Consider the following 55,979-nt stretch of genomic DNA (forward strand, 5'->3'; position numbering starts at 1 on the left):
CCCGGAGTGAATCAGGCACCGCAAGATGTAGTGGTCCAGGTTCCTGAACCCGAGGGCGATGCCGCGCAGGTGCTCCAGCCGTCCGTTGATAGCCTCGACTGGCCCGTTGGATGCGCCGATATCGAAATAGGCGAGGATGTCCTCACGCCGGCGCCACAAGGTGCGCCCGAGTTGGGCGAGCTCCTCCAGCCCGGCGGGTAGTCCCTTACGAATGCTGTTGATCACCCTGCTCATCAGCTTCTTTCCCTCCGATTTCTTCGGATGCCCGTACGCCTGGATCATGTCCTGGTAGAACATCCAGGTGACCTCGAGTGCGACGTACTCATCGTCGGTGGCCCACAACAGGTCCAGTCGCCTGTTTCTGCCGCTGCGTGAGGCAGTTCGTGCGGGTCAACAAGGTCCGGCGGTGCTTGTACAGCGGATCGTCCTTGCGTCCACGACGCCCGGTGGTCTCCCGTTGCAGTCGCTGCCGGCACCCGCTGAGCTTCCCAGCTGCCAGATGGATTACGTGAAACGGATCCATCACCTTGGTTGCGTCCGGGAGGACCTGGTCCACGGCGCAGGCATAGCCGGCAAACCCGTCCATGGTCACCACCTGCACCTGCTGGCGGAACTTAGGGTCGCGTTCCTGCAGCCACGTGCGCAGCACTTCCGCGCTTCGTCCGGAGCGGATCTCCAGCAGTCGGGCAGGCCCACGCCCATCCACCAGCGGGGTGAGGTCGACGAGGATGGTCACCAGGTTCGACGGTTCCGTGGGGCGACGGGTGTGTTTCCAGACGTGCTCGTCGACGCCGAGGATGCGCACCCCGTCGAGGTGGTGCGGGTTGTCGTAGACGAGCTTACGGCAGGCATCGAGTGCCACCTGGTTGACCAGCTCCCACCCGATACCCAACGCTTTGGCGGTGGCGGACACGCTCATCCGATCAATCGCCAGTCGCTGGAGGATCCAGCGGGTGACCCGGTGGGTGAGCTTCGCACCGTCATCGGCACACGTCAGGGAGGCCTGGAAGATCTTCCTGCCGCAGGCTGGATAGCTGCAGGTGAACCTCGGGGGACGCGCACGTGCAGACGGGTGGGAAACCCGACGACGGGAAGGTCGACCAGGGGCCGGACGATGTGGTCCCGTAGCTTTTTCGGGGTTTCCGCACTCGGGGCAGAGTCCGTCCACGGTCACGGGTGCGGCATCGATGATGGTGATGTTCCCGGCGTCGGCGGCACCGGTGATCGTCAATCCGATTTCCGCGGTACGGCAGATGGTGTCGGCCACGAGGTTGGAACTCAGGCTGCACAGTAGGGTCCTGGTTCGGTCAGATGATGGTGTGGTAACTGGGCCCGACCCCCGGAAAGTAGACACAGGGGATGTGATCAGGAAGCAGATCTCAGCATAACAGGACACCGCTCCTCAAACACTGCTGGCGCGAGATATTTACACCAGGAATGTCGACGCGTGGTGTTGTAGCGGGTACACCAGCGGAAAACATCTCGCCGGCACTGCAACTGATTGGTAAACGTCTTCGCGTCCTGGAGGACCTCGCGCTTCAACGCGGCGTTAAATGACTCCGCCAAGGCATTGTCAGGACTGGCACCAATCGCGCCCATCGACTGCCGGATCCCTAACTCCCCGCACGTGTCCTGGAACGCATGCGAGGTATAGACACTTCCGTGATCCGAGTGAAAAACAGCATCCTTTAGACTTCCACGCTGTCCCTTCGCCATCACCAGCGCGTCCTGGACCAGGGAGGTGCGCATGTGATCGGCGATCGCGAAGCCGACCAGCCGACGGGAATAGCAGTCGATGACGGTGGCCAGGTACATATTCGACCCGTCCGCGATCGGCAGGTAGGTGATGTCGCCGACGTAGACCCGATTGGGATGCTCAGCGGTGAATTTCCTTCCCACGAGATCCGGAAAAACCGACTTCTTTCCCTCGGACACCGGGGTGGTGATCTTGCGTTTCTTCGAATACCCGAACAGCTTCAACGAGCGCATGATGCGGGCGACTTTCTTGTGGTTGACCGGGGTTGCGGTCGAATCGTCGTTGAGTTCCGCAGTGATGCGTTTCGCCCCGTAGCATCCGCGTTCCTTGGTGAACACGGCCTTGACCCTTGCGCCGAGGATCGCGTCGCTGAGCAGACGTTTCTTCCTGGTGGCGGAGGTGTTTTTCCATTTGTAGTACGAGGACCGATTGAGCTTGAGGACCTCGCATAACCGCTTAACCGAATGGTCGTTCCGGGCGTCGTCAACGAACTGGAAGCGGATCACCAGTTCGTCTCTTCCGCAAAATATTTCGCGGCCTTGCGCAGAATGTCGCGTTCCTCCCGGAGTCTGCGAACTTCTCGTTCCAGCTGGCGGATGCGTTCCGCTTCGGTCACCACGGTCGGTGTGTCAGAGCTGGAGGAAGAATCCGAGCTGCTGGTGCGGGCTCCGGTGCCGTATTTGCGGACCCAGATCTGGAGCGTGTTGCGGTTGACGCCGAGTTCTGTGGCGAGGGCGTTGATCGATACCCCGGGTGAGTTCTCGTAGAGGGCGACCGCGTCGCGGCGGAACTCCTCGGTGTAGGTCTTGATCGGCATGGTGGCAGGTTACCTTTCTTCCCCGGCAGAAAGCCGGGTTGTCGGGTGTCTACCAAACAGGGGTCAGGTCCGTTCAGACCCGCCCTCCGTACTATGAAACACAGACAGGAAGGTCTCCCCATGACACAGCCCACCCCAGAGCAGCGCATCCTCGACACCGTTCACGGAGAGCCACGCCCTGAGCAACATGGTCCTGCCGACGTTGACATCAACTTCGAGTGGCCCAGCGAGGCTGAGAGCGGGAAGTTCATGCGTGACCTGGCGTCGGGCGATTTCGAGGGCTTCTAGGGTGTATCTCCCAAAGTGCGGAGGCACACCGTGATTAACGGGTGGACTTATGCTTGCTCATCCAGTTCCACGCCCTCCAGCCCGTCACTGATGTGGTTCCGGGACGACCTCCGGATCAACGACAATGCGGCCCTCGCCGCGGCTGCAGAACACGGCCCGGTGATAGCGGTCTACGTCCTAGAAGATCCGGCACTCACCGGTGTGCGGGGCCTGGGCGGGGCGAGTAGGTGGTGGCTCCACCACAGCCTCGACCGGCTCATCGGCCGGCTTGCCGAGCAGGAGATCCCACTACTGATCATGCGCGGAGATCCACGCCGGATGATCCCCAGGCTGGCCACTAAGACAGGGGCCGCCTACGTCTCCTGGAGTCGCCGATACCAGCAGCCGCAGATAAGCCTTGACGCCGAGGTAAAGCAATCGCTGCGCTCCAGGGGCATTCCGGCCCACAGCTTCCCGGGCCACCTACTCGCCGAACCGTGGGAGGTCACCACGAGGCAGGGTGAGCCCTACCGTGTATTCACCCCCTTCTCTCGTACGCTCCTCACCACCCTCGCCGACACCTTCCCTGCTCCCGCTGCCAGCGCAATTCACGGGGTCGGGGCAGACCCGAAGCGGAGCAGAGCAGAACTAGCGGAACTGGCGCTACTTCCCACTTTCCCCGAGCCTGACTGGACTGACGGCTTGAGGGATTCATGGACCCCAGGCGAAGACGGGGCATGGGAGCGGTTGGATAACTTCCTGGATTCCACAGGATACGCCCGGGGGCGCGACTATCCAGGTGGCACGGCCTCCAGCCGACTGTCACCACATCTGCGCTTCGGGGAAATCAGCCCCCGGGCCGTGTGGGAGGCCGTCACCGCACGCCTTCCTGACGAGGAGGACGCGGGCATATTCCAGAAGGAACTTATGTGGCGAGACTTTGCCTGGCACCGGCTCCATCACCGTCCCGACCTCGCCATTACAAATGTCCGTCCCGAGTTCGATGCCTTTCCGTGGGCCTGGGATCCCACGGAACTGGCTAGGTCTACGGCAGGTGGGCGCGACGGTCGTCGCAGCCCCGAAACCACCGACGATGACTTCCGGGCCGAGCTCAGCGCCTGGAGGGAAGGCACTACCGGAATTCCTCTTGTCGATGCTGGCATGCGCGAGCTCTGGCACACCGGCCACATGCACAACCGGGTGCGGATGGTCGTGGCCTCATTCCTCACCAAGAATCTGGGCATCCACTGGCGGCACGGCGAGGAATGGTTCTGGGACACCCTCGTCGACGCGGACCCCGCCAGCAACGCCTTCAATTGGCAATGGGCTGCGGGCTGCGGAGACGACGCGGCACCGTACTTCCGAATCTTCAACCCGCAGACCCAGGCGGCCCGCTACGACCCCGAGGGTGTCTACCGCGCTAAGTGGCTCCCTCCCGCGGAGGAATATCCGGACCCCATCGTCGATCTCCACGACTCCCGACGAACGGCCCTGTCAGCCTACGAGGATATGAAGAACCACCAGGCTCGGGGATGAGCCGACCTGCGGTTTGAGGGTCCTCCCTTGTCCTCCTCGAGATTCTGCGCAAGATGAAGGCGTGAAAAGGGATGAGCGCCTTATCCGGCTCTTCACGATTTGGAATGCGTAGCTGACCACGGGGTGGGGTTCGGGGTGGCACAACATATAGGGGTCCTGACAGGTCACAAGATGAGAGTTACCACACCATCATCTGACCGAACCAGGACCCTACTGTGCAGCCTGAGTTCCAACCTCGTGGCCGACACCATCTGCCGTACCGCGGAAATCGGATTGACGATCACCGGTGCCGCCGACGCCGGGAACATCACCATCATCGATGCCGCACCCGTGACCGTGGACGGACTCTGCCCCGAGTGCGGAAACCCCGAAAAAGCTACGGGACCACATCGTCCGGCCCCTGGTCGACCTTCCCGTCGTCGGGTTTCCCACCCGTCTGCACGTGCGCGTCCCCCGAGGTTCACCTGCAGCTATCCAGCCTGCGGCAGGAAGATCTTCCAGGCCTCCCTGACGTGTGCCGATGACGGTGCGAAGCTCACCCACCGGGTCACCCGCTGGATCCTCCAGCGACTGGCGATTGATCGGATGAGCGTGTCCGCCACCGCCAAAGCGTTGGGTATCGGGTGGGAGCTGGTCAACCAGGTGGCACTCGATGCCTGCCGTAAGCTCGTCTACGACAACCCGCACCACCTCGACGGGGTGCGCATCCTCGGCGTCGACGAGCACGTCTGGAAACACACCCGTCGCCCCACGGAACCGTCGAACCTGGTGACCATCCTCGTCGACCTCACCCCGCTGGTGGATGGGCGTGGGCCTGCCCGACTGCTGGAGATCCGCTCCGGACGAAGCGCGGAAGTGCTGCGCACGTGGCTGCAGGAACGCGACCCTAAGTTCCGCCAGCAGGTGCAGGTGGTGACCATGGACGGGTTTGCCGGCTATGCCTGCGCCGTGGACCAGGTCCTCCCGGACGCAACCAAGGTGATGGATCCGTTTCACGTAATCCATCTGGCAGCTGGGAAGCTCAGCGGGTGCCGGCAGCGACTGCAACGGGAGACCACCGGGCGTCGTGGACGCAAGGACGATCCGCTGTACAAGCACCGCCGGACCTTGTTGACCCGCACGAACTGCCTCACGCAGCGGCAGAAACAGGCGACTGGACCTGTTGTGGGCCACCGACGATGAGTACGTCGCACTCGAGGTCACCTGGATGTTCTACCAGGACATGATCCAGGCGTACGGGCATCCGAAGAAATCGGAGGGAAAGAAGCTGATGAGCAGGGTGATCAACAGCATTCGTAAGGGACTACCCGCCGGGCTGGAGGAGCTCGCCCAACTCGGGCGCACCTTGTGGCGCCGGCGTGAGGACATCCTCGCCTATTTCGATATCGGCGCATCCAACGGGCCAGTCGAGGCTATCAACGGACGGCTGGAGCACCTGCGCGGCATCGCCCTCGGGTTCAGGAACCTGGACCACTACATATTGCGGTGCCTGATTCACTCCGGGCAGCTGCAGGGGAAGATCAACGCACTCTAAAAAGCGAAGAGCCAGTTTCTGTGGCCATCCCGGACCGGGGGAGAGTAACGACGAGGCTGTCGCCCGCCGCAGCATCGAAGAGCTCGGCTTCACACCCGGAGCGGTCGGAGAAATCGCCGTGGTCCTTCCGGAGTTCCGCTCCCGGGCCGTCGATTCCAGTGGCATCGTGGAGAACGAGATCTGTCCGGTCTTCATCGCTCATCTACCAGCTGGTGAAAGTCCGGCACCTCGTCCAGACGAGATCGACTCCCTGGCGTGGGTGGACCCAGTGGAGCTCATCAGGGCCGTTGACGCCACTCCTTTCGCCTTCAGCCCGTGGCTGGTGGAGGAGCTCGCTGATAATCGACTGCGTGAAGCGCTCACTCCGGGGAAGTAGCGGGGTTGTGGAACTGCTTCTGTGGCGGGCTTCCCACGCGCACCCGAGCAGACGATTCCTTAAAGCAGAGTAAGTCGACCCTCATGTAGTGTTGGAACCCCATCAACCGAAAGGTCTGCACATGCGTCGTACTCTCACCGCCCTGGCCACGATCGCCCTCGCCGGCGGCCTTCTCGCCCCGACTGCCGGTGCGCAGAACGTCCTGGACGGCGGTCGCCTGGGTGGAGCGTCTTCGCAGATCATCCCCGACGGTTCCTCCGTCCCCGGCGGTGAGCTCTCGGAGGTCGACCAGAAGGTCGACCTCGATCGCTACGCGGGCAAGTGGTACCAGGTTGCTGCCCTTCCGCAGCCCTACACCCTCCAGTGCGCTCACAACACCACCGCGGAGTACGGCGTCATCGACGACTCCACCATCTCCGTCCGCAACTCCTGCGGCACCCTCGTCGGTGGCCCGTCTGTCATCGACGGCACCGCGACCACCCGCTCGGATGCGTCCCTGCGGGTGAACTTCCCGGGCGTGCCCTTCCAGAACCCGGACGGCCCGACCAACTACCGGGTCACCTACCTTGAGGAGGACTACTCCCTCGCCATCGTTGGTGATCCCACCCGTTCCTCCGGCTTCGTGCTCTCGCGCACCCCGGATCTGAGCGCGGAGGAGTGGTCGAAGGTTCGCAGCATCGTGGAGAACCGCGGCTTCAACTCGTGCACCTTCCTCACCGTCCCCATGCAGGGCGGCCACGGCGACGTCCTGCCGCTGTGCGTGCTCTAACAGACTCCGCACTCCCGAGAGGCTGGAGGTGGGACAGTTACGACAAGCGCCCCACCTCCACCTCTCTCATCTTTCCGCTCCAGCGGCGTGCGCAGCCACGCCGCACAGATTCTCTCCCTAGACTGGTCCAATGGCACCCTCGTTGCGCCCCACACTCACCTACACGGCTCACCATCGCGACCGTCTTGTCCTTGTGACGGGAGCGACTGGCTATGTCGGAGGTCGACTGATCACCGAGCTCCTGGCGGCCGGCTTCACGGTCCGGGCTTCTTCCCGCCGCATTGACAGCATGCGCCGGTTCGACTGGAGCACGGACGTCGAGCTGGTCGAAGCTGACCTCTCCAACCCCGACGACGCCCGCGGAATCATGGAGGGGGTGGATGTAGCCATGTACCTCGTCCACTCCATGGGCGGCAAGGACGAGGACTTCGAGAAAGTAGAGGCCGATACGGCCACGGCTTTCAGTGATGCCGCAGCAACCGCAGGAGTCAGGCAGATCGTCTACCTGTCCGGGCTGCACCCCACGAGCAAGAAGCTGGACGAACTGTCCAAACATATGCGCTCCCGTGAACGTGTCGCCCGCATTTTCGTCGATGGGGCGACGCCGGCACTGGTCTTGCGCGCTGCAACGCTCATCGGCTCGGGCTCAGCCTCCTTCGAGATGATCCGACACCTCACCGAACGACTGCCCGTGATGGTGGCGCCGCGATGGATCAAGAACCGCATCGAACCACTAGCCATTCGGGATACGTTATATTACCTGGTCAAGGCGGCTGACCTCGACGAACCAGTTAACCGACAGTACGACGTGGGATGCGGAAAAGTGTATGAGTTCGCCGATCTCCTACGCCTCTACGGGCGACAGAAGGGGCTGCGCCGGCACATCTACGCTGTACCTCTGCCACTTCCCATGGACCGCCTATCCGGAGCATGGATCGGCCTGGTCACGCCGGTACCTGCCGGCCTGGCGGTACCTCTGGCCCAGTCCATGGCCGAAGATGCCGTCACGGAAGACCATGACATCGCCGAGATCATTCCCGACCCGCCCGATGGCCTGATCGACTATCCCACCGCAGTCGCCCTGGCCATCAAGGCCGAAACCGACCGCGGCGTCCCCACGTCCTGGGACCGCAGCTGGAGCACAACCGATGACGCTGCAGACAGCCTTCCCACAGACCCTGAGTGGTCAGGCACGTCCGTCTACGAGGACACCAGGCAGGGAGATTCGACTCTTCCGGCAGAAAAGATCTGGGAGGTAATCGAAGGAATCGGAGGGCCGAACGGCTGGTACTCCACCCCCGTACTGTGGCGGGTGCGGGGAATCATCGACCGCTTGGTCGGAGGCCCAGGGCTGGGGAGCCGTCGCGACCCGCGCCACCTCGTCCTCGGTGACCGCGTGGACTGGTGGCGAGTGGTCGCACTGGAACCACCTCATCGACTCGTCCTGGCTGCCGAGATGAAAGTCGATGGACGAGCGTGGCTCGTCCTCGAAGTCAACGACAACGGATCAGGCTCGACATATATTCAACGCGCCATTTATCAGCCGACGGGCCTGCCTGGACGACTCTACTGGTGGTCACTCATTCCCTTCCACGCGCTCATCTTCCCACTCATGCTGCGCAACATCCTCAAGAAGGCCAAGCAAACCGCTACCTCCTCCGACGATGACACTCATACCCAGAAGTGACCCAGAACCCCCGAGGCCACCGGCGGGAGCTACAACTACTATCGATGCGTGTGTGGATGGTCGCCCTGCAGGGAAGGCCATGCCCACTGCGGTCCAGCTCCCAGCCGGGTCACCTGTAACTGTGGCAGCATGTATTTACAATCCGTCACGTCCATTTACCCAGTTAGGAGTGAACATCTTGCCTAGTCGACCATCCTCTTCAGATCTTCCTGCGGGTGAACGCCCCCGACGGGCTCTCGATTCGCGCCTTCACCACGGCAGTAACACCACCACGCCGTCTATCAGCGTCATCATTCCCTGCTACAACGACGCATCACTCCTCCGGCGCTGCCTGGAATCGTTGGCACGGCAGACGGTGTCACCGCATGAAGTCATCGTCGTCGATAATGGTTCCACCGACGACACTGCGGAGGTCGCGGCCGCTGCAGGCGCGCGGGTGATCAGCGAGACACGTCAAGGCATCACCTGGGCCACTCGAGCAGGCTTAGATGCTGCTACCGGCGATATCCTCGCCCGTACCGACGCCGATGTGGTGGCCCCGACCGACTACATATCCCGACTGCACGCCACCTGGGTGGCCGCAGATCGCTCGCCCGGACGTCGCGTTGTCGGTGTCACCGGTGTGGCTCGTTTCGAGATCACTGGCCGTGTTGGAGACGTGGCGAGCGCGCTCTACCTCGGGGCTTACCGACGCAGTGTCGGATCCGCCCTGGGACATCACCCGATGTTCGGCACGAACTACTCCCTGCGCGCGACGTGGTGGAGGCAGGTCCGTGACCGGGTTGACTCCGCCGACACCGACTCACACGAGGACATGCAGATCTCCTTCGAGGTAGGGCCGGATGAGACAGTGTGGTTCCAGCCCGATCTCACCCTCGATATGGATGCCCGAGCCCTCCAGGGCGCTGGCCAGGGCCTCCGGAGATTCCGGCGAGGATTACACACCATCCTGCGCGCCTGGCGACGACATCCCCCGCACAGACGTCTGGCAGCCCGGGGCCTGCTCGGCCCCTCAATTCAGAAGGCACTTTCATGAGCGACCGCATCGCTACCAGGGTCGCGGCCAGCCTCGCGGTCCTCAACGACTACCTGACCTCCCTGCGCGGAGCCGCTCCCGCATCTTCTGACCTCCTGGAACACGCCTACCAGGGCCTTTCCACCTTCTCCCTGGGCGGCAAACACCTGCGCGCACGCCTCGTTCACATCAGCGCCGGCGACGTGCAGGGAGACCAGCTTCAGGCGGCCACTGTGTTCGGGGCCTGCGTCGACATGATGCACGGAGCTTTTCTCATCCACGACGACATCATCGACCGAGACGACACCCGCCGAGGCGCTCCCACCGTTCACGCTGCCGTCCGCGACGAGTTCGGCAATGAACACCTGGGGACATCCATCGCCATTACTACCGGTGACCTGGGACTCAACACCGCCATCGGCGTTCTCCTCGACTCCCCAGTCGATGACACCCTGGTGCGCCAGGCCATGAAGATCCTCAACGCCGCGGCAGGACAGACCATCATCGGAGAGATCCTCGACATCGCCCATTCTGTCGCCGATCAGCCGGATCCCGACCTTGTCCGCCTGAGCAATCACCTCAAGACCTCCGACTACAGCTTCAGCGCCCCACTCAAACTCGGAGCCTTGGCGGCCGGTCGTGACCCAGCCCCCATGGGTCCCATCGGCCGGGAGCTCGGCCGGGCGTATCAGGCCGCCGACGACATAGCCGGCACTGTCGGGCAGTCAGCCGACACCGGCAAGCTCGCTGGAGGAGACGTCCTCCACGGTCGGGCCACCCTGATGACCATGCGTATGGACAACGGGGCCGAGGAAGACCCCATGCGACTCGCTGAGATCACTGCCGACGTGGTGAACGAGGGGCAGGCTCACCTCGAGGTGGCGCGCGAGCTCATCGACAAAGCACTCCTGGAACCCGGCATCCGCGACGACCTGCTGACGGTCACCTCCACAATCGAGGGGATGCTGCGCACCTATGCCTGAGAGCCCCGATCCGAACGGATACCTCCGCCGCTTCGACGACATGTCAGTGACCGCCACCAACAAGGTCATCACCTCGTACTCCACCAGCTTCACACTGGCCACGAGGTTGCTCGCCTCGCGGGTGCGCACCGACATCCGCAATCTCTACGCCATGGTGCGCATCGCCGACGAGATCGTCGACGGCACCGCCGAGGCCGCCGGCCTGAGCCCGGACGAGTGCGGGGAGCTTCTCGACGCCTACGAGGCCGCCGTCCTCGCCGCCCCTGAGGTCCGCTTCCACGTCGATCCCGTCCTTCACGCCTACGCCACATCGGCCCGACGCTGCGGCTTCGACCCCGACCATGTCCGGGCATTTTTCACCTCCATGCGCCGCGATCTTGACCAGGCCACCCACGACCCAGGTTCCTTCAACACCTACGTCTACGGCTCGGCCGAGGTCATCGGCCTGATGTGCCTGTCGGCCTTCCTCGTCGACCACCCGGTCACCGAGACCGAACGAGCCCGGCTGGACGGCGGTGCCCGGTCACTGGGCGCGGCATTCCAGAAGATCAACTTCCTCCGTGACCTGGCCGAAGACGCCGATGTCCTTGGCCGCAGCTACTTCCCCGGCGTGTCACCGGCCGCCCTTTCGGAGGAGAAGAAGGCCCGCCTTATCGCCGACATTCGCGTCGACCTCGCCGACGCTGACTCTGTCATCGGCGCCCTGCCCCTGTCCGCCCGGGCCGGCGTCCTCGCCGCCTCCTACCTGTTCGCCGACCTCACCGATCGCCTGGAGGCCACGCCGGCCGCCGAGCTGAGTACCCGGCGGGTCAGTGTCCCACGGCGCACCAAGGCCGCCATCCTCGCCCGCGCCGTGGCCACCGCCCCGCGCAAGACCTCGCCCACGAAAGCTGGATCCGCATGAGCCGCACCTCCGACCCCCAGGACACTCCCCGGAAAGCCGTCGTCATCGGCGCCGGCGTCGCCGGCCTGGCCACCTCCGCGCTGCTGGCGAGGGAGGGGTACCGGGTGACGGTCGTCGAACGCATCGACACCGTCGGTGGCCGCGCCGGTGATCTCACCGTCGAGGATGCCCCCGGCTTCCGCTGGGACACCGGCCCCTCGTGGTACCTCATGCCCGAGGCCTTCGACCACTTCTTCCGCCTGCTGGGCACCTCCGCTGCGGAACAGCTCGACCTCGTCGACCTCACCCCGGCCTACCGGGTCTTCCCCGAACAGCATGAGCCCGTCGACGTCCCCAGCGGCAGGGTGGAGGCCGTCGCCTTCTTCGAGTCGATCGAACCGGGCGCCGGCCGGGCACTCGAGGACTACCTCGACAGCGCCGCCGACGCCTACGACATCGCCCTCGACCGCTTCCTCTACACCACCTTCTCGGATCTCAGGCCCCTGGTCCACCGCGACGTACGCACCCGCGCCCGCCGCCTGGCCGGCCTACTGACAGGGTCGCTGGAAGACTTCGTCAACAGCCGCTTCCGCGACACCCGCCTGCGCCAGATCCTCACCTACCCGGCCGTCTTCCTCTCCTCCCGCCCGGAATCCACCCCCGCGCTCTACCACCTCATGAGCCACACCGACCTGGTCCAGGGCGTGAAGTACCCGGTCGGCGGCTTCACCTCCGTCGTCCGGGCCTTCCACCGCCTGGCCCTCGAACAGGGGGTGGAGTTCCGACTGAACACCGAGGTCACCGCCATCACCACCGCCGGGGGCCGGGCCACCGGTGTCCGCGTGCGCACCCCGGACGGTCAGGTCGAAGACATCCCGGCCGACATCGTCGTCTCCGGCGCGGACCTCCACCACACCGAGAACCGCCTGCTGCCCGCCAGCATGCGGACCTACCCCGAGAAGTACTTCGCTGGCCGCGACCCCGGCATCGGCACCGTCCTGGTCATGCTCGGAGTCAGGGGAAGGCTCCCGCAGTTGGCCCACCACAACCTGCTGTTCAGCCAGGACTGGTCCACCGACTTCGCCGCCGTCTTCGACGGCCCGCACGAAGAGCGCCCGCTCGGCGCCTCCCGCTCCATCTACGTCTCCATGCCGTCGGCCACCGAGGACGGTGTCGCCCCGCCGGAGCACGAGAACCTCTTCGTCCTCGTTCCCGTCCCGGCGACCGAGTCTCTCGGCCACGGTTCCCTGTTCCGCGAGGAGGGTTCGGCCACCGTCGAGGCCATCGCCGACGCCGCCATCGACCAGATCACCGCCTGGGCCGACGTCCCGGACCTGCGCGAACGCATCGTCGCGCGCCACACCGTCGGCCCGGCCGACTTCGCCGAGCGCTACCACGCCTGGCGCGGCGGCTCCATTGGCCCCGCCCACACCCTCCGGCAGTCCGCCTTCCTCCGCGGGAAGAACGTTTCGGGGAAGGTGGACAACCTCTACTACGCAGGAGCCACCACCGTCCCCGGCGTCGGAGTGCCCATGTGCCTGATCTCCGCGGAGAACGTCATCAAACGCCTGCGCGGTGACACCTCCCCGGGCGCCCTGCCGGAGGTGGGCGCATGAGCTTCGCGTACCTGACCATCCTGCTGGTCACCATCGGCTGCATGGTGCTGTGCGACTGGCGCTGGCGGCTGACCTTCTTCCACGACGCCCGCCGCGCCGCCCTCATCAGCGTGTGCATGGTCGCCCTCTTCCTCGCCTGGGACGCCCTCGGCATCATCACCGGCTCCTTCTACCGCGGCGACACCGACTACATGGTCGGCGTCGAACTAGCCCCCGAGATGCCCCTGGAGGAGCCGATCTTCCTTTTCTTCCTCACCTACCTCACCCTCAACCTCACCTCGGCGGCGCGCATGATGCTTATCGACGCCCCCTCCTCCAGCACGGTGCGCCCATGACCTACGCCCTCATCAGCCTCCCGTTCCTGATCTTCGCCGCCGTCCTGGCGTTCCGGCACCGCCATGCGGTGCCGCGCCAGCTCGCCGTCACCGCGATCGTCGCGGTGATCCTGCTCGTGCTCACCGTCATCTTCGACAACGTCATGATCTGGGCCGGTCTCGTCGGCTACGGCGAGGACCAGCGCCTCGGGCTCGACCTCGGACTGGTCCCCGTCGAGGACCTCTTCTACCCGCTGGTCGCGGCCCTGATCATTCCCGCGGTGTGGCGCGGTCGAGGGGTGAGACGATGATTATGGTCCGCGGCATCCTCGCCGCCTCCCGGCCGATCAGCTGGGTCAACACCGCCTTCCCCTTCGGCCTGGCCTACCTGCTGGCCGGCGGGGGACTGGACTGGCTGTTCTGGGTCGGCGTGATCTTCTTCCTCATCCCGTACAACATCGCCATGTACGGCATCAACGACGTCTTCGACTACGAGTCGGACATCCGCAACCCCCGCAAGGGCGGTGTCGAGGGCGCGGTCCTGCCGAAGACCATGCACAAGCCCCTCCTGTGGGCCTCCGTGCTCACCACCGTGCCGTTCCTCGTGGCCATGTACGCCGTCGGCACCTGGCAGTCCGCGATCTGGCTGACCGTCGCGATGGTGGCGGTGGTCGCCTACTCCGCCCCGCCCATGCGCTTCAAGGAGCGCCCCGTCCTCGACTCCGTCACCTCCTCGGCGCACTTTGTCACCCCCGCAATCGTCGGCGCGACCATCCAGGCGGGGGAGACCCCGGGTTACTTCTGGCTCGCGGCCGGCGCCTTCTTCCTCTGGGGCATGGCCAGCCACGCCCTGGGCGCGGTCCAGGATGTCACCGCGGACCGCGAGGGTGGCCTGAGCTCGATCGCCACGGCACTGGGGGCCCGCACCGTCACCCGTCTCGCGGCCGGCGCCTATCTTGTCGCCGCGCTGCTCATGTTCGCCATGCCCTCCCCGGCGTGGATCGTGGGCGTCGTCGGCCTGGGATATGTGGCCAACACCCTGCGCTTCTGGAACATCACCGAGGCCACCTGCGAGGACGTCAACCGTGCTTGGCGGGTGTTCCTGTGGCTGAACTACCTGGTGGGGGCAGTCGTGACCATCAGCATCGCTTACGCCCATTTCTAGAGGTGGTGAGCCTGCCTGCAGTTCTGAACCTCTACAAGACTGGGTCCGCGGAGGCACCTGTCATAGTGCCGGCAACGCCCCGGGCATGGATGCCGACCACGTGTGCACCCGTGCTAAGGAACTGAGGGTTTCCGCGTCGTGGCCGCCACCGGCCGCGACCTCCACTGTGTCGTGCAGAACGTGCAGGGGGGATTCGCCGTGGCGAAGGCCCTGCACGGCGACGAGCCGAAGGCGACGATCGCCTTTGACGGTACCTTCACCGCGACCTATGACATCACCGTGATCAACTCCATCGGCAGGGCATCCGAACTGAAGTTCCCGGTCGTGGACACCGTCGTCTACCCGGAGGGATTCACCGTCGAGGAGGTGACCTTCATCCACCAGGGACAGCCCATCAGCGACGTGGAACGCGACGGGAACTTCTTCCGCATTCCCGCTGACGCCCTCAACCCCTTCAGCGCCGGCGAAGTGAAGACGATCACGGTGGAGGTCCAGGGCCGGGCCACCGCAGAGGCCCAGAAGAACGTCGTCGACGGCCTCCTCGAGCGCTGTGAGTCGGCGAACCCGGAGAACGCGCAGAACCCGCGCGGTCTGTTCAACGGGGTCTCCCTCGAAGGGGAGGACGACCCGGAAGGGGAGCGCAACAACTACGCCTGCATCGACCCTGAGCAGCCGGGCATTGAGGTGTCCAAGGACGTCGCCGAGGTCGACGTGCACCACGGTGAGGAGGCCACCCGCTCCGTCACCTACACCGTGACCGTGACCAACCCGGAGAAGGGCATCACACGCACCTACGAACTGGTCGACACCCCGGCGTTCTCGGACACCGTCACCATCGACCACGCCTACATCGCGAGCGGAGACACTTTGGCGAAGACCGGGCTCTTCCCGGGCGGTGGCCCCTATGATGTGACGAGCGTGCTCAACGGCGGGGAACCGGTGGAGATCGGCCCCGGCGAGACCCACACCTACACGGTGACGGTCCGTTTCACCGGCCCGCGTGCCTCGTCAGACCAGAACAGCTGGCAGTGCTCCGCGGACGGGGAGGGCCGGGGACTCTTCAACTCCGTGGAGCTGACCTCCGGGGCGGTGACGGCCACCGACGACGACTGCGCGCCGGTGCCGCCGCCCGGGAAGGTAATGCTGAGGCTGGAGAAGGTCGGCGCAGATGACCTGACCATCCCGTTGTCCGGCGCTGCCTTCGCGGTGCACGAGGTGGCCGAGGACGGCAGCCCGGGCCAGTTCGTGGCCGCACTCGAGACTGACGTCGCCGGCTACCACACCGGGGAACTGGAGGCCGGTGTGCCGTACTTCCTCATCGAGACGAAGTCCCCGCAGGACTACCAGCTGCTGCCCACTCCGGTGAAGGTCATGGTCCGGAGCACCGCGGAGGGGAACGTGCTGGAGATCCTCAACAGTGTCGACGTCATCGGGGCGTCGGTACGGGAATCCGACGACCCTGACGTGGTGGTGGTCCAGGTCGCTGACGTCCGGATCGGCACGCTGCCCAAGACCGGTGGCAGCGGAGTCGGTGAGCTCACCGTGCTCGGCGTTCTCATCCTCGTCGTGGGAGTCCTCACCGCCCGCAGGCGTAGCGCCTGACGCTACATCCGCTTCTTCGTCCGGGCTGTCGCCGGGGCGGTCCACGGGTCCTCGGGCCAGGGGTGCTTCGGGTAGCGGCCGCGCATCTCGGCGCGGACCTGCGCGTAGGGCCCGGACCAGAAGCTGGCCAGGTCGTCGGTGACGGCGAGCGGCCGCCCGGCGGGGGAGAGCAGGTGGAAGAGCACCGGCTTCCCCGCCAGTTCCGGGGAGGCGTCCAGGCCGAAGCACTCCTGCAGTTTGACGCTCACCACGGGGCGGCCCGTCGCGTAGTCCACGCGGTGCCGGCTTCCGCTGGGCACCAGGAGACGCTCCGGCGCCAGCTCCTCCAGGCGCGTGGCCTCCGGCCACGGCAGGAGGCGCTGCAGTGCGGGGTACATGTCCACCCTGCTTATCGACGCCCCCCGCGCCACCTCCGCCAGTTCCGGCCCGAGCCAGGTCTCCGGGTCGGCGGCATCGACGTCGGGCCACGGTTCCCCGAGCTGCTGGTGCAGGTAGGCGAGCCTGTCACGGAGTCCCTGGGCGGCGGCGGAGAAGTGGAACATGTCCGGTCCCTCCCGGGCCACGGTGGCGGCCAGCGCCGCGGCGGCCTCCTCCGGCGGCACCTGCACGGGGGTGGAGCTCAGCTCGATGGCGCCGAGGCTGCGCACCTGCCGGCCCCGTACGCGGCCGCCCTCGACGGTGGCCACCACCTGGGAGGTCACCCCGACGACCTCCCGTGCCTGCTCCTCCGTCAGGCGGGCGGCCGCGCGGATGGTCGCCCCGGCCCGGCCCTCGCGGGAGGTGCCGCCGCTGCGGGTTACCTCGGCGACGGCCAGCCACTCGGCGCCGGTGAGTCCCAGGTCGCCGGGCAGGACGGCCCGGGTGCCGCTGACCAGCAGGTACTCCTCGCCGACGCGCCGGGCCACGCGCCCCGGGAACGCCAGCGCCGTGATCACGCCCGGGTCGGACTCCCCGGTGCCGCCGCGCACCAGCCGCTCCAGGCGGCGCACCTCCCGCGCCGGGGCCGGTGCCCGGGCGACGTCACCGCGGGGTGAATCGGCCAGCACCGCCACGGTCCGGGCGGCGGCTGGTCCGCACTCCACCAGGGCGCGCCCCAGCCGCGGGTCCACCGGCAGAGCGGCCAGCTGCCGGCCCAGGTCCGTCGCCTCGCCCGTGGCCGTCACCGCCCCGATGCCGCGCAGCACCGTCTCGGCGGAGTCGAGGGCGGGGGAGGGTGGGGCGTCGGGAAGCGGGAGGCCGGTGCCGCGGGGCGTGCCCCACACCGCCATCGTCAGCGCCGCCTGCGTGAGGTCGCTGGTGGCGATCTCCGGGGTGATGTGCGGGCGAAACTGCTGGTAGTCGGCCTGCGAGTAGGCGCGCAGCACCCGTCCCGGGCCCTCACGCCCGGCGCGGCCGGCACGCTGGTCCACGGTGGACTGCGCCGCAGAGACGGTGATCAGGCCGGTCATGTCGCGGGTGGCGTCGCGGCGTGGCACGCGCGAGAGGCCGGAGTCCACCACGACGCGCACGCCGGGCACGGTGAGCGAGGACTCGGCGATCGACGTCGCGACGATCACCCGCGCCCCGCCACCGAGCGCCGCGTCCTGCTCACGGGCGTCCAGGGAGCCGTGCAGCGGGACGGCGCCGGGGATCCGCGAGCACACGTACTCGACCTCGCGCACGCCCGGGACGAAGACCAGCACGGCGTCGTCGTGACCCTGCGCCAGGTCGGCCAGGTGGTCGAGGAACTCGTGGGTGTTGCCCGCGCGCCCCGGATGCGGCGCGTACTCGACGGTCAGCGGGTGCGTGACGGCCGGGGTGTCCAGGACGGGGGCGTCCATGAGGGTGGCGAACCTGTCCACGTCCAGGGTCGCGGACATCGCCACCACGCTGAGGTCATCGCGCAGCTCGGTGAGCTCCAGCAGCATGCCCAGCACCAGGTCGGTGTCCAGCTGCCGCTCGTGCACCTCATCGACCGCCACCGCCGCCACCCCCGCGAGCTCCGGCTCGGACATGAGGCGACGCAGCAGCACGCCCGGCGTCATGAACTCCACGTGGCTGCCCGGGTGGTGCTCACCACGCACCGTGAACCCCACGCGCTCGCCGATACGGGAGCCGTCGAGGTGGGCCAGCCTGCGCGCGGCCGCCCGCACCGCCACCCTCCGCGGGGCCGTGACCAGCACCTTTCCGCCGGTGTGGTTGGCCAGCGCCGGGGGCACGAGGGTGGTCTTGCCCGTGCCGGGCGGCGCTTGCACCACCAGCGTCCGCTCCAGAAGCTCCGGCAGCCGCCCGATCGTGCCGGCGACGGGCAGGCCCTCCCCAATGCGTTCCAGGTCAAATAGCATGGTTCCCATTGTGCCCATGCTTTTCGACGCCCCCTTCCACCGGCCCGCCACCCGCCTCCGCGCCGGCGTGGCGCACGTGCCCGGCTTCCTCACCCTGCAGGAGCAGGCGGCCCTCGTCGCGCAGGCCCGGGACATCGCCCGCTCGGTGGCCGGCACGCCCGTGGCCATGGCCCGGCCGGTGGTCGGAGCAGGGCGGATGAGCGTGTACACGTTGTCCCTGGGGCGCTTCTGGGCGGCCAACCCGTACCGCTACGTCACCTCGGTCGGTGGCGTCGACGCCGCCCCGGTCCCTCCGGAGTGGACGGACCTGGCGCACCGTGCGCTGCAGGCCGCCGCGGAGGTGGCGGGGGAGCTCGCCCCCTGGGCCGACGGGGGTTTCCGCCCCGAGGCGGTCCTGGTCAACTACTACCGCCCCGACGCGACCATGGGCCTGCACGTCGACGCCAACGAGGTCTCCGGGGCGCCGGTCGTGTCGTTGTCGATCGGTGACGAGGCCCTGTTCCGCATCGGCCATACCGAGTCCCGCACCCGCCCCTGGAACGACGTCACCCTCATGTCCGGCGACCTCCTGGTCTTCGGCGGAGAGGCGCGCCGGGCGTACCACGGGGTGCCGGCGGTGCGTCCGGCGACGGCCCCGTCCGGGTGCGGACTGCGGGAGGGCAGGCTCAACATCACTCTCCGGCAGGTCGACGCCTGAGGCGCACACGCGTGTCGACGCCCCACCACCGCGCCCGCCCGGGCCTACACTGACCGTCATGACCGAGAAGAAGATTGCCGTTGTCACGGGCGGTTCCTCCGGAATCGGTGCCGCCGCCGCCGTCGCCCTCGCCGGGGAGGGCTACCACGTCGTCGTGGCCGCCCGCCGGGCGGAGCGGATCGCGGAGGTCGCCGAGCGGATCGGGGGCACCGCCATCCAGCTCGACGTCACCGACGAGGAGTCCGTCGCCGCCTTCGCCGCCCGGCTGCAGGAGTTCGGCCGCGTGGACGTCCTGGTAAACAACGCCGGCGGCGCGCACGGGCTCGACACCGTCCGCAACGCCAACTTCGAGGACTGGCAGACCATGTACGACGTCAACGTCCTCGGCGTCGTGCGGGTGACCAAGGCCCTGCTGCCGCTGGTGGACGCCGCGGAGGGGCTCATCATCAACATCGGTTCGATGGCCAGCTTCACCCCGTATCCCGGGGGCGCGGGCTACAACGCCGCGAAGTTCGGTCTGCGCGCCCTGACCAGGGCCTTCCGCATGGAGGAGGTGGACAACCCCATCCGCATCACCCAGATCGACCCGGGCCGGACGGAGACGGAGTTCTCGGTCGTGCGCTTCAAGGGCGACGAGGAGAAGGCCGGGGCCGTCTACGCCGACAAGCTCAACCTCTCCCCGGAGGACGTGGCCGAGGCGATCCGCTGGGTGGCGTCGCTGCCGAAGCACATCAACATCGACACCCTCAACATGATGACGAGGGATCACGTCTGAGTCCCCCGAGGGCACGGGGCTAATATTCAGGGGTGACTGTCTCCTCCTTCCTCTCCCTGCTGGTCGTCTGGCTCACGGCGAACGTGTCGCCGGGGCCGGACATCGCCCAGGTCATCCGCCTGGGCGTGCACTCGCGGAAGGCGGGCATCTTCGGCGGCCTGGGCATCAACACGGGCGCCGCGATCTGGATCACGGGCTCGCTGCTGGGTTTGTCGGCCCTGGTGAACACCCATCCGGGCGTGCTGACGTTCCTCCAGCTCATCGGTGGTTCCTACCTGATGTGGATGGGCTTCGGGGCGCTGCGCGCCGGGCTGTCCCCGCAGCGGGAGCAGGCGGCGGAGCAGGAGGAGCTCAGCGGGGAGATCTCCGCGCTGCGCGCCTGGCTGACGGGCACGGCCACGAACCTGTCCAACCCGAAGGCGCTGCTCTTCTTCGGCGCGGTGTTCGCGCAGTTCATCACGCCGGGGATGGGGTGGGAGTGGCACGCGATCATCCTGGTGGTGCTGCTGTCGACGGGCATCGCGTGGTTCACCGTCCTCGCCATCGCGGTGGACACCATCTCGGAGAAGCTGGTACGCAACGCCCGGATCATCGACGCCGTCACCGGTGTCGTCTTCATGGGGCTGGCGGCGTGGATGCTCATCGACGCCGCTTCCGCTCTACTATCGGGTGCATGATCGTCACCACGACCCCAGGCATCGACGGCTACCGCATCACCGACTACCTACGGGTGGTGGCGGGGGAGACCATCGTCGGCATCAACTTCGTCAAGGACTTCACGGCGGGGATCCGCAACATCGTCGGCGGCCGTTCCGGCTCCTACGAGCAGGAGGCCCACCAGGCCCGGGAGAGCGCCCTGGCCGAGATGGTCGAGCGCGCGCAGCAGCTCGGGGCGCACGCGGTGGTCGGGGTGGACATCGACTACGAGACGCTGGGCAGCGGCAACAACATGATGATGGTGTCCGCCAGCGGGACCGCCGTCCTCATCGCCCCGCTCGAGGGCTAGACTCAGGCACCATGCACGCCCATGATGTCGCGATCCGCGACGAGACGATCAAGCTCGGCCAGTTCATCAAGCTCGCCAGCCTGGTGGCCACCGGCGGTGAGGCCAAGGACGTCATCGCCAACGGCGAGGTCACGGTCAACGGCGAGGTGGACACCCGCCGCGGCAAGACCCTCCGCCACGGCGACGTCGTGTGCCTCGCCGGCACCTGCGCGCGCGTGACCGCGGCGGACCCGGACGAGGACGACTACTTCGACGAGGCCACCGCCAATGATGATTTCGACCCGGAGAAGTGGAGAAACCTCTAGATGCCTGCTTTCGAGGCCACCGGCGGTATGCCGTACTGGATTGACCTGACGACCTCGGACGTGCGGAAGTCCACGCACTTCTACGCGCAGCTGCTCGACTGGGAGATCGACAGCCGCGACGACTCCGACTACCGCATCGCCCGTGTGCAGGGCCTGCCGGTCGCCGGCTTCATCCCGCAGCCGGAGGAGGGGGGCGCTTTCCCGGACACCTGGATCACCTACTTCCTCGCCGACGACATCGACGCGCAGGTCAAGCAGATCGAGCGCCTCGGCGGACGGGTGCTCGCGGCCCCGACGGAGGTCGGCATCGGCCGTATGACCCTGCTCATCGACGCCGCCGGCGCCCTGTTCGGCCTCATCGAGCCCGCCGGCGAGGACTACTTCATCGCCGCCGGCGAGCCCGGCACCCCGGTGTGGCACGAGCTCACCGCCACCGCCGGCTTCGAGGACGCCGTGGACTTCTACCACGGCCTGCTCGACTGGGAGCTCGTGGCCCAGGCGACGGGCGAGGACTTCACCTACACCACCGCCGTGGCGGAGGGCGCGCCCTTCGCCGGCATCTGGAAGGCCGAGGGCCAGTTCCCGCCGCAGGTCCCCAGCTTCTGGCAGTCCTACCTGGGCATCGTCGACCTCGACGACGCCGTCACCCGCGTCCCCGAGCTCGGCGGCGAGATCATCCGCGAGCCCTGGGACTCCGAGTTCGGCCGCATGTGCATCATCGCGGACCCGACCGGCGCGACCGTCACCCTCGCCGAGGTGGAGGCGTACGTCGAGGAGGACATCCGCGAGTCGGATCCGCTGCAGGACGTTGAGTTCTAGCGGGCTCTCCGATCTGCAGGAGAGGGTGCTCGCGGCCGTCGACACGCTCGCTCCGGGGGAGGTGAGCACCTACGGGGAGATCGGCGCGCGCGTCGGCGCCGGCCCGCGGCAGGTGGGCCGGGTGCTCGCCGAGGTCGGGCACCTCACCGCCTGGTGGCGCGTCGTGCGTGCCGACGGCTCCTCGCACGACCCCGCCGCCTCCGTCCCGCACTGGGACGCCGAGGGCATCCCGCACAACGGGCGGGCCGTGCGCTGGTCCGACTACCCTCGGGAGTCATGAGGACTGTTCGTGCCTGGGGTGTCCCGGGGTTCGCTGAGCCGCTGGAGCCGGTGACCATCACGCGCCGCGACCTGCGGGAGGACGACGTGTCCATCCGCATCGAGTTCGTCGGCATCTGCCACTCGGACATCCACACCGCGCGCGGTGACTGGGGGGAGCGGGCCTACCCGCTGGTCCCCGGGCACGAGATCGTCGGGATCGTGGAGGATGTCGGCGCCGACGTCACCACCCACCGCCCGGGCGACCGCGTCGGCGTCGGCTGCTACGTCGACTCGTGCGGCAGCTGCCACCCCTGCTCGCTGGGCGAGATCTCCTACTGCGAGGAGGGGGCGACGCTGACGTACGGGGGCGTCGAGCGTCGTGACGCGAGCGTCACCCAGGGCGGGTACTCGCAGCTCATCGTCGTGCGGGAGGACTTCGTGGTCCGCATCCCGGAGGGGCTGGACCCGGCGGCGGCCGCCCCGCTGCTGTGCGCCGGCATCACCACCTACGCGCCGCTGCGGCACTGGGGCGCGGGCCCGGGCAGGCGCGTGGGCGTCATCGGCCTCGGCGGGCTCGGGCACGTCGGCGTGCGGATCGCCGCCGCGATGGGCGCCGAGGTCACCGTCCTCTCCCACTCGGACGCCAAACGGGAGGACGCCCTGCGATTCGGCGCCACCCGGCACGTCTCCACCGCCGACGGCCTGCCGGAGGACCTGCACAACCACTTCGACCTCCTCCTCAACACCGTCTCCGTCGACCTCCACACCGACGCCCTCCTCCAGCTGCTGCGTCTCGACGGCGCCCTCGTCCAGCTCGGCCTCCCGCCCGGCGCGCTGGAGGTCCCGGTGCGTTCGCTGACGCAGAGACGCCGCTCGGTGAGCGGTTCCCTGGTCGGCGGGATCCGGGAGACGCAGGAGATGCTCGACTTCTGCGCCGCCCACGGCGTCACCGCCGAGATCGAGCTCATCGACGCCGCCGCCCTCAACGAGGCCTACGACCGAACGATCAACTCCGACGTCCGCTACCGCTTCGTCATCGACGCCACCACCTTCTGACATGAGTACCGCCTCCGCACGTCGCCCACGCCTGAGCAGCCACGGCTGGCGCTACGTCACCGGCCGCGTCGCCCACGAGTTCTGGCTGGGCGGGGGCCCCGACCTGGCGGCCAAGCTCACCTTCTTCACCGTGATGTCCTTCGCCCCGACGATCCTGGCGATCTACTCGCTGGCCACGCTCGTGCTGGCCAACAACGCGGAGCTGGTGGAGTCGCTCATCGCGGACTTCATCGCCGGGTACGTGCCGGGGGAGTACCAGGAGTCGGTGCGTGGCGTGCTGGAGATGGTCATCGGCTCGCAGCGGGGCGGCGTCGTCGGCGTCATCGTCGGTGTGGCGGTCGCCCTGTGGTCGGCGTCGGCGTACGTGCGGGCGTTCTCCCGGACGGCGAACACCGTGTACGGGCAACCGGAGGGTCGTTCCATCCCGCGGTTGTGGGCGACCATGTTCCTGCTGACGTTCGCGCTGCTGGTCGGCATGGTGGGCATCCTCGTGTCGGTGATGCTCAACGAGACCGTCGTCAACGCCACCCTCGGCCTCATCGCAGAGCCGCTGGGCCTGGGCGGCACCCTGGACTTCCTGCTGGGGGCGTTCCTGCCGGTGTGGCGCTGGGTGAAGTGGCCGGTGATCCTCGCCCTGGCCACCGTGCTCATCGCGGTGCTGTACTACTTCACACCCAACGTCCGGCAGGCCCGCTTCCGGTGGCTCAGCGTCGGCGCGTTCGTGGCGCTGCTCGGCCTGGCCCTGGTCAGCGGGGGCTTCTGGTTGTACCTGTCCTACTTCTCCTCGCTGAGCTCCTACGGGGCGATCGGCACGATCCTGGCCTTCATGTTCGTCCTCTGGGGTTTCAACATGATGCTGGTGCTCGGCATGAAGGTCGACGTCGAAGTGGAACGCGCCCGCCAGCTCAAGGAGGGGCGGAAGGCGGAGCGGGAGATCCACCTCCCGCCGCGCTCCACCCGCCAGGTCGAACGCACCGAGGCGATGCAGGAACGCCTCGAGGAACGCGGCCGCGACCTGCGGAAACGCTACCTGGCGGACTGAGCGCGCAGGAACTCCGCCACGTCGGCGATCCTCTGACGCGCCACCTCCGGGGTGGACACCCGGTGCCGGGAGACGTACTCCCTCACCTCATGGTCCCCGGTCCCCGGACGCCCCGCGATCTCGTCCTGCAGGGCGATCTGCACCAGGCTCGGCGGCCAGGCGGCCGGCTCCGGCACGACCGCCGCACCGCGGATGTCCTCCGGCAGGCCGGCGACGGAGTCGAGGTCTGGGAAGGTGAGCACGAGGGCGTCGAAAAGCGAGGCGTTGAGCGCGGCCAACGCCGCACCCGAGGAGTAGCCCCAGCCCGTGATCGACGTGGCGTTGTGGTGCTTCGCGATGCCTACCGCCTTCCGCACCGTGTCATTCATGTCCGCGAGCGTGCTCTGCGGGGCGAGCGGGTAGTCCAGGTCGAGGATGACCGTGCCGGAGCGCTGCGCCGCGGCCGCGACCTCCGGGCGCCACGCGATCTCCAGGGCGTTGCCGGAGCCGCGCCACCAGCCGCCGGAGTGGAAGGAGATCGCCCACGCGCCCGTCGGCTCGGAGGGCGTGAAGAGGCGGCCGCCGACCTCCGGGACCTCGGACACCTCGATGCCCTCCGCCCAGACGACGCCCGGCATGGAGTGGTCGAGCCCGGAACCGAGCATGAGCATCGCCGCGTGCGTGATGCGGTCCGGCAGGCGGGCGATGTAGTTGTCCGCCGGATCAGGGTCACCGCTGCCGCCCCTCCACGGGGGCGTGAAGTCGGGGAGGTCGTAGTGGGCGTCGATGTAGGAGTACAGCTGCTCGAGCTGTTCCTCCGCGGGCATCTCCCGCTCGACGCCGCCGACCCGGAACTCGGCGCGGTGCTTCTCTTCCTGCAACTGCTCAGCTGTCTTCTCATCGCTCATGACGGACAGCCTAGTTGCGTCAGAGCCCATACGTGGGGGGTTATATCGGACTACGCTGGGGGCAAGAACCCGGAATCACCCTGACAAACGCATACGAATCCAAGGAGCACACAGATCATGAGCGGTGAAGTCCTCATCTACGATGCAGTTCTGGACCCCGACAAGGATGATCTCGCCGCCCGTTACGCCGGCATCGTCACCCTGCTGGGCAGCTACCGCCTGGTCGATCCGGAAGGGGAGGTCGGCATCGAGGTGCTCATCGGCTCCGATCTGGACGGCCGCGGAGTGCAGCTGCCCCTCACCTACCGTTCCGCCGAGCTGGACCCGGCGCACACCCTCACCGAGATGGACCACAGCGTGCTCGGTCGCCGCTGGGTGTCCAACGCCCTCGGTGACCCGGTGGCCGTCACCCAGCTGATCCGCACCATCCTCGAGGGCGACGACGGCGCCACCCGTTCCGACGGTGTGCCCGCCGCCCTGGACATCCGCGGCTCCGGCAAGCAGGAGAAGGTCGAGATCACCAACCTCAAGCTCACCGAGGTCACCCGCCAGCGTGCCGTCGGCCACGCGAAGTTCGACGGCCAGACCCGCAACTTCCAGCTGCTGATCCCGCATCTGCTGCGCCGCCTCAACCGCGCCGGCGTCGACGCGGACACCGCCCGCCTGCACCTGGTCGGGTGGCTGCCCTCCATGCCGGAGAAGCAGCGCGTGTGCGCGGAGCTGAGCATCCGCGATTAGTCCCCCCGACCTGACTGTGGCCCGTCCCTCCTCAGGGTGGCGGGCCACAGTTGCGTCTACCAGATGGTCACGCGCTCGTCAGGACGGATCCACATGCCGGATTCCTCGGTGACCTCGGGGAAGGCCTCGTAGAACTCCGCGATGTTCGCGGCGATGACGTTGCAGCGGAACTCGGCGGGGGAGTGGGGGTCGATGGCCAGGTACTGCTGCGCCATCTCCGGGCGGATGGCGGTGCGCCACACGCGGGCCCAGGACAGGAACAGCCGCTGCAGGCCGTTGAACTCACGTCCGGCCAGCTCCGGGGAGGCGTTCTCGACCTCGAAGGGCAGGACCGGGGAGGTCTCGAACGTCAGGTCCCGGTCCGCCAGGTAGCGGCGGTACGCGACGACCGCGATGCCCAGACCACCCAGGTCGCCGATGTTCTCGCCGAGGGTGAACTCGCCGTTGACGCCCTCGGACTCGATGCCCGCCTGCCGCAGCACCGACGGGATCAGGCCGGTGAACTGGCCGACCAGCTTGTCGGTGAGCTCGGTGAACGCCGCGCGGTCCTCGTCGGTCCACCAGGACTGCAGGTTGCCGTGGCCGTCGTACTGGGAACCCTGGTCGTCGAAGCCGTGGCCGATCTCGTGGCCGATGACGGCGCCGATCGCGCCGAAGTTCTCGGCGGCGTCCATGTCGGGGGAGTAGAACGGCGGGCGCAGGATGGCGGCGGGGAAGGTGATGTCGTTGACCACCGGGTTGTAGAACGCGTTGACGGTCTGCGGGGTGGAGAACCACTCGTCGCGGTCCGCCGGCTTACCGATCTTGTTGAGCTCGTAGTCCTGCAGGAACGCCGACGCCGCCCGCACGTTGTCGAGCAGGTCCGCGCCCTCCGCGGAGAAGTCCAGGCCCTCGTAGGAGCGCCACACGTCCGGGTAGCCGATCTTCGCCTTGAACTGGTCGAGCTTCTCCAGCGCCCGGCCCCGCGTCTCGGCGGTCATCCACGGCAGGTCCGTGATGCGCTCGCGGTACGCCTCCACGAGGTACCCGACGAGCTCGAGCATCTCGTCCTTGGAGGACGCGGGGAAGTGCTTCTCGACGAAGATCCGCCCCACCTCCTGCCCCACGAGGGACTCCACCAGGCTGACGCCCCGCTTCCAGCGGTCACGCTGCTGCGTCGCCCCGGAGAGCAGGGTGCCGTAGAACTCGAAGTTCTTCTCCCCGACCTCCTCCGGGAGAACACCCGCACGGGAACGCAGGATGTGCCACGTCGCCCACAGCTGCCAGTCGGCGAGACGGTCGTCGGTGAGCAGGGAGGCCAGGTGCTCGACGTAGGAGGGCATCATCGACACGAGACGCTGCTCCGGCAGGCCGGTGCCGACGAGCAGACCCCGGATGACACCCGGCAGGGAGTCGAAGGACACCGGGTTGTAGGTCTTCACCGCGTCCCGCGTGGACACGACGTCCCAGTGGCCGGCGGCGATCTCCGTCTCCAGCGCGACGATGCGCTCGGTGGCGACCTCCGGGGACAGGCCGAACAGACGGACCGGGTCGAGGAAGCCCAGCATGTCGACCACGTGGCGTCGATAAGCGGCGACGACGGTGGCGTGCTGCGGCTCGCGGTAGTACGCCTCGTCGGGCAGACCGAGACCGGACTGGATGAGGTAGGCGACGGCGTCCTCGGAGTCGGAGTCCTTCTCCACCCAGAAGGTGAGAGGCGCAGCGACACCGAGACGCTCCAGCTCACCCAGACGGACCGCGAAGGCGGCGGCGTCGGGGGCGCTGAGGAGGTCGAGGTCGGCGTCGAGGGGCGCCATGCCCGCGGCATTGACCCCCTCGACGTCCATGAAGGAACGGAACAGGGTGCCGGCGCGGCCGGTGTCGGTCTCGATGATGTCGCGGACGTCGGCTTCGGCGTCGTCGCGCAGCTTGTGGAAGGTGCCGTCGACTCCGCGGTCCTCCGGAATCACATGGGCGGCGAGCCAGGGGCCGTTGACGTAGGCGTAGAGGTCGTTCATGCCCACAACTCTAGGTGAGCGGCGGCGCATTAGTCTTGGGTCTCATGAGACAGTATCGCCTTCAGCCGACGACGGACCGGACGTGGTGGTCGACCATGTTCGGGGTGACCGCCGTCATCCTCCTCCTCCCGGCGGCGCTCCTGCTGGTGGTCCCCACCCGTGACGTGTCTGAGAGGGTGGAGCTCGGCCTGTCCCAGTACGACTGGACGATCCCCCTCGAGATGGAGTGCCGCCCCTCCACGGACGTCCTGGTCAAGGGCTGGACCTGCGGCCCGGTGCTCATGCAGACCCTCATCACCGAGGGCGGCACCGACCCGGACCGCACCCTCCGCCGCATGATGCGGGCGCTGGTCTTCGGCCCCGTCTCCGAGGACGCGGAGATGCTCCGCGAGGGCGACGCCCGTATCATCATCGACCAGACCAACCGCGCCGTCGGGATCTCCCTCGAGGGCACCGGCGAGAACAGGGGCCTGACGATGGTCGCGCTGCTCTCCGGACCCGGCGAGCACCTTGCGCCGCTGTCGGACACCATCTGGCGGGAGTTCACCGGCAACGCCCTGTCCGCGGGCGCGCAGGAGGCCATCGCGTCGACCTCCGGGGACCGCGACGGTGGTCTCCGCCTCCCCATCGAGCTGACCCAGGTGATGGCGGAATGAGCCGGCTGTTCCGCATCACCCTGATCCTGCTGACGGTCCTGGGGACGCCGGTGTTCCTCTACTTCTTCATCGGCATGAACCTCTTCTTCTCCCCGGTCGGTGCCGTGCTGGGCATCGTGTTCGGCGTGGTCTACGTCCTGCTCGTCGTGTGGCTGCTCAGCCGTTCCCCCATGTGGCCGGAGGCCTCCGGCGCCGGGCGGAAGTGGGTGCTCGCCTCCCTCCTGTGGGGAGGTGGCGTCAGCTTCACGCTGGTCATGCTCGGCGGCATGCCCATTCTCACGCTCATGGAGCGGCTCAGTCTGGTCATGGTCTCCGCGTCCTTCGGCGGCGCCTACCCTGAGGAGATCGCCAAGCTGCTCGGCGTGGGCGTCCTGCTGTTCACGTTCCGGGCGCTCAACCGGCCGTGGCACGGATTCGTCACCGGCGCGCTCATCGGCCTCGGCTTCGAGGTGACGGAGAACGACATGTACGGCGGCTTCGGCGCCATGCTCGACCCCAACAATGACCTGGACGGCACCCTCAGCATGTGGGGGCTGCGCGTCATCGCCGGCCCCGGCCTGCACATCATCTTCTCCGCCCTGGCGGGCTGGGGACTGGGCCTGGCGGTGTTCACCGCCGGGAAGTCGCGGGCCTGGCGCATCCGGCAGGCGGGCGGCTGGCTGTTCGTGGCCTTCGCCCTCCACTTCGCGTGGAACCTGCTGTGGCCCACCGAGCGGGCACAGATCATCAGCTACCTGGTGGTGGCGCTCGTGATGTACCCGCTGTTCATCTGGGTGTGGCTCCGGGCGCACCGGGCGGCCCGGGAGGACGTGTCCTACGCCTTCACCCCGGGACCGGTGACGTCGTTGGAGGGCCTGCGGGCCCTGGAGACCCTCCCTGCGGCCCGGTCGGCCCCGTCGACGACTCCGCCGGCACTGCCCGCCCCTGAGCAGCCCGCCCCTTCTGCCACGGCCACCGACCCGTGATCTCCAGCTCCAGGGAGAAGCTGAGGAAGGTCCGGATCACCACGATGAGGCCGAGCACACCCACCGAACGGAACGTCGGGGTGACCGCCACTGTGCGGATGATGTCGGCGGCGACGAGCAGTTCCAGCCCGAGGAGGATCGAGCGTCCCAGGCGCTGCCGGTACTGGTGGTAGACGTCCTCGCCGCCGCCGTGCCGCCGGTTGCGCAGCAGCGCCGCGCCGGCGAGGACGGTGGCCAGGGCGATGCCGGTGACGATCGCACCGACGCCGGCGACGTCGACGACCTTGCCGGTCACCTCCATCGCCTCCTGGAAGCTCCAACCCGGGCTCATGGCCCCAGGATAGTCCGGACCGGGGGAGCCCGGTCCGGACCCGGACCTGCCGGCGGCCGGTCCTAGCTGCCGGTCGTGATGTTCATCTCCGAGGGCTTCCACCAGCCGGAACGCTGGATGACCTCATGGTCGATCTCCGCCTCGACCGGGGCCTCGCCGACGGAGTTGGTGCGCAGACGGTAGATCTCGATGGAGCCCCAGTCGCGGTGCCAGTCGCGGGCGGTGTAGCTGGGCAGCTCGTAGGAGGAGTTGACCGCCTCGGCGGTGCCCATGACGCCGCCGCCGTCGTAGTCCTGGAACGGGGTGAGGGTCGTCTTGCCCGGGTGGTCCGGGGAGATGCGGTACTCGGGGATCTCGGCGACGCCCGCGTAGTGGTCGAAGGTGCGCTGGCAGGGGAACTGCAGGGCGACGGACCAGTCGAGCAGGCCGGGCTTCTCGGAGCCGATGACGTTGTTGAGCGAGTCGAGGGTGGGCACGCGCGGCGGGGTGAAGGCCAGCCACTGTTCCGGGTCGAGGCTCAGGTCGGTGGCGACGATGCGGATGACGTTCGCCTCCTCCGGCAGCGCGTTGATCGGCAGGCGCAGGTTGCGCCACGAGGGCTGCGGGCCGATGTCGAGGAGCTCGATCTCGTCGACGTCGGTGACGCGGCCGTCGGCGCCGCGGGTGCCGTACTCGAGGAGCAGTTCCTGGCCCTCGTGGAGCACGCCGTTGATGTCGTGGTGCTCGATGCGGCCGGCGGCGGAGACGACGATGAGCGGGGCCTCGTCGGTGTGCTCGGGCAGTTCGTACCAGGAGGTGGTGATGCTGGCGGGGAACTGCTGCCCGTCGGTCCAGGAACCGACGACGGGCACGCGGGTGTAGTCGAGGTCGAAGGGCAGGCGGGCGCGCGAGCCGTTGACGCCGACGTCGGCGCGGGTGCCGCCGGTGTTGCCGGTCTCCTGGCCCGTGGCCTCGTCGGAGCCGCCGGAGTTGTCGCTGTCGGCGATGGCGCCGACGGAGGAGGTGTCGACGGCGTCCTGGTTGATTGTCGGCGGGACGTTGTTGGCCTCGAAGCCGCGGTTGTCCTCGGACTCGAGGGACTCACCGAGTTCCACGCCGCCGACGGGGGTGAGGAAGGAGTCGTTGGAGTTCGTCTCCACGAGGGCGTCGTTGGCGAGGCTGCAGGTGTCGCCCGTCAGGGAGCGGAGGTTGCCCAGTCCGATGGAGTAGGCCGGGGTCTGGGAGACGAAGCCCTTGGCGAACGACGCCATGGAGAAGAGCGTGATGAGCGCGCAGGCCACGGCGATGGGGGCGGCCGCGACGCCCGCCCAGTGGCTGCGCTTGCGGGCCGCGGCGGCCTCGGTGGCGGCGAGTTCGTCGACGGTGCCGTGGGTCTCGGCCCGGGCGGTGCGGATGCTGCCGAGGAAGGACTGCAGCACGCCGACGACCAGGACTGCCAGGGCGATGAAGAGCATGATCGTGGAGGCCTCGACGGCCCGGTACTGGATCGTCTTGTCGAACCACGGGATGCCGAAGCTCGAGACGTACCACCAGCCGTTGATGCCGGCCAGGGAGATGGCGAGGATGAACAGCACCGCGCCGATCATGAGCGTCCGGGCGCGGGGCGACCGTACCGCCAGGGCACTGAGCGCCACCGCCGCCAGGGCCGCGAGGGCTCCGGCGATGCCGGCGTACACGCCGAAGTGGTGGGTCCACTTCGTCGGCGTGAACATCATGAAGAACATGGTGCCGAAGATGATGAGCACCAGACGCAGCGAGGGGTCCTTCGCGGCGCCCGGCACCCGGCCGTTGCGCAGGATCGCCGCGATGACGATCGCCAGCGCCAGGAACATCATCAGCACCGCGAAACGGCGGGTGAAGGAACCGTCGACGGTCTGCTCCATGAGCGTCTGGTAGCGCACCCACTCCTCGTACCAGTGGAGCGCGGGACCCTTCGCGGAGCGCACGCGGATCGACTCGAGCACGGACGCCAGCGTCTGGTCGCCGAACACGGCGAGGAGGATGGCGGTTCCGGAGGCCAGGAAGGGGGCGAGCATCGCGGCGAGTGCCGTCGCGATGCTGCTTCTCGACGCCCGTCCCGTCGCACCCCCCGCCCCCAGCAGGGGCAGGCGGCGGTAGATGATGCGGATGAAGCTGGACAGGGACGCCAGGAGAGCGGCCACGGCCATGAGGCCGGTCGGGCCGGCGCCGAGGGCGATGGTCGCGAGGATGACGCCGACCGCGGCGGGCAGCAGGCGGGAGGTGGCGATGGAGCGCTCGAAGGAGGCCCAGGTGAGCAGGGCGACCATCGCGATGATCGGCTCCGGGCGGGTGCCGTTGTTGTACGGCAGCCAGAAGGCCAGGAACATCATGGCGGCGGTCCAGTGGGCGACGCGGCGGCCGTCGATACGCGCGCCGAGACGCGGCAGGATCTCCCGCGAGAGGACGAACCAGATGATCAGGCCCGAGAGCAGCGCGGGGACGCGCATCCACACCGAGGCCGTGGAGACCTGGCTGAACAGGGCGAGCATGTCGTAGAACGGGGAGCCGAAGGGCGACTCCGGGACGCCGAACCAGCGGTAGTAGTTCGCCATGTACCCGGCGTTGCCGGACACCCGCGCCATCGTGAGGATGAAGCCGTCGTCCGAGGTGTTGGCGCCGAAGATGTGCCAGTACGTGAGGACCGCGCCGACGATGCCGTCGAGGGGGCGGGGACGCCACCAGCCGGCGGGGAGGAAGCGGCGGGCGGAACGGCCGTCGAGGCTGTCCATCCGGTGCAGCGCCCACAGGGAGACCAGCAGGGCGAGGAGCCCGCCGAACATGGACACGTACTTCAGCGCGGAGGGGGAGGAGGTGAAGCGGGAGTTGATCTCGACGTCGGCGGTGAGGCCGGCGTCGACAAGCGTGGCCGCGTCCCCGTCGATCTCCGTGTAGATGCCGGTGACCTGCGGGCGGACGTCCTCCTCCTCGATGATCCCGCGGTGTTTCGTGCCGGGGATGGTGACGCTCGTCTCCTCCTCGGTGGAGGAGATGGTGAGCACGGCGTCGTCGGGAAGCGCCGCGACCTCCTCGGAGGTCAGCTCGAAGGGCACCTGGTTGCGGACCACCACGTCGAGCCCGCCCTCCCATGAGCGGATGAACATGCCGCGGGAGGTGGCGTCGGTGGAGTCGGCGGGCAGTGTCGACAACAGCAGCGTCTGCCCGTCACGGAGGCCGCCGAGGGCCTCGTCGACGGGCAGACGGATGTCTATCTGCTCCGGTGCGAAGGACACCAGGGGGGCGTTGACCGAGGTCAGGCTGTCACCCTGGGGCCACGAGAGCGAGGACTGGGTCTGGTTGACCGGGAGGAATGGCGTCAGCAGGAACAGCACGAAGCCGAGCAGGCCCGAGATGATCGCGACGTTCTTCAGCCACCCCGGTGCCACTGGAGTGGCAGGAGGTGACCCTCGGTGAGACACGGCAGTAACAGACACAGATGTGGAGTCTACGTCAGGACGCGCCCTTCACCCGGGTTGCCACCACAAACGGGCCTATCTGGGTGGTCTCCCAGTCCTCCCCGGTGAACACGTCCGGGTCGAAGTAGATGCTGCGGTAACGCACGTTCGGGTTGTTCGGGTAGATGTCCTCGGCGATGTGGGACTTCCACCCGGCGTTGGGCGCGGCATCCTCGGAGACGTCCAGCGTGCCGCGCAGGAGGAACACGTCCGGGCTGCGCCACGGGGCGTCGTCGAGGGTGGCGGTGAACTCCTCCGCGGAGCTCGCCCACGAGCTCTCCGCCCAGCGCAGGATCGTGTCGTTGCGGGCCCGGAACTCGCCGAGCGGGTTCGCGTAGTGGCTGGTGAAGGCCTGGAACCCGAAGTAGGGGTTGTAGGCGAGGAAGTTGATCTCGTCGGTGAGCACGACGGTGTCCAGCGGTTCGTGTCCGTGGGAGCGGATCTCCTCGTCGATCTGCGCGTAGTAGCGGCCGGCGTCCGCGGCGTACCGGTCGGCACGTTCGCCGTAGCCGTCGGTGTCGGAGTGCGCGCGGTCGATGGCGCGCTGGTTCTGCACCGGGATCTGCTGCGCGTAGTGCAGTCCCGCGGCGGTGAGGATGAGGACCATGATGATGGTCACGTACCGACGCCCGCGTGCCCGCAACCGGTCCGGGTAGAGGACGTCGAGCCCGGAGAGGCGCAGTTCGGCCAGAGCGAGGACACCGGCGGTGGACAGCTGCAGCACGATGAGGGTGTCCACGCGGAAGCCGAGGAGGGTGGTGCCCGCCAGGGTGGCGATCATCGACGCCAGCGACCACAGGTAGAAACCGATGAGGCCGATGGTCATGCTGCGGGCGTCGTTCGTGGAGAAGCGGAGCACGAGCCAGACCAGGCCGATGAGGCAGAGGACACCCACCAGGGACAGGGAGAGGAACGGGGCGGGGATCTGGGCGCCCTCGACCGGCAGGTAGTGCGGGGCGGTGGAGCCGTCCGTCGGGTGCCCGGTGACGGTGAGCCACAGGTACGGCGTCCAGACGAGCGCCGCGATGCTCAGGGAGATCGACCCGAGCACGACGAGCCGGATGATCGGCGCCCAGGAACGCAGCACCAGGATCGCGAAGACGGTGCCCAGGGCGACCACGGAGAGGGCCACGACCGCGGTGTACAGCGTGTAGAACGACGCCGAGACACCGAGGAAGAGCGCGGTGCCCACGAGGGCGAACCAGGAACCCCGCAGCGCCCGGCCGGCGAGGACGGTGGCGGCGGGCACGCCCAGGGCGGCGACCGCCCCGTAGGGCTCCTCCGAGGCCATGACCAGCATGACCGCGGTGGACACCAGCGCGATGCCCACCGCGACAGGCAGGGAGCCGGTGATCCGCTGCCACACCGGCACCAGCAGGCAGGCGGCGACGCCGAGGGAGACCAGCGCCCACGGCTGGTAGACCTCCCAGCCCGGCATGCCGAGGAGGTTCGCCATCCGGCCGCCCAGCCAGAACCAGCCCAGCGGGTAGTAGGTGGGCAGGTCGATGTAGTTCATGTCCTGGTTGGCCAGCGTCGTGGCCATCCGGGTGAGGAACTGGGTGCGGAATCCCTGGTCGATGTGGATGCCGTCGAGGTAGAGACGTGTCGAGGACAGCGGGATCGCCGTCGTGGAGACGATCAGCGCCGCCGGCGACAGGTACGACACCAGGTAGGTCAGCCAGACCCGCCACCGCGGCCGGTGGAGCACCAGGTCCGGCACGGTCCGGCCGACGTTCCCGTCGGGGCCGGGTTCCGGTTCATGGGACTCCAGCTCCGCTTCCCGACGCCGCGCCGCCCGCTGCTCGTCCAGCGCCCACAGGACGACGAGCGTTCCGACGACCGCCAGCAGCAGGAGGGTCGCCGCCGTGGACAGCGCGTACGTCATGTTCGACGTGTTGAACGCCGGCCAGCTGGTCATCCGCAGGATGAACCAGGCGGCGAACGTGAACACGCCACCACCGACCCCGGCAGCCAGGAGGCCCGTCAGGACGCCCCGTCTGCTCAGTCGGTCGGTGGTGTACTCCTCGGTGGCAGTCGACATGCCTAGAAGGGTAGCCTGCGGAAAATCTGACGCGGGATCACGTTGAACACCGCGGAGACGGCCTCGAAGGCGGGGTGCACGAAGATGATGTCGCGGCCCTTGATGACGCCCTCGACCGTGGCCTTCGCCACCTCGTCGACGTCCACGGTGAGCGGGGCCTCCTTGACGCCGGCCGACATCTTCGTCCGGACCTGGCCCGGGCGGACGACGAGCACGTTCGCGCCGGAGCCGCGCAGAGCCTCACCCAGCTGGGTGTAGAAGCCGTCGAGGCCCGCCTTGGAGGCGCCGTAGACGAAGTTGGAGCGGCGCACGCGGACACCCGCGACCGAGGACAGGGCGACGATGGTGCCGTGGCCCTGCTCCCGGAAACGCTGGCCGAGCAGCACGCCCACCGACACGGGGCCGGTGTAGTTGATCTGGGCGGACTCGACGGCGGCGGCCTGGTCCTGCCACAGCGCCTCCTGGTCGCCCAGGGTGCCGAACGCCACGATGGCGACGTCGACGTCGCCGTTGGAGAACGCCAGGTCGACGACGTCGGGGTGCGACTCGAAGTCGGTGGCGTCGAAGTCGATGACCTCGACGTCGGTGGCGCCGGCGGCGCGGACCTGTTCCACGGCGGCGTCGATACGCGGGGAATCCTCACGGGCGGCGAGGATGACGCGGGCGGGACCGCGTCGGAGGAACTCGGAGACGATGCCGAGACCGATCTCGGACGTGCCGCCGAACAGCAGAATGTTCTGGGCCTGGCCCACTGCGTTGAGCATGGTGTGTGTGACTCCTGTGTTGATTCTCGTGGGCTAGTGCAGTTCGAGGCGACGGGACATGTCGGACGCGAAGACGCCGGTCGGGTCGATCTCGTTGCGGGTCTTCAGCCAGCCCTCCATACCCGGGTACATCTGGTGGAAGTTCTCCGCGGAGGTGCGGGACTCCTTGGCCAGGTAGAGGCGGCCGCCGAACTCCATGACGCGACGGTCCAGGTCGTCGAGGAACTCGTTGAGCCCCTTCTTGATCGGGAAGTCGACGCACACGTTCCAGCCCGGCATCGGGTAGGAGAGCGGCGCGCGGTTGCCCGGGCCGAAGAGCTTGAACACGTTGAGCGCGGAGTAGTGCCCGGAGCGCTGGATGTCGCGGATGATCTCCTTGAAGGGCTCGACGGCGTCGGTCGGCACGACGAACTGGTACTGCAGGAAACCGTTCTTGCCGTAGCCGCGGTTCCACTCACCGATGAGATCGAGCGGCTGGTAGAACTGCGTGAGGTTCTGCACCTGGTTCTGGTACGTGCCGGACTTCAGCCACCACAGCTCACCGATGGCGATCATCGACAGCTTGTTCATCGTCCACGAGGGGAAGATGTCCGGCACGGTGACCAGCTGCGGGGCGTTGAACTTCAGCGGGTCCTTCGCCAGCTTCGGAGCCAGCTCCTTGAGCTGGTCGAGCGTGGCCAGGGAGCCGCGGGAGATGGCGGCACGGCCCAGCTTCGGTTCCGGGGAGATCGCGTCGAACCAGGCGGAGGAGTAGGTGTAGTTGTGCTCGGAGCCGTCCGAGTGGAACTCCACCGTCTCGTCGAGGGTCTGGGTGAGGTCGCCGTCGGCGATGAAGTAGGCGGTCTCGGTCCGGGTCATGCGGATCTGCGCACGCAGGATGATGCCGGTCAGGCCCATGCCGCCGACCGTCGCCCAGAACAGGGTGCCGTCCGGGTCGTCCGGGGAGCCCTCCGGCTCGAGGTGCAGCACGCGGCCGTCCGCGACGAGCAGCTCCATCGAGGCGACGTGGTCGCCGAAGGAGCCGGCCGAGTGGTGGTTCTTGCCGTGGATGTCCGGGCCGATCGCACCACCGATGGTCACCTGGCGGGTACCCGGCAGGACCGGCACCCACAGGCCGTAGGGGAGCGCGGCCTTCATGAGCTGGTCGAGGGTGACGCCGCCGTCGACGTCCACGAGGGCCGTGTCCGGGTCGATGGAGTGGATCTTGTTGAGCGCCGGCATGTCGATGACGAGTCCGCCGCCGTTCTGCGCCGGGTCGCCGTAGGAGCGGCCCAGGCCGCGGGCGATGACGCCGCGACGCAGGTGGGCGGGCTTGTCGGCGTTCTCGTCGGCCACCTGGGCCACCGCCGCGATGATCTTCTCGACGTCCGGGGTCGACAGCACGTGGGCCGTCGAGGGGGCCGTGCGGCCCCAGCCGGTGAGGGACTTGGTCTGGAGTTCCATCTTCGCGAATTCTTCTTTCGACAGATCTGGGTATCGCGTTCCAGAGTAGCCCTGCACCCCTCCGCCAGCGGGGAGGCGGCGGTGTTAAAGAGGTCTCTGTCGCCGCGCGTCCAGTTCGGGGGCAGCTCCGTCGGACACTTGACAGGTGGGTGACAGCTTGGTGGGGGCCGCGTGGGAGGCGTTTCCCCCAGTCCAGGGGCGTTTCGGGGGTGAACGGGGGTAGGAAAACTATGTCAGTTTCGCCCACAATGAAACATCCGGTTGTGGACTGACGATAGGGGTGTTATTTTTGCGTTAACTCTCCTGGGAACGCGCACAGCGCCCTCGGAGCCCTCTGCCGGGTGTTTCCACCCCGGATGGGGGTAGGTGGACGCGGGTCCGAGAAGTTTTTTCGCCCGCGCGGTTGGTGTGATTTTAGCGCCGTGACCACTGCATTGTTGACTCAGGCCCTCAACAAGGGTCCACTTTGTGCTGCCTGAAAACACGTGCGCCTCTTGAAATGTATCGGGGCCCTGTGTGATTGTGGAGGCACAGGCACGGACCAACCGGAACGTGTGAATCAACAAGAAGCAAAGGAGACCATCATGGTCGAGAACATCTTCGAAATTTCTTCCGCAGCCCTCACCGGTGCAGGTGCCGTCCTCAACACCATCTTCGCTGGCGTTGTGGCTGTCTTCGACGCCATCGTGGACGTCTTCAAGTAAGACGCCCGGATACTTCCCCCTCGTAGTGGCCCTGTCCATGAGCGGGGCCCCGTAAGGGGTGAAAGCAGGAAACTCCCGTGTGGATCATCCACAGCGGGAGTTTCTGCGATTCCGGGGAGACTCAGAGGTCGAGGATCTCGCGGATCCCGGCCGGGAGCTCCTCCTGCGAGGTGATCTCCGGGCCCCCGGTGGCGGCGTACTCGCGCAGCAGGCGGTACACCTCCGTGCGGTCGTGGCTGTCGAGGATCGGCAGCTCCTGGGCGAGCATCCTGGTCATGAAGTCGTTGAGGGGGAGGTTGGTCTGCTCGGCGGCGACGAAGCGGCCTTCCCGCAGGTCGCGCTCCTCGTCGTACTCGTCCGCACCGGCACTGGTCTTCTTCTTTCCGAACAACATGCCACCAGCGTAGACACTAGGGTTTAGGGCATGACCGATTACTACAGCCTCGATGACACCCTGGCCGGCCGTGTCGCCCAGGCGGGCCTGGTGGGAACCGCCGTCGCACTGCCGGATTACGTCCGTTCCGGGCCGGCGCGTGCCCTCGCCACCGGAGCGGTCGTGGTGGGTGGTGCGGCCCTCGTGGCGGTGCTCAACTCCTTCGACGAGGACCCCGCGAATGACCCGGCCGTCATGGTTGACCAGCTGCGACGGTCGATCGGTGACATCGGGGCGGTGCCCGGCCCGGAGTCGGACACCCCGCCCGGGGACTTCTCCACGGCCTCCCCGGCCACCACGTGGACCGTCATCTTCGTCGCGCTGCTGGTGCTCCTCGTCCTGGCGCGTCTCGACGCCGCCGTCCAGCGCCGCGTCGTCGCCTGGCTCCACCGGCGGGGCGTCGCCCGCCCGAACACGTGGATCGGCGGGCTCGCCGCCACCGTCGTCTTCGCCGTCTCCGAGGTGGCGCACCGCAGGCGGGTGGCGCAGGCATGAGGCATCCGGTGATCGCGGTCGTCGACAGGCAGGACACGGTGACCGCCGTGTGGCACGTGCAGACCTCGTCGGACGCCCCCTCCGCGTCGGGCATCCTCTCCGGCGCGTGGCTGCTGGGTCCGGGGGACGTGGACCCGGCGCGCCTGGCGGACCTCACCGCCGACGCCCACGTCCTGGAGACCGGTGGGGAGGGGCTGGAGGCGATCCGGAGGGGCGTCGAGAAGCAGCTGGCGGGGTACCGCGCCGCGGCGAAGGCCGCGAAGGAGGCCAACCCCCAGCTGACGCTGCCGCGTTTCGAGGCACCCCCGACCCCGGACGTCGGGCAGCTGGCGGAGGCCTACCACGGCGCGCCGGAGGGGCGTGTGGCCTGGGCACATGCGATGGCCGCGGCCGAACTCGTCGAGTCATGGCACACCATCGAGTCGCAGCGTCGCTCGCGGAAGTACCTGCAGGAACAGTTCGGGGTGGAGACGCGGCCCCTGCCGCTGGAGACCTGAAAATCGCTACCCTGGTGGCATGTCCAACAACGGTGCACGCTCCGCGGGTCGGGTCGTCGACCTGGGTGCGGAGCGTGCCCGGCGGCAGCAGGGCGAGCGGCAGCCACGCACCGTCATCCTCCAGGCGTCCCACGTGCGTGCCGACGCCGAGGTGCACCGGCACATCGGCCTCAACGACGCCCTGCACCTCGCGGACCTGCACGACATCCTCGGCACCACCTTCGGTTTCTGTGAGGCCCCGGGCCCCACACCGTGGCACTTCTCGCGTGCCGACGACCGCGACGCCCGCCTCGACGCCGCCGACCCCATCCACCGGCACCTCGCCGTCGAGGGGGACCGCATCAGCTACCACTTCGGGCTGTGGGACGTCACCCTCAGCGCCGTCGAGTCCTACCCGCGTGACGACGGCACCCCCCGCGCCCTCTGCGTCGGCGGTTCCGGGGCCTTCGGCGGCCGCGAGTTCGACCTCGCCGGCATCAACGCCGCGCTGACCGGCACGACCACGATCCGCTCCGTCCTGGAGGTCACGGAACCGGCGGTACGCGACATCATCACCCGCTCCGGGATCTTCGACTTCGTGCCCCTCCTGCAGGCCCTCGACCTCCTGCGCGGGGGAGGGCTGCCACGCGGCACGGTGGAACTGCTGCGCCGCCTGCCCGTGGAGGAGGACCCGGCGGGGCGCGACGCCTTCTGGACGGTCGTCCTCGCGCTGGCCTGCATGGGGCACGAGGCCCTCGGCAACCAGATCCTCGAGACCACCATGTCCGCCCTGGGCTGGGAGGACGACGACGGCACCCCCCTGACCGGCGCTCGCGTCCGCGAGCTGTGCGTCGAGTCGCTCACCCTGCTCGCCGACGTCGGCGGCTACGGCTCCCACGCCCGCTCACCCGTCGACCGCCTGGAGATCTACCGGGAGCTGCTCCGCGACGCCCCACCACGGGAGCACGCCGCAGAGTAGGGTGTTAGCTCGTGTCCACTCTCTCCTCCGACCGCCCCGGGGACTCCGACGTGGAGGTCACCGGCATGAGCCTGCAGACCCAGGCCGGTCGCTTCATTATCTCCGGCGCCATCTCCGCCGTCGTCGACCTCGGCCTCACCTGGGCTCTGCAGGTCCTCCTCGGCGCCGGCCCCGTCCTGGCGCGTTCCGTCGGCTTCATCTTCGGCACCATCACCGCGTACCTGATCAACCGCCGCTGGACCTTCCAGGCGCAGCCGTCGATGCGCCGCTTCCTCATGGTCGCCGGCCTGTACACGCTGACGTACTTCGTCAACGTCGGCCTCCACGCCCTGCTCTACGGTCTGTTCACCGGCTGGGAGTGGAACAACTCGCTGGCGATCGTCGTCGCGTTCGTCATCGCCCAGGGCACCGCCACGGTGATCAACTTCATCGTGCAGCGCGCGTTCATCTTCCGGTAGCTACGCCGGGCGGGTGAAACGCTCGTTGCGCCCCTGGCGGTGCAGCCGCAGCCACTCGAGGAAGCCCCGCGGATCCCTCTCCTGCACCAGGAAGAACCAGCCGAAGCGCGCGTACTCCTGCGGCAGCAGCCTCCGCATGCCCGGCTGGCTCATGATGTAGCCGCGGTTGCGGTAGGTGAAGTAGCGCTTGGACTCGTTGTCCGGGTACTGCGTGTGCATCCGCCCGCCGAGGATCGGCTTGAACTCGTCGGACCCGTCCGGGTGCAGGTACGCCGTGGTCAGCGCGGTGCCGAAACGCAGCCCCGAACGCACCAGACGGCGGTGGTACTCGACCTCGTCACCACGGATGAACAGGCGGTAGTCGGGCACGCCGATGATCTCCATCGCCCGCGCCTTGATGAGCGCCCCGTTGAACAGGCTCGCGATCCCCTCCAGGAAATCACCCTCCAGCTCCTCCCGGCGCCGTCGCCACACGAGCCCCTGCCGCAGCGGGAACGCCAGCTTCGAGGGGTCGTCGATGTTGCACACGGTGGGGGAGACCTCGTGGAGCTGGTGCTGCTCGGCGACGTCGACAAGCGTGCGCAGCACCCCGGCGTCGGCGGGACGCCCGTCATCGTCGGCGCACCAGATGGCGTCCGCCCCCAACGCCAGCGCGGTGAGGAAACCGTACGCGAAACCACCCGCACCGCCCAGGTTGGTGCGGCTCGGCAGGTAGACGGCACGCTCGCCCGCGAGCTCCGTCACGAGCTTCTCGACGCTCGCCTCGCACCCGTTGTCCACCACGATCACCCAGCGCACCGGATGCGACTGACTGACCACCTGCTCCAACGAGGCACGCAGCAGCTCCACGCGCCGGTGGGTGACGATCACCGCCGCCACGGAATCGTCGCGGGTGAGGTGGGGGATCACGGGGTTGACCATGGTGGTCATTGTGCCATCTCAGCGTTCACCGGAGGCTGTCCGGTGAGGATGTCGTGCCACTCCCACACCGGTGTGCTCTCCGTGTCCAGCTCCTCCGCCAGCCCCTCGACGGCGGCGACCACCTGCGCGACGATCTCCTCCGGGTGGTGCCGCACGCAGCTTCCCGAGTAACGCAGGACGCGGTAGCCGTGACGGGTCGCGTAGTTGGCCTTCCACCGGTCCCGGACGAAGGTCTCCCGGCGTTCCGCGGAGTGGTACCGGAAGCCGTCGATCTCCACGATCACCCGCGCCGTCGGCAGGAGAATGTCGAAGTAGTAGCCGCCCAGCAGGACATTCTGCTCCACCCTGAGACCCCGGGCGCTGAGCGCCCGCGCCACCTGCCGCTCGGCCTCACTGTCGGCCCCGATGGACGCCCGCGAGACCAGCGCCCGGAACCTCCCCGGCACCCGGGGCATGCACGCGACCTCGGCCTCCAGCTGCCGTTTCCCCTGGTGTCCCGCGAACTCGGACTCGAGGTAGGCGATGAGCTCCCCGTCGGGCAGATCGTCCGCATCCGCCACGGACACCGCCGGGAGCGCGAGCCGGAGACCCCGGACCTGCCGGAAACGGGGCTCCTTGCGCCGCCGCAACTGCAGGAGCGGAGTGCTGTTGCTCGACCTGCCCCGCGGCACCAGCGCCTGCACCGGCAGGGTGAGCGGCTGGTCCCGCCGCAGCTCCAGGGCGGTGCGCCCCGTGAACACCAGGTTCGGCCGCCGGTGGCACAGGGCCTGCAGGAGCAGCAGACCCTCCGGCTTCCTGGTGGTGAACAGACCCTGCTCCACCCGGTGCAGGTGCCCGTTGGCCACGAGCCGTTCGATCTGTCTCTGTGTCAGTCCCCGTCCCCGCAGCAGCGCGGAATCGACGACGGTGTGGTCCCCGAAATCCATGTGTGATCCCCCCGGCGACACTCTAGGTGGCCGGGGCGGGGGCTGCAGGGTGGGGCGGGGTCGATCGGCGGTGAGCACCGCGCTTCCCCGGAGCCGGGACGGGGCATCCTCACCGCGGATCGACCGCGGGCTACTCGCCCTCGGCGTCGAAACGCCGTAGCAGTGAGCGGACGTAGTCCCCCGCGCCCTTGCCCTCGTAGGCCTCCACGACCTCGTCGACGAGCCCCACCTTGCGGATCTGCCCCTGGTCGATCCACAGCGCCGTGTTGCACAGCTGCGCGAGGAAGTCGTTGGAGTGGGACGCGAAGACGAGGATGCCGGAACGCTTGACCAGTTCCTGCAGACGGACCCGCGCCTTGGCCATGAAGGCGGCGTCGACGGCGCCGATGCCTTCGTCGAGAAGCAGGATCTCCGGCTCGATGGAGGTGACCACACCCAGGGCCAGGCGGACGCGCATGCCGGTGGAGTAGGTGCGCAGCGGCATGTTCAGGTACTCGCCGAGCTCGGAGAACTCGGCGATCTCGTCGATCTTGGCCTTCATCTGCTTACGGGTCTGCCCGAGGAAGAGCCCGCGGATGATGATGTTCTCGTAGCCGGAGATCTCCGGGTCCATGCCCACGCCGAGGTCGAAGACGGGGGCGACGCGACCCCGGATGTCGGCGGAGCCGCGGGTGGGCTCGTAGATGCCGGACAGCAGCCGCAGCAGGGTGGTCTTGCCGGCGCCGTTGTGTCCGACGAGGCCGACGCGGTCGCCCTCCTTGAGGTGGAGGTTGATGTCACGCAGCGCCTCGACGACGACGGTGTTGTCCGCGTTGCGGCCGATGGCGCCGCCGGCGGTGGACAGCAGGGCCTTCTTCATGGACCGCGACTTGGCGTCGAAGATGGGGAAGTCGACGCAGGCGTTGTAGGTGTCGATGGATACCAAGGGAGTCCTCCTAGACCCAGTAGCTCACGCGGAAACGCCACTGCTTCATGGCGAGCAGGGCCAGCAGCAGACCGACGACGGTGCAGCTCAGCACGATCCACCAGTGGTAGGCGGCGATGGGCTGGCCGATCAGGGGGGCGCGGATGATCTCCATGTAGTGGAACAGGGGGTTGATCTCGGCGAGGAGGGCGCGCTGGGCGATGTCGCCGCCCTGCTCCTTGAGGGTCTGCGTGGTCCAGACGATCGGGGTGACGTAGAACAGCAGCTGGACCATCGCCTCGAGCAGCGGGGCGACGTCCCGGTAGCGGGTGGCGATGATGCCGAAGAGCATGGTCACCCACACGCCGTTGACGATGAGCAGCGCCATCGCGGGGATCGCCAGGAACACCTCCCAGCCGAGGGCGCGGGGGAAGATCATCATGAGGATCACCCAGATGACCAGGTTGTGCGCGAGGAACAGGGCCTGGCGCCACACGAGGCGGTAGACGTGCACCGACAGGGCGGAGGGGAGCTGTTTGATCAGACCCTCGTTGTCGATGAAGATGTCCGCGCCGTCCTTGATGCAGCCGGAGATGAATCCCCACATGATGAGGCCGACGGTGACGTGGGGGAGGAACTCCGCCACGGGGATCTGGAAGAGCATGGAGTACAGCAGGCCGAGGGCGAGCGCCATGACGCCGGTGGCGATGGTGATCCACAGGGGGCCGAGCGTGGAGCGTCGGTAACGCTGTTTGATGTCCTGCCAGCCGAGCTGGAGCCACAGTTCGTGCTGCCGGAAGCCGCGGACGAGGTCGTGCCAGGCGGCACCGAAGGTCGTCGACTGGGAGGCCGGCGGGTCGGTGACGGCGCTGGTGGTCATGCGGGCGACGTCGGCACGCAACTGTTCTCGGGTCCGGGGTTGTTCCTGCACACAGACCACCCTATCGCTGTGGGGCGCGGAATCGGACACCCGCCTCCGGCTGGGGCGCGTTCTGTGAATTCTGTGTGAAAATGACGCGTGTAGAGTCGGGTTTAATGCCCGTTCACCAGCGGTTTCGGTGGCAATCTTCGGCTCCGGGGGCGATGGTGCATGGAGAGGGTGAAAGGGGCATACTGGACGGACGTGTCGGAAGGAGTTGCAGAAGATGGTCTTTGACGTCGCCAGGGTGCGGGGGCAGTATCTGTCCCTCGGCGATGGGTGGACCTACCTCAATGCGCACCAGTGTCCGCAGATCCCGGAGCGGGTCTCGGCGGCGGTGTCGCGTTCCTTCCGTCTGGCGTCCGCCCCCGCGGAGGTGGAGCAGTCCTCGGGTTCGCACTCCCGCGCGATGGAGCCGGGCAGGCTGCAGGGGGATGCGCTTCTCGACGACGCCCGCCTCGCCATCGCCGACCTCGTCTGCGCGACCCCCGAGCGGGTGCTCCTCGGCCCGAGCCTGGAGATGCTCTACCTGGTGCTGGCGCGTGCGATGCGCCCGCTGCTGCGCCGCGCGTCGGTGGTGCTCTCGGGCCCGGATTCCCCGGGCTTGCAGGACCCCTTCGCGGAGGTGGCGCCGACGGTCCGCTGGGCCCGCCCCGACCTGGGCACCGGCGCCCTGCCGGCCTCGCAGTACCGCGATCTGGTGGACGGTTCGACCCGCCTCGTCGCGGTGTCTGCGGCGCACGGTCACCTGGGCACGGTCGCCCCGGTAGCGGACATCGTCGAGTTCACCCGGGAGCGTTCCCGCGCCTGGGTGCTTGCCGACGCCACCGCGTACCTGCCCTACCGCCCCCTCGACGTCACCGAGTGGGACGCCGACATCGTCGCCGTCGACCTCGCCGCCCTGGGTGGGCCGCAGGTCGCGGCGCTGGTGTTCCGCGATCCGGCGATGTTCCGGCGTCTGGACCCGGTGTTCGACGTGCCGGTCGCGCCGGGCCTGGCCGGTGGCGTGTCGTCGCTCATCGACCATCTCGCGGAGCTCACCGACGCGGTGGGCACCCGCCGGACCCGCCTGCACGCCTCGAAGCGGGAGCTGGCGGGCTACCTCGCGGGGCTGACCCACGATCTCACCGGTCTGCTGGGGGCCCTGCCGACGGTCCACATCCTCGGGGTGTCCGGGGAGGCCGGGGACGGCGGCCGGGGTGACCGCGTGGGTCGGGTGTCCTTCGCGGTGCGGGGCGTCCCCGCGGAGACGGTCCACCAGCGTCTGCTGGACAACGGCCTGGTCACGACGATCCTGCCGCCCTGCCCCCTGACCGCCGACATGGGCGTCGACGAGGTCGGCGGCGCCGTGACCGTCTCCCTCAGCCCGTTCAGCACCCGCCACGACCTCGAGCACCTCACCCGGGTCGTGGCCTCCCTGGCGTAGGGTCCGGTCAGACCTCCAGGACGATCTTGCCGGTCACCGCGCCGGAGTCCAGCAGCTCATGGGCCGCCGCCGCCTCGGCGAGGGGGAAGGTGGCGTGGATGTGGTGGGAGATGCGGCCGTCGGCAAGCATGGGCCACACGTTCTCGACGGCCGAACGGACGATCTCCGCCTTGCCCTCCAGCGAGCGGGCGCGCAGCGTCGTGCCGCGGACCGTGAGGCGGCGCGGCAGCAGCGCCCCGAGGTTGATCTCCGCCTTCACGCCACCCTGCAGGCCGATGATGATGAGCTGGCCGTCCTCGTTGAGTGCACGCAGGTTCTGCTGCAGGTACTTCGCGCCCATGATGTCGAGGATCACGTCGCACTTCCCCTTGAGCTCCTCGGAGAAGTCCTGCTCGCGGTAGTTGATGAGGATGTCCGCGCCCAGCTCACGGCAGGTCTCCAGCTTCTCCGCGCTGCCGGCGGTGACCGCGACGGTCGCCCCGAGCTCCCTGCACAGCTGGATGGCGAAGGTGCCGATACCGCCCGCCCCTCCGTGGATGAGCACGGTCTGGCCGGGGCGGACGTCGGCAAGCATGCCCAGGTTCGACCACACGGTGCAGGCGACCTCGACGATCGCGGCCGTCTCGGTGGGGGAGTAGCCCTCCGGGATCGGCATGAGCTGCCCCTCCGGGACCGCCACGTACTCGGCGTAACCGCCGCCGGCCATGAGGCAGCCGACCGCCTCGCCCTTCCGGCGCCCGGTGGTGCCCGGGTCCTCGATGACGCCGGCACACTCCAGGCCGATGATCTCGGACTCGCCGGGCGGCGGCGGGTAGTAGCCGCGGGCCTGCAGGAGGTCACCGCGGTTCACGCCCGCGGCCTGCACCTTCACCAGCACCTCCCCGTCCCTGAGCTGGGGGAGCTCGGTCTCGACGAGCTCGAGCGAACGCGGATCATCCGGATTGGTCAACTGAATAGCCTTCATGCGTTACCAGGGTAGGGAAGTTCCGGGCACGGGGGTGGCTCGGGTAGAGTTCTCCGCTGAGGAGACGTGGCAGAGCGGCCGAATGCACTGGTCTTGAAAACCAGCGAGGGTCACACCTCCAGGGGTTCAAATCCCCTCGTCTCCGCAGTGTGATGTCGCGGGACATCGTTCCTTCAGGGTCGTCCACCGGTAGCGGTGGACGACCCTGAGGTTCTTTGTGGGTGTGACACGGAACAGCCTGGGGGCAGGCCCGGCTACCTCCGCGGCGTGACCGCCCCGGTGAGCAGGCCCAGCGCCCACGTGGCCACCCCCATGACCACCGCGCCCAGCAGCCCCGCCACGAACCCGTCCACCGACAGGCCGAGCCCCAGCACGCCGGAGAGCCAGCCGGTGAACATGAACAGCAGCGCGTTGATGACCAGCGAGAACAGCCCCAGCGTGAGGATCTTCAGCGGCGTGCCCAGCGCGTGGGCGAGCGGGCTGACCACGGCGTTGACCACCATGAACAGCAGGGCCACCCAGATGAACGCCCACGGGTCGTCGGGCGGGGTGACGTCCACGCCCGGCACGACGCGGGTGACCAGGAACAGTGCGATCGCCGTCGTGACGATGCTCAGCAGCAGCCGGATCATGGCCTACAGTCCCGCCTTCTCCCAGGCCGCCAGCAGCTGGTCGGCCTCCTCCTCAGTGGTCACGGTGATGCGCACGCCCTCCGGGAAGGCGCGCACGAGAACACCCTGCGCGGCGAGGCGGGCGGCGACGTCCTCGGAGTCGACGCCCGGCAGCCAGATGAAGTTCGCCTGGCTGCGGCGGGCGCCGAGGGCGTCGGCGACGCGGTCGCGCTGGACGACGGTCTCCTCGGTGCGCTCGAGCAGCTCATCGGCGCTGTCGAGGCTGGCCAGCGCACCGGCCTGCGCCACCGCACTGACGGCGAAGGGGACGGACACCTTGTTCAGGGCCGCGATGAGCTCCGCGGAGCCGAAGGCGTAGCCGACGCGCACACCCGCCAGGCCGTAGGCCTTGGAGAAGGTCCGCAGGCCCACGACGTTCGGGTACCGCGCGATCGCCTCGGTACCCACGACGGTGTCCCCGGCGCGGTTGTACTCGAAGTACGCCTCATCCAGCCCGACGACGACATTCGCCGGGACCCGCTCCATGAAGCCGTCGAACTCGTCCTGCGTGATCACCGCGCCGGAGGGGTTGTTGGGGTTGCACAGGAAGATGAGTTTCGTGCGGTCGGTGATGAGCTCGGCCATGCGGTCGAGGTCGTGGCGGCCGTCGTCGAGAAGCGGGACCGCCACCGGCGTCGCGCCGACGACCTGCGCGAAGATCGGGTACGCCTCGAAGCTGCGCCACGCGAAGAGGACCTCGTCGCCCGGGCCGGCGGTGATCTGCACCAGCTGCTGGCACAGCGCCGAGGAGCCGCAGCCGACGGTCACCTGCTCCGGGGTCAGGTCGAGGTGCGCGGCCAGTGCCTCCCGCAGGTCGGTGGAGAACATGTCCGGGTAGCGGTTCGCTCCTGCGGCGGCCTCCGCCATCGCCTCCGCGGCGCTGGTCAGCGGCAGCGTGGCGACCTCGTTCGAGGACAGCTTCAACGCGTCTGGCTGACGTTTTCCGGGGACATAGGCGGGCATGGCGGCAAGGTCAGGGCGGATCATGGGCCTGATTCTAGGCGGTTTGGTCTCCGGGCTTCCGGGCGGGTAGGATTCCTGCAGTTGCACCATTAACTGGTGGAGCTGGAGACGTGCCAGAGTGGCCGAATGGGGCTCCCTGCTAAGGAGTTGCCTGCTTTGCGGCGGGCCGGAGGTTCGAATCCTCTCGTCTCCGCGCGCCCGTAGCTCAACGGATAGAGCATCTGACTACGGATCAGAAGGTTGGGGGTTCGAATCCCTCCGGGCGCACGATGTGATGTCGTGGGACATACTTCCGGTATGTCCCGCGACATCGTTCCTCTCAGGGCCTTCCACCGTTGTCGGTGGGAGGCCCTGAAATTTTTTGCTGGTACCTCTTTGTCGGGTCGATGAGGAACTCCGCGAGGATGATGCTGGTGCTTGTGTCCACGGTGGTGACGTCCGGGCCGAGGAACACGGCCAGGACGGGATGGTCGTTGTAGCGGCTCCGACTTCATGGCTCGTCTACGTCAACTGGAAGCATGTGTGGCCACCTACCGGAACTACACCCTCGAGCAGAGAAATCCGGACTTACAGGGAAAACAGCCGACCACCCTCACGGGAGGTCGGCTGTTCGATTGTGGGGTCAAGCCCCGGCTTCCGTGTAGGTCAGGAGCTGAAGATCTCGGAAGAGGTCAATGCCGAGAGAAGACCACCTCCGACTGACATCTGAGCGAAGCTCTCAGAGAATCCGGGAAGGCTGGACAGAATCGCGGCACCCATGACGGCGAACCAGCTGTCGCCGGGGAGGCCAGTCATTGCGGCCCACTGCTCGGTAGCCTGAGCGAGAAATTCCATTTTAGTTCCTTTCGATGGTGACTATCGCGTATAGACGAGAGTCGCAGTGATGAGGTACTGGTTGAGCTGGACATAGGCTCCGTACTGCTTGCCGACGTTGGGCTCCGGAGAGACGTCGACGAGCTTTCGGTAGCGGGACTCGTATGAATTGGTGGGAAAAACCACCGTCTCGATTTCGATTCCGCGCGCAGCTGCATCCTTCTTGATCTGTTCGCGTACGACAGGTGTCGCCTCGGAGTAGAGCCGGGCGATATTGTCTGCACTTGCACTGTGGTTGTATCCCCGTGTGCGGAAGTGGCGGACGTATCCGTCGAGCACAGTGTCCAGAACCTTTTGTGCGTCACCGTAGTTGGTAACTGCGGGAGCGCTGCTGAGGCTGCTAGATGCCGCAGCGTGCGGGATCCCGGTAATTCCAGTCGTGGCGAGAGCCACGGCTAACGTCGCTGCAAAGAGCTTTCGCATCATGTATTCCTGTCTTCCAGTACTGGCTGTTAACCAGTGGAAATGGTGTTGACGACCGAAAGGCTATCGACGTCACGCGCTGATGCTACCGACCACTCAGCTGTATCAACGATAGGTGCTATCTGTTTACCCCCCGAAAGTATGCTGTGGATAATCTGCATGTTCGCTGATTGCGGTCCGGTCGCTGATCAAATCCCCGGCAGGGCTGCTCTGCCGCTGTGAGTGGCCGTCAACCAGTGAGTGTCGGTGTTGCTGACGCAGATTTGTACGAAGCTGAGGTCTCGGGGTGGCCGGCTGTAGTGAGTTCTGCTCGCGTGTGTAGGTGTACGTCTCCCCGGACTGCGGAGGCTGGCCACAGGTTGTCCCCGTGGAATTCCGCACATGGGCAAAAGAGAACCCGTCCCTTCTGGCGGCCCCTAGAGTCGTGATCGCGGGCTAACTGGCGCTGTGTCCCTCGTCGCTGGGAGTCCACCCGATGATCATGCGCAAGGGCGTCTGGTGGGCGGGAGGGCCGGGTGTGCCCATGGGTTCCGGTAGGTGACCAGTAATTGGACCTTGGGGCCGGACCAAATGTGAGGGTTTCGTTTGCGATATCGGGCTGACGTGGAGCATTCATCTCGGATTCACGCCGGCGGACAGTCTGTGCGTGTGGAGACGTGGTGTTGGGCGAGACTCGTGACATCCACTTTCGCACGGACTGTCATGACAACGGACTCGCCCTGCCCCGCCCCTCCCGCAGGGGCCGTTTCCGGTGGTCGATGGGGTAGCGTGGGCCTGCGGATGGGTCCGCGGGGAGCGGACCCCGAAATGCCGGGAGGTGTCATCATGACCGACGTCAACGTTCTCGAGCGCCTGGAGCGCATCATCCGTTCCGATGAGGGGGTTCCGCCGGAACGCGCGGCCGAACTGTCGGTGCTGCTGGATGAACCTCCGATCCAGGATGTCGTCGCCCTCGTGGAGCGTTCCTCCGCGACGCGGGCCGCGGTGGTCCTGCGGCTGCTGTCGCGGCGCCGCGCGATCGAGGTCTTCGACGCCCTCGACGCGGCCCATCAGGCCGATCTCATCGACGCGCTGGGCGACAACTCCGTCTACGAGTTCTTCGCGGAGCTGGACCCGGATGACCGTGTCTCGCTTCTCGACGAACTCCCGGCCGAGATCGCCGAACGCCTCATGCGCACCCTGGACGACACCGAACGTGACATCACGGGCGTGGTCCTGGGGTACCCGAAAGGGTCGGTCGGTCGTCGCATGTCACCGGAGGTGCCGCACATCTACGAGGACCTCACTGTCGACGAGGCGCTGGAGAAGCTGCGCCGGGTGGCCAATGAGGCGGAGACGATCTACACCCTGCCGATCATCTCGCGGGACCGGCTGCTCGTCGGCGTGGTCTCGCTGCGTGACCTGTTCACGGCGGAAGGGTCGACGGGGCTCGTCGAGCTGATGTCCAAGCCGGTGTTCGCCAACGCGCATGACGACGAGGAGGAGACGGCCCGTTGGTTCCTGCCGCTGGACATGCTGGCCATGCCGGTGGTGGACGACTCAGAGCGTCTCGTGGGCATGCTGACCTTCGACGACGCCGTCGACATCGTCGAGGAGGCGGACTCCGAGGATACGGCGCGTTCCGGTGCCCACGAGCCGCTGCAGCAGCCCTACCTGTCGACTCCGCTGGTGAAGATCGTGAAGTCGCGTATCGTCTGGCTGCTCGTGCTGGCGGTCTCGGCGCTGCTGACCGTCCAGGTCCTGGACACCTTCGAGGACACCCTGGCGGCGGCGGTGGTGCTCAGCCTGTTCATCCCGCTGCTGACCGGTACCGGCGGTAACACCGGCAACCAGGCGGCGACGACCGTCACCCGCGCCCTGGCGCTCGGTGACGTGCGACCGCGGGACGTCGTGTCCGTGGCGTGGCGTGAGATCCGCGTGGGCATGCTGCTCGGCGCGGTGCTCGGCAGCATCGGTTTCCTGCTGGCCACCGTGGTCTACGGCCTGAACATCGGCATCGTCATCGGTTCGACCCTGCTCATGGTGTGTACCTTCTCTGCGACGGTGGGTGGCGTCATGCCGATCATCGCGAAGAAGGTCGGTGCGGACCCGGCGGTGTTCTCCAACCCGTTCATCTCGACGCTCTCGGATGCGACGGGTCTGATCATCTACTTCCTCATCGCGAAGTCGGTCATGGGGCTGTAGATTCCCCACTCCCCCGAACTGGGGGTGCCTGGCCCCGGGGGTGAGGCTGTTCCCGCTGGTCACGCCGCGAATATAAAGTGGAGTGACCAGTGGTGCGCGATTGGCGAAAAGCGTCGTCCTGCACTTATGTATGGCTTAGGAAGTGCTGTCATTTCTGCACTGTCACTTCGTATCTACTGTCCATTGACCAAGAACACCGAACAGAAGGATCGTGCACCCACCATGAGCACTCCTCACTCCGACGTGGAGAACCGGGAGGCAGCGGTCGCGGTAGAACCCGCACCGGGCGACCTGTCTGACCCTCGTGATCCCCGCGAATGGCACCGCCAGGCCTTCGGACTCATCCTCGGCCTGGCCCTCGCGGCTCTCGTCTACTTCATCTTCCCGTCCGACGCCCCCGAGACGGTCCTGCAGTCCACCGGCGCCGACCCGGAGGTCGACTACTCCCACCAGGCGATGCGCATCGTGGCGGCCACCACCGTCCTCATGGGCGCCTGGTGGATGACCGAGGCCATCCCGCTGGCCGCCACCGCGCTGCTGCCGATCGCGATCTTCCCGCTCGCGGGTGTCGCCGGTTTCTCCGCCGTCGGCTCCCCGTACGCCAGTGCCACCATCTTCCTGTTCATGGGTGGCTTCCTGCTGGCCCTGGGCTTGCAGCGCTGGAACGTGCACCGCCGCATGGCGCTGGCCGTGGTCCTGGCTGTGGGCACCAGCCCGAAGCGCCTGATCCTGGGCTTCATGATCGCCACCGGCTTCCTCTCCATGTGGGTGTCGAACACCGCGACGGCCGTCGTCATGCTGCCGATCGGCCTGTCCGTGCTGTCACTGACCGCCGGCCTCGTCGGCGGCATGCGCAAGCAGAAGAAGTTCGCCACGGCCCTCATGCTGTCCATCGCGTACTCCGCGTCGATCGGCTCCCTGGGCACCCTCATCGGTACCCCGCCGAACGCCCTGCTGGCCGGCTACATGTCCGAGGCCCACGGCATCGTCATCGGCTTCGGCCAGTGGATGCTGGTCGGCGTGCCGCTGGCCGCCGTGTTCACCGTCATCGCGTGGCTCGTGCTCATCACCGTGTTCAAGCCGGAGATGGACGAGATCCCGGGTGGCCGTGAGCTCATCCGTGAGGAGATCCGCAAGATGGGCAAGTGGACCCAGCCGCAGATCTCGGTGGCCATCATCTTCGTCATCGCCGCCCTGTCCTGGGTCTTCGTCCCGCTCATCATGGACTGGACCGGCTCGGCCCTGGGCTACAACGACGCCATCGTCGGCATCATCGCCGGCCTGCTCATGTTCGCCATCCCGGCCGACGCCAAGTCCGGCGTCCGCCTCCTGGACTGGAAGACCGCCAACGAGCTGCCCTGGGACGTCCTGCTGCTCTTCGGTGGTGGCCTGTCCCTGTCGGGCATGTTCACCGCCACCGGCCTGTCCCTGTGGATCGGTGAGAAGGCCAAGGCGCTCGAGGTGCTGCCGGTCTTCCTGCTCATGGCCGCCGTCGCCCTGCTGGTCCTGGTGCTCACGGAGTTCACCTCGAACACCGCCACCGCCGCGACCTTCCTGCCGATCATGGGTGGTGTCGCCGTCGGTATCGGTCTGACCGCCGCCACCGAGATGAACATCCTCCTGCTGACCATCCCGGTCGCCCTGTCCGCCACCTGTGCCTTCATGCTGCCCGTCGCGACCCCGCCGAACGCCATCGCCTTCGGTTCCGGTTACGTCAAGATCGGCGACATGATCAAGGGCGGCGTCTGGCTCAACGCCATCGCTGTGGTGCTCATCGCCCTGGTGTCGTACTTCGTCGCCATCCCGGTGTTCGGCCTCATCGTCTGATAGGGGCTCTGACCAGGCGATTTGTTAGTTTCGACTACTGCCATGTAATGTTACTTCTCGTTGCAAGGCAGTAGCCGAAACAACAGGCGCCCGTAGCTCAACGGATAGAGCATCTGACTACGGATCAGAAGGTTGGGGGTTCGAATCCCTCCGGGCGCACAATTTCTTTCAGGGCCTCCCACCGGCAACGGTGGGAGGCCCTGACCGTTTGGTGTGACACCGGGGCCCGGACCGACGTGGTCCAGCCCCCGGTGTCACACGGAACGGTCAGGGACGCCAGAATCAGAAGATGTCGATGCGCCCGCCCAGGGACTCCGCCTGCACGAGCTGGTTCACCCAGCCGGGGGCGCCGGGGTTGAGGCGCAGCAGCGGGCGGGAGGAGATCTTCACGGGGGAGACGGACTCGCCGCGGGCGCCGTGGCGGGCCTCGAAGCGGATGCGGGCGGCGTAGCCGGCGTCGGCGAGCTGGGAGATGTCGGGGCGGGGCTTGGCCAGGGACGCGCGGGCGTCGTTGAGCAGGTCCAGCGCCTCGTCGAGGGCGACGACGACGGCGTCGGCGTTGGTCTCGCACATGGCGCGCACGAGGGATGGCTGGGTGCCGGCGACGCGGGTGGAGTCGCGGAAGCTGCCGGCCGCCAGGGACTGCGCGAGGGCGCCGCCGTTGTCGCCGACGATGGCCAGCACCTCGGCGAAGACGTGCACGACGTGGGAGATACGGGCGACGGCGGCGTCGTGGTGGTCGACGCGGGCGGGGATGGCGTCGGCGCCGACGGCGAGGATCATGCGGACCACGTCGGTCCACAGGGCGATCCACTCGTCGGAGGCCTCGGGGGCGTGGTCGTACGTGATCACCCAGGCGGCGCGGGTGAACAGGCCCTCCTGGGAGGCGCTCCAGCCGGAGTCCGCGGTGCCGGCCATGGGGTGCCCGCCGACGTAGCGGTCCTCGAGGCCACGTTCCTTGACGAGGGAGTACACCTCGGCCTTCACCGAGACGACGTCGGTGAAGCCGCAGCTGGGGGCGTGCTCCATGATGGCGTCGAGCATGCCGGGGATGGCGGGCATCGGTGCGGCCATGACGATGAGGGCCTTGTCCTCCTCGGCGCGGCGGAGGGTGGCGATGAAGTCGTCGGAGGCGTCGAAACCGGCCTCCGCGGCGGCGCGGGCCCCGGCCCCGGAGCGGTTGTAGCCGTAGACGTGGGCGCCCTGCGCGGCGAGGTCGCGCAGGAGGGAGCCTCCGATGAGGCCCAGGCCGAGAATGCAGATGGTGCGGGAAAGGTTCGTCGAGGTCACCTGACAAGTGTCGCACAACCGGACTAGTCTCACCGGTATGGAACACGAGGAGTATGGCCAGAGCTTCGCCGTCACGGTCACGCGCGTCGACGGGGAGTGGGTGGTGCGCGCCTTCGACGATGACTTCTCCTCGTTGCAGACGTCGGTCCGGGCGGTCCGGGCGCTGCGCAGCGAGGGTCCGGCCTTCGCGCTGCTGTGCGTCGACGACGACTACTTCGTCATCGTCCGTCCCACCCCGAACGG

General features: G+C 67.7%; 54 protein-coding genes, 4 tRNA genes and 2 pseudogenes (2 of these 60 only partly in view). 39 read left to right on the forward strand and 21 right to left on the reverse strand.

Annotated elements, in window-relative coordinates; all coding sequences use genetic code 11:
* From B842_RS13915 to B842_RS00540, 3 genes are all read right to left on the reverse strand, one after another.
* On the reverse strand, positions 1–342 hold the 5' portion of the coding sequence (locus B842_RS13915) for a transposase (RefSeq protein WP_248700183.1). It extends 30 nt beyond the left edge of the window; the window shows 342 of its 372 coding nt (coding positions 1–342); the start codon lies at positions 340–342; the stop codon falls past the left edge of the window.
* Positions 323–1,267, reverse strand: a complete 945-nt coding sequence (locus B842_RS00535) for an ISL3 family transposase (protein WP_248700184.1) — start codon at positions 1,265–1,267, stop codon at positions 323–325. The genes B842_RS13915 and B842_RS00535 overlap by 20 nt, the downstream gene beginning before the upstream one ends.
* Positions 1,268–1,365: 98 nt before the next feature.
* Positions 1,366–2,573, reverse strand: a protein-coding gene (locus tag B842_RS00540; protein ID WP_428839100.1) for an IS3 family transposase whose coding sequence is annotated in 2 segments (ribosomal slippage) — positions 1,366–2,273 and positions 2,273–2,573 — 1,209 coding nt in all. Because the reading frame shifts where the segments join, the coding sequence is not laid out codon by codon here.
* 120 nt (positions 2,574–2,693) lie between these two features.
* On the opposite strand from B842_RS00540, the gene B842_RS13545 reads away from it, so the two are divergent.
* The 15 genes and pseudogenes from B842_RS13545 (at position 2,694) to B842_RS00605 (ending at position 16,320) form a co-directional block, all read left to right on the forward strand.
* The gene (locus tag B842_RS13545) at positions 2,694–2,861 is read left to right on the forward strand and encodes a hypothetical protein (RefSeq protein WP_156119388.1); all 168 of its coding nucleotides are present in this window, start codon (positions 2,694–2,696) and stop codon (positions 2,859–2,861) included.
* Positions 2,862–2,951: 90 nt separating this feature from the next.
* Positions 2,952–4,376 carry a cryptochrome/photolyase family protein gene (locus tag B842_RS00550; protein WP_040084599.1) on the forward strand — a complete coding sequence of 475 codons (1,425 nt, stop codon included), beginning with the start codon at positions 2,952–2,954 and terminating at the stop codon, positions 4,374–4,376.
* Between the two features lie 237 nt (positions 4,377–4,613).
* Positions 4,614–5,558 (forward strand): ISL3 family transposase, encoded by a 945-nt coding sequence (locus tag B842_RS00555; protein WP_248700184.1) that lies wholly within the window; start codon positions 4,614–4,616, stop codon positions 5,556–5,558.
* Positions 5,539–5,910, forward strand: a complete 372-nt coding sequence (locus tag B842_RS14045) for a transposase (RefSeq protein ID WP_248700183.1) — start codon at positions 5,539–5,541, stop codon at positions 5,908–5,910. The genes B842_RS00555 and B842_RS14045 overlap by 20 nt, the downstream gene beginning before the upstream one ends.
* A 22-nt stretch (positions 5,911–5,932) precedes the next feature.
* Positions 5,933–6,286: pseudogene (locus B842_RS13325) on the forward strand (NUDIX domain-containing protein); the annotation flags it as partial.
* 121 nt (positions 6,287–6,407) lie between these two features.
* Entirely contained in the window at positions 6,408–7,055 is a 648-nt protein-coding gene (locus B842_RS00560) for a lipocalin family protein (protein ID WP_040084600.1), read from the forward strand.
* 130 nt (positions 7,056–7,185) lie between these two features.
* Positions 7,186–8,742, forward strand: coding sequence for an SDR family oxidoreductase (locus B842_RS00565; RefSeq protein WP_040084601.1), 1,557 nt, complete (start codon positions 7,186–7,188; stop codon positions 8,740–8,742).
* Positions 8,743–8,911: 169 nt separating this feature from the next.
* Positions 8,912–9,778 carry a glycosyltransferase family A protein gene (locus tag B842_RS00570; RefSeq protein ID WP_281178832.1) on the forward strand — a complete coding sequence of 289 codons (867 nt, stop codon included), beginning with the start codon at positions 8,912–8,914 and terminating at the stop codon, positions 9,776–9,778.
* Complete coding sequence (locus tag B842_RS00575; RefSeq protein WP_040084602.1) at positions 9,775–10,740, forward strand: polyprenyl synthetase family protein; 966 nt, start codon at positions 9,775–9,777, stop codon at positions 10,738–10,740. The genes B842_RS00570 and B842_RS00575 overlap by 4 nt, the downstream gene beginning before the upstream one ends.
* Positions 10,733–11,644 carry a phytoene/squalene synthase family protein gene (locus B842_RS00580; protein ID WP_040084603.1) on the forward strand — a complete coding sequence of 304 codons (912 nt, stop codon included), beginning with the start codon at positions 10,733–10,735 and terminating at the stop codon, positions 11,642–11,644. Before B842_RS00575 ends, B842_RS00580 begins: the two co-directional genes overlap by 8 nt.
* Positions 11,641–13,239 carry a phytoene desaturase gene (locus tag B842_RS00585; RefSeq protein ID WP_040084604.1) on the forward strand — a complete coding sequence of 533 codons (1,599 nt, stop codon included), beginning with the start codon at positions 11,641–11,643 and terminating at the stop codon, positions 13,237–13,239. The genes B842_RS00580 and B842_RS00585 overlap by 4 nt, the downstream gene beginning before the upstream one ends.
* The gene (locus tag B842_RS00590) at positions 13,236–13,574 is read left to right on the forward strand and encodes a lycopene cyclase domain-containing protein (RefSeq protein ID WP_040084605.1); all 339 of its coding nucleotides are present in this window, start codon (positions 13,236–13,238) and stop codon (positions 13,572–13,574) included. Before B842_RS00585 ends, B842_RS00590 begins: the two co-directional genes overlap by 4 nt.
* On the forward strand, positions 13,571–13,864 hold the full coding sequence (locus B842_RS00595; RefSeq protein WP_040084606.1) for a lycopene cyclase domain-containing protein: 294 nt from the start codon (positions 13,571–13,573) through the stop codon (positions 13,862–13,864). The genes B842_RS00590 and B842_RS00595 overlap by 4 nt, the downstream gene beginning before the upstream one ends.
* Complete coding sequence (locus B842_RS00600; protein ID WP_040084607.1) at positions 13,861–14,718, forward strand: prenyltransferase; 858 nt, start codon at positions 13,861–13,863, stop codon at positions 14,716–14,718. Before B842_RS00595 ends, B842_RS00600 begins: the two co-directional genes overlap by 4 nt.
* A 138-nt stretch (positions 14,719–14,856) precedes the next feature.
* On the forward strand, positions 14,857–16,320 hold the full coding sequence (locus B842_RS00605; RefSeq protein ID WP_040084608.1) for a SpaA isopeptide-forming pilin-related protein: 1,464 nt from the start codon (positions 14,857–14,859) through the stop codon (positions 16,318–16,320).
* A gap of 2 nt (positions 16,321–16,322) precedes the next feature.
* Here the strand turns inward: B842_RS00605 and hrpB are convergent, their stop codons facing one another.
* Positions 16,323–18,644 (reverse strand): ATP-dependent helicase HrpB, encoded by a 2,322-nt coding sequence (hrpB, locus tag B842_RS00610; protein WP_040084609.1) that lies wholly within the window; start codon positions 18,642–18,644, stop codon positions 16,323–16,325.
* Positions 18,645–18,660: 16 nt separating this feature from the next.
* Here hrpB and B842_RS00615 point away from each other — a divergent pair, with 16 nt between their 5' ends.
* The 9 genes from B842_RS00615 to B842_RS00655 are packed head-to-tail and all read left to right on the forward strand — an operon-like array spanning position 18,661 to position 24,605.
* The gene (locus B842_RS00615; protein WP_040084610.1) at positions 18,661–19,341 is read left to right on the forward strand and encodes an alpha-ketoglutarate-dependent dioxygenase AlkB family protein; all 681 of its coding nucleotides are present in this window, start codon (positions 18,661–18,663) and stop codon (positions 19,339–19,341) included.
* A gap of 58 nt (positions 19,342–19,399) precedes the next feature.
* The gene (locus tag B842_RS00620) at positions 19,400–20,116 is read left to right on the forward strand and encodes an SDR family oxidoreductase (RefSeq protein ID WP_040084611.1); all 717 of its coding nucleotides are present in this window, start codon (positions 19,400–19,402) and stop codon (positions 20,114–20,116) included.
* A 32-nt stretch (positions 20,117–20,148) separates the two neighbouring features.
* Positions 20,149–20,793, forward strand: a complete 645-nt coding sequence (locus tag B842_RS00625; protein ID WP_040084612.1) for a LysE family translocator — start codon at positions 20,149–20,151, stop codon at positions 20,791–20,793.
* Entirely contained in the window at positions 20,790–21,122 is a 333-nt protein-coding gene (locus B842_RS00630; RefSeq protein ID WP_040084613.1) for a heavy metal-binding domain-containing protein, read from the forward strand. Before B842_RS00625 ends, B842_RS00630 begins: the two co-directional genes overlap by 4 nt.
* Before the next feature lie 11 nt (positions 21,123–21,133).
* The gene (locus tag B842_RS00635) at positions 21,134–21,427 is read left to right on the forward strand and encodes an RNA-binding S4 domain-containing protein (RefSeq protein WP_040084614.1); all 294 of its coding nucleotides are present in this window, start codon (positions 21,134–21,136) and stop codon (positions 21,425–21,427) included.
* Positions 21,428–22,246 carry a VOC family protein gene (locus tag B842_RS00640; protein ID WP_040084615.1) on the forward strand — a complete coding sequence of 273 codons (819 nt, stop codon included), beginning with the start codon at positions 21,428–21,430 and terminating at the stop codon, positions 22,244–22,246. It abuts the gene before it with no gap.
* Complete coding sequence (locus B842_RS00645) at positions 22,236–22,526, forward strand: MGMT family protein (protein ID WP_040084617.1); 291 nt, start codon at positions 22,236–22,238, stop codon at positions 22,524–22,526. The genes B842_RS00640 and B842_RS00645 overlap by 11 nt, the downstream gene beginning before the upstream one ends.
* Positions 22,523–23,563 (forward strand): NAD(P)-dependent alcohol dehydrogenase, encoded by a 1,041-nt coding sequence (locus tag B842_RS00650; protein ID WP_040084618.1) that lies wholly within the window; start codon positions 22,523–22,525, stop codon positions 23,561–23,563. Before B842_RS00645 ends, B842_RS00650 begins: the two co-directional genes overlap by 4 nt.
* Position 23,564: 1 nt before the next feature.
* Positions 23,565–24,605, forward strand: coding sequence for a YihY/virulence factor BrkB family protein (locus B842_RS00655; RefSeq protein ID WP_052437643.1), 1,041 nt, complete (start codon positions 23,565–23,567; stop codon positions 24,603–24,605).
* Here B842_RS00655 and B842_RS00660 read toward each other — a convergent pair.
* Positions 24,590–25,492 carry an alpha/beta hydrolase fold domain-containing protein gene (locus tag B842_RS00660; RefSeq protein ID WP_040084620.1) on the reverse strand — a complete coding sequence of 301 codons (903 nt, stop codon included), beginning with the start codon at positions 25,490–25,492 and terminating at the stop codon, positions 24,590–24,592. The genes B842_RS00655 and B842_RS00660 overlap by 16 nt on opposite strands.
* 117 nt (positions 25,493–25,609) lie before the next feature.
* Here B842_RS00660 and B842_RS00665 point away from each other — a divergent pair, with 117 nt between their 5' ends.
* On the forward strand, positions 25,610–26,230 hold the full coding sequence (locus B842_RS00665; protein WP_040084622.1) for a CG0192 family protein: 621 nt from the start codon (positions 25,610–25,612) through the stop codon (positions 26,228–26,230).
* 56 nt (positions 26,231–26,286) lie between these two features.
* On the opposite strand, the gene B842_RS00670 is transcribed toward B842_RS00665, so the two are convergent.
* Positions 26,287–28,227 carry a M13 family metallopeptidase gene (locus B842_RS00670; protein WP_040084623.1) on the reverse strand — a complete coding sequence of 647 codons (1,941 nt, stop codon included), beginning with the start codon at positions 28,225–28,227 and terminating at the stop codon, positions 26,287–26,289.
* A gap of 44 nt (positions 28,228–28,271) precedes the next feature.
* On the opposite strand from B842_RS00670, the gene B842_RS00675 reads away from it, so the two are divergent.
* Together B842_RS00675 and B842_RS13920 are read left to right on the forward strand one after the other, a co-directional pair.
* Positions 28,272–28,883 carry an LPS-assembly lipoprotein LptE gene (locus B842_RS00675; RefSeq protein WP_156119389.1) on the forward strand — a complete coding sequence of 204 codons (612 nt, stop codon included), beginning with the start codon at positions 28,272–28,274 and terminating at the stop codon, positions 28,881–28,883.
* Between the two features lie 254 nt (positions 28,884–29,137).
* A pseudogene (locus tag B842_RS13920) lies at positions 29,138–29,596 on the forward strand (PrsW family intramembrane metalloprotease); the annotation flags it as partial.
* 109 nt (positions 29,597–29,705) lie between these two features.
* Here B842_RS13920 and B842_RS13330 read toward each other — a convergent pair.
* The 6 genes from B842_RS13330 to B842_RS00705 form a co-directional block, all read right to left on the reverse strand.
* A complete protein-coding gene (locus tag B842_RS13330; RefSeq protein ID WP_174520271.1) occupies positions 29,706–30,179 on the reverse strand; it encodes a DUF1622 domain-containing protein in 474 nt (157 codons plus the stop codon).
* A gap of 62 nt (positions 30,180–30,241) precedes the next feature.
* The gene (locus B842_RS00685) at positions 30,242–33,631 is read right to left on the reverse strand and encodes an arabinosyltransferase domain-containing protein (protein WP_040084628.1); all 3,390 of its coding nucleotides are present in this window, start codon (positions 33,629–33,631) and stop codon (positions 30,242–30,244) included.
* Positions 33,632–33,647: 16 nt separating this feature from the next.
* Complete coding sequence (locus B842_RS00690; RefSeq protein WP_040084629.1) at positions 33,648–35,693, reverse strand: galactan 5-O-arabinofuranosyltransferase; 2,046 nt, start codon at positions 35,691–35,693, stop codon at positions 33,648–33,650.
* A gap of 2 nt (positions 35,694–35,695) precedes the next feature.
* A complete protein-coding gene (dprE2, locus tag B842_RS00695; RefSeq protein WP_040084631.1) occupies positions 35,696–36,457 on the reverse strand; it encodes a decaprenylphospho-beta-D-erythro-pentofuranosid-2-ulose 2-reductase in 762 nt (253 codons plus the stop codon).
* 33 nt (positions 36,458–36,490) lie between these two features.
* A complete protein-coding gene (dprE1, locus tag B842_RS00700; RefSeq protein ID WP_040084633.1) occupies positions 36,491–37,900 on the reverse strand; it encodes a decaprenylphosphoryl-beta-D-ribose oxidase in 1,410 nt (469 codons plus the stop codon).
* A gap of 825 nt (positions 37,901–38,725) precedes the next feature.
* Positions 38,726–38,998, reverse strand: a complete 273-nt coding sequence (locus B842_RS00705) for a hypothetical protein (protein ID WP_052437644.1) — start codon at positions 38,996–38,998, stop codon at positions 38,726–38,728.
* Positions 38,999–39,028: 30 nt separating this feature from the next.
* Between B842_RS00705 and B842_RS00710 the strand changes: the two genes are divergently transcribed.
* The 4 genes from B842_RS00710 (at position 39,029) to B842_RS00725 (ending at position 41,445) form a co-directional block, all read left to right on the forward strand.
* Positions 39,029–39,532, forward strand: a complete 504-nt coding sequence (locus B842_RS00710) for a hypothetical protein (protein WP_040084634.1) — start codon at positions 39,029–39,031, stop codon at positions 39,530–39,532.
* Positions 39,529–40,029 (forward strand): hypothetical protein, encoded by a 501-nt coding sequence (locus B842_RS00715; RefSeq protein ID WP_040084636.1) that lies wholly within the window; start codon positions 39,529–39,531, stop codon positions 40,027–40,029. The genes B842_RS00710 and B842_RS00715 overlap by 4 nt, the downstream gene beginning before the upstream one ends.
* A 19-nt stretch (positions 40,030–40,048) precedes the next feature.
* Entirely contained in the window at positions 40,049–40,987 is a 939-nt protein-coding gene (locus tag B842_RS00720) for a hypothetical protein (protein WP_040084638.1), read from the forward strand.
* Positions 40,988–41,052: 65 nt separating this feature from the next.
* On the forward strand, positions 41,053–41,445 hold the full coding sequence (locus B842_RS00725; RefSeq protein ID WP_040087161.1) for a GtrA family protein: 393 nt from the start codon (positions 41,053–41,055) through the stop codon (positions 41,443–41,445).
* On the opposite strand, the gene glfT1 is transcribed toward B842_RS00725, so the two are convergent.
* The 4 genes from glfT1 to wzm form a co-directional block, all read right to left on the reverse strand.
* Positions 41,446–42,366, reverse strand: coding sequence for a galactofuranosyltransferase GlfT1 (gene glfT1 / locus B842_RS00730; RefSeq protein ID WP_040087163.1), 921 nt, complete (start codon positions 42,364–42,366; stop codon positions 41,446–41,448).
* A gap of 5 nt (positions 42,367–42,371) precedes the next feature.
* Positions 42,372–43,292 carry a DUF559 domain-containing protein gene (locus B842_RS00735; RefSeq protein WP_052437646.1) on the reverse strand — a complete coding sequence of 307 codons (921 nt, stop codon included), beginning with the start codon at positions 43,290–43,292 and terminating at the stop codon, positions 42,372–42,374.
* A gap of 130 nt (positions 43,293–43,422) precedes the next feature.
* Entirely contained in the window at positions 43,423–44,217 is a 795-nt protein-coding gene (wzt, locus tag B842_RS00740) for a galactan export ABC transporter ATP-binding subunit Wzt/RfbE (protein ID WP_040084639.1), read from the reverse strand.
* A gap of 10 nt (positions 44,218–44,227) precedes the next feature.
* Positions 44,228–45,076 carry a galactan export ABC transporter permease subunit Wzm/RfbD gene (gene wzm / locus B842_RS00745; protein WP_428839107.1) on the reverse strand — a complete coding sequence of 283 codons (849 nt, stop codon included), beginning with the start codon at positions 45,074–45,076 and terminating at the stop codon, positions 44,228–44,230.
* Between the two features lie 265 nt (positions 45,077–45,341).
* Between wzm and B842_RS00750 the strand changes: the two genes are divergently transcribed.
* Complete coding sequence (locus B842_RS00750) at positions 45,342–46,541, forward strand: aminotransferase class V-fold PLP-dependent enzyme (protein WP_040084641.1); 1,200 nt, start codon at positions 45,342–45,344, stop codon at positions 46,539–46,541.
* A 7-nt stretch (positions 46,542–46,548) separates the two neighbouring features.
* On the opposite strand, the gene B842_RS00755 is transcribed toward B842_RS00750, so the two are convergent.
* Positions 46,549–47,505: an NAD(P)H-quinone oxidoreductase gene (locus tag B842_RS00755; RefSeq protein ID WP_040084642.1), complete on the reverse strand. Its 957-nt coding sequence runs from the start codon at positions 47,503–47,505 to the stop codon at positions 46,549–46,551.
* 60 nt (positions 47,506–47,565) lie between these two features.
* Between B842_RS00755 and B842_RS00760 the strand changes: the two genes are divergently transcribed.
* Positions 47,566–47,650, forward strand: a tRNA-Ser gene (locus B842_RS00760).
* 109 nt (positions 47,651–47,759) lie between these two features.
* Here the strand turns inward: B842_RS00760 and B842_RS00765 are convergent.
* Positions 47,760–48,137 (reverse strand): phage holin family protein, encoded by a 378-nt coding sequence (locus tag B842_RS00765; protein WP_040084643.1) that lies wholly within the window; start codon positions 48,135–48,137, stop codon positions 47,760–47,762.
* Between the two features lie 3 nt (positions 48,138–48,140).
* The gene (hisC, locus tag B842_RS00770; protein WP_040084645.1) at positions 48,141–49,163 is read right to left on the reverse strand and encodes a histidinol-phosphate transaminase; all 1,023 of its coding nucleotides are present in this window, start codon (positions 49,161–49,163) and stop codon (positions 48,141–48,143) included.
* A gap of 80 nt (positions 49,164–49,243) precedes the next feature.
* Here hisC and B842_RS00775 point away from each other — a divergent pair.
* Together B842_RS00775 and B842_RS00780 are read left to right on the forward strand one after the other, a co-directional pair.
* A tRNA-Ser gene (locus tag B842_RS00775) sits at positions 49,244–49,332 on the forward strand.
* Position 49,333: 1 nt separating this feature from the next.
* Positions 49,334–49,406, forward strand: a tRNA-Arg gene (locus B842_RS00780).
* A 588-nt stretch (positions 49,407–49,994) separates the two neighbouring features.
* Here the strand turns inward: B842_RS00780 and B842_RS00790 are convergent.
* Positions 49,995–50,438, reverse strand: a complete 444-nt coding sequence (locus tag B842_RS00790) for a hypothetical protein (protein ID WP_040084647.1) — start codon at positions 50,436–50,438, stop codon at positions 49,995–49,997.
* A gap of 822 nt (positions 50,439–51,260) precedes the next feature.
* On the opposite strand from B842_RS00790, the gene mgtE reads away from it, so the two are divergent.
* The 3 genes from mgtE (at position 51,261) to B842_RS00805 (ending at position 54,605) form a co-directional block, all read left to right on the forward strand.
* Positions 51,261–52,619 carry a magnesium transporter gene (gene mgtE, locus B842_RS00795; RefSeq protein ID WP_040087165.1) on the forward strand — a complete coding sequence of 453 codons (1,359 nt, stop codon included), beginning with the start codon at positions 51,261–51,263 and terminating at the stop codon, positions 52,617–52,619.
* 222 nt (positions 52,620–52,841) lie between these two features.
* On the forward strand, positions 52,842–54,446 hold the full coding sequence (locus B842_RS00800) for an SLC13 family permease (protein WP_040084648.1): 1,605 nt from the start codon (positions 52,842–52,844) through the stop codon (positions 54,444–54,446).
* Positions 54,447–54,532: 86 nt separating this feature from the next.
* Positions 54,533–54,605, forward strand: a tRNA-Arg gene (locus B842_RS00805).
* A 123-nt stretch (positions 54,606–54,728) separates the two neighbouring features.
* On the opposite strand, the gene B842_RS00810 is transcribed toward B842_RS00805, so the two are convergent.
* On the reverse strand, positions 54,729–55,736 hold the full coding sequence (locus B842_RS00810; protein ID WP_040084649.1) for a prephenate dehydrogenase: 1,008 nt from the start codon (positions 55,734–55,736) through the stop codon (positions 54,729–54,731).
* A gap of 37 nt (positions 55,737–55,773) precedes the next feature.
* Between B842_RS00810 and B842_RS00815 the strand changes: the two genes are divergently transcribed.
* Positions 55,774–55,979 carry the 5' portion of a tRNA adenosine deaminase-associated protein gene (locus tag B842_RS00815; RefSeq protein ID WP_040084650.1) on the forward strand. 292 nt of this gene lie beyond the right edge of the window, so only the first 206 of its 498 coding nucleotides appear in the window; it begins with the start codon at positions 55,774–55,776; the stop codon falls past the right edge of the window.

This window comes from Corynebacterium humireducens NBRC 106098 = DSM 45392, assembly GCF_000819445.1.
GTDB classification, from domain to species: Bacteria; Actinomycetota; Actinomycetes; order Mycobacteriales; family Mycobacteriaceae; genus Corynebacterium; species Corynebacterium humireducens.

Coding starts and splice junctions, on each gene's coding strand:
- B842_RS13545 (WP_156119388.1), top strand. CDS start 2,694: ATGACACAGCCCACCCCAGAGCAGCGCATCCTCGACACCGTTCACGGA.
- B842_RS00550 (WP_040084599.1), top strand. CDS start 2,952: ATGTGGTTCCGGGACGACCTCCGGATCAACGACAATGCGGCCCTCGCC.
- B842_RS00560 (WP_040084600.1), top strand. CDS start 6,408: ATGCGTCGTACTCTCACCGCCCTGGCCACGATCGCCCTCGCCGGCGGC.
- B842_RS00565 (WP_040084601.1), top strand. CDS start 7,186: ATGGCACCCTCGTTGCGCCCCACACTCACCTACACGGCTCACCATCGC.
- B842_RS00575 (WP_040084602.1), top strand. CDS start 9,775: ATGAGCGACCGCATCGCTACCAGGGTCGCGGCCAGCCTCGCGGTCCTC.
- B842_RS00580 (WP_040084603.1), top strand. CDS start 10,733: ATGCCTGAGAGCCCCGATCCGAACGGATACCTCCGCCGCTTCGACGAC.
- B842_RS00585 (WP_040084604.1), top strand. CDS start 11,641: ATGAGCCGCACCTCCGACCCCCAGGACACTCCCCGGAAAGCCGTCGTC.
- B842_RS00590 (WP_040084605.1), top strand. CDS start 13,236: ATGAGCTTCGCGTACCTGACCATCCTGCTGGTCACCATCGGCTGCATG.
- B842_RS00595 (WP_040084606.1), top strand. CDS start 13,571: ATGACCTACGCCCTCATCAGCCTCCCGTTCCTGATCTTCGCCGCCGTC.
- B842_RS00600 (WP_040084607.1), top strand. CDS start 13,861: ATGATTATGGTCCGCGGCATCCTCGCCGCCTCCCGGCCGATCAGCTGG.
- hrpB (WP_040084609.1), bottom strand. CDS start 18,644: ATGCTATTTGACCTGGAACGCATTGGGGAGGGCCTGCCCGTCGCCGGC.
- B842_RS00615 (WP_040084610.1), top strand. CDS start 18,661: ATGCTTTTCGACGCCCCCTTCCACCGGCCCGCCACCCGCCTCCGCGCC.
- B842_RS00620 (WP_040084611.1), top strand. CDS start 19,400: ATGACCGAGAAGAAGATTGCCGTTGTCACGGGCGGTTCCTCCGGAATC.
- B842_RS00630 (WP_040084613.1), top strand. CDS start 20,790: ATGATCGTCACCACGACCCCAGGCATCGACGGCTACCGCATCACCGAC.
- B842_RS00635 (WP_040084614.1), top strand. CDS start 21,134: ATGCACGCCCATGATGTCGCGATCCGCGACGAGACGATCAAGCTCGGC.
- B842_RS00640 (WP_040084615.1), top strand. CDS start 21,428: ATGCCTGCTTTCGAGGCCACCGGCGGTATGCCGTACTGGATTGACCTG.
- B842_RS00650 (WP_040084618.1), top strand. CDS start 22,523: ATGAGGACTGTTCGTGCCTGGGGTGTCCCGGGGTTCGCTGAGCCGCTG.
- B842_RS00655 (WP_052437643.1), top strand. CDS start 23,565: ATGAGTACCGCCTCCGCACGTCGCCCACGCCTGAGCAGCCACGGCTGG.
- B842_RS00660 (WP_040084620.1), bottom strand. CDS start 25,492: ATGAGCGATGAGAAGACAGCTGAGCAGTTGCAGGAAGAGAAGCACCGC.
- B842_RS00665 (WP_040084622.1), top strand. CDS start 25,610: ATGAGCGGTGAAGTCCTCATCTACGATGCAGTTCTGGACCCCGACAAG.
- B842_RS00670 (WP_040084623.1), bottom strand. CDS start 28,227: ATGAACGACCTCTACGCCTACGTCAACGGCCCCTGGCTCGCCGCCCAT.
- B842_RS00675 (WP_156119389.1), top strand. CDS start 28,272: ATGAGACAGTATCGCCTTCAGCCGACGACGGACCGGACGTGGTGGTCG.
- B842_RS13330 (WP_174520271.1), bottom strand. CDS start 30,179: ATGAGCCCGGGTTGGAGCTTCCAGGAGGCGATGGAGGTGACCGGCAAG.
- B842_RS00690 (WP_040084629.1), bottom strand. CDS start 35,693: ATGTCGACTGCCACCGAGGAGTACACCACCGACCGACTGAGCAGACGG.
- dprE2 (WP_040084631.1), bottom strand. CDS start 36,457: ATGCTCAACGCAGTGGGCCAGGCCCAGAACATTCTGCTGTTCGGCGGC.
- dprE1 (WP_040084633.1), bottom strand. CDS start 37,900: ATGGAACTCCAGACCAAGTCCCTCACCGGCTGGGGCCGCACGGCCCCC.
- B842_RS00705 (WP_052437644.1), bottom strand. CDS start 38,998: ATGTTGTTCGGAAAGAAGAAGACCAGTGCCGGTGCGGACGAGTACGAC.
- B842_RS00710 (WP_040084634.1), top strand. CDS start 39,029: ATGACCGATTACTACAGCCTCGATGACACCCTGGCCGGCCGTGTCGCC.
- B842_RS00715 (WP_040084636.1), top strand. CDS start 39,529: ATGAGGCATCCGGTGATCGCGGTCGTCGACAGGCAGGACACGGTGACC.
- B842_RS00720 (WP_040084638.1), top strand. CDS start 40,049: ATGTCCAACAACGGTGCACGCTCCGCGGGTCGGGTCGTCGACCTGGGT.
- B842_RS00725 (WP_040087161.1), top strand. CDS start 41,053: ATGAGCCTGCAGACCCAGGCCGGTCGCTTCATTATCTCCGGCGCCATC.
- glfT1 (WP_040087163.1), bottom strand. CDS start 42,366: ATGGTCAACCCCGTGATCCCCCACCTCACCCGCGACGATTCCGTGGCG.
- B842_RS00735 (WP_052437646.1), bottom strand. CDS start 43,292: ATGGATTTCGGGGACCACACCGTCGTCGATTCCGCGCTGCTGCGGGGA.
- wzm (WP_428839107.1), bottom strand. CDS start 45,076: ATGACCACCAGCGCCGTCACCGACCCGCCGGCCTCCCAGTCGACGACC.
- B842_RS00750 (WP_040084641.1), top strand. CDS start 45,342: ATGGTCTTTGACGTCGCCAGGGTGCGGGGGCAGTATCTGTCCCTCGGC.
- B842_RS00755 (WP_040084642.1), bottom strand. CDS start 47,505: ATGAAGGCTATTCAGTTGACCAATCCGGATGATCCGCGTTCGCTCGAG.
- B842_RS00765 (WP_040084643.1), bottom strand. CDS start 48,137: ATGATCCGGCTGCTGCTGAGCATCGTCACGACGGCGATCGCACTGTTC.
- hisC (WP_040084645.1), bottom strand. CDS start 49,163: ATGATCCGCCCTGACCTTGCCGCCATGCCCGCCTATGTCCCCGGAAAA.
- B842_RS00790 (WP_040084647.1), bottom strand. CDS start 50,438: ATGATGCGAAAGCTCTTTGCAGCGACGTTAGCCGTGGCTCTCGCCACG.
- mgtE (WP_040087165.1), top strand. CDS start 51,261: ATGACCGACGTCAACGTTCTCGAGCGCCTGGAGCGCATCATCCGTTCC.
- B842_RS00800 (WP_040084648.1), top strand. CDS start 52,842: ATGAGCACTCCTCACTCCGACGTGGAGAACCGGGAGGCAGCGGTCGCG.